At 73.7% G+C, this 48,527-nt stretch carries 37 protein-coding genes; 15 read left to right on the forward strand and 22 right to left on the reverse strand.

What is annotated here, in order from left to right:
* Positions 1-678 precede the first annotated feature (678 nt).
* Positions 679-1,632, forward strand: a complete 954-nt coding sequence (locus PATMI_RS0109250; protein ID WP_026910683.1) for a zinc-binding dehydrogenase — start codon at positions 679-681, stop codon at positions 1,630-1,632.
* A 100-nt stretch (positions 1,633-1,732) separates the two neighbouring features.
* Here PATMI_RS0109250 and PATMI_RS0109255 read toward each other — a convergent pair whose 3' ends face one another.
* The 9 genes from PATMI_RS0109255 to PATMI_RS0109295 all read right to left on the reverse strand — a co-directional run bounded on the left by PATMI_RS0109255 (position 1,733) and on the right by PATMI_RS0109295 (position 11,186).
* The gene (locus PATMI_RS0109255; RefSeq protein WP_026910684.1) at positions 1,733-2,440 is read right to left on the reverse strand and encodes a carbon-nitrogen hydrolase family protein; all 708 of its coding nucleotides are present in this window, start codon (positions 2,438-2,440) and stop codon (positions 1,733-1,735) included.
* Positions 2,441-2,574: 134 nt separating this feature from the next.
* On the reverse strand, positions 2,575-3,453 hold the full coding sequence (locus PATMI_RS0109260; protein WP_026910685.1) for a hypothetical protein: 879 nt from the start codon (positions 3,451-3,453) through the stop codon (positions 2,575-2,577).
* Between the two features lie 3 nt (positions 3,454-3,456).
* Positions 3,457-4,014 (reverse strand): LemA family protein, encoded by a 558-nt coding sequence (locus PATMI_RS0109265; RefSeq protein WP_026910686.1) that lies wholly within the window; start codon positions 4,012-4,014, stop codon positions 3,457-3,459.
* Between the two features lie 33 nt (positions 4,015-4,047).
* Positions 4,048-4,764: a hypothetical protein gene (locus PATMI_RS0109270; protein WP_026910687.1), complete on the reverse strand. Its 717-nt coding sequence runs from the start codon at positions 4,762-4,764 to the stop codon at positions 4,048-4,050.
* Positions 4,737-5,345, reverse strand: coding sequence for a uracil-DNA glycosylase family protein (locus PATMI_RS0109275; RefSeq protein WP_026910688.1), 609 nt, complete (start codon positions 5,343-5,345; stop codon positions 4,737-4,739). The genes PATMI_RS0109270 and PATMI_RS0109275 overlap by 28 nt, the downstream gene beginning before the upstream one ends.
* 186 nt (positions 5,346-5,531) lie before the next feature.
* The gene (locus tag PATMI_RS0109280; RefSeq protein ID WP_084269819.1) at positions 5,532-6,368 is read right to left on the reverse strand and encodes a phosphatase PAP2 family protein; all 837 of its coding nucleotides are present in this window, start codon (positions 6,366-6,368) and stop codon (positions 5,532-5,534) included.
* 42 nt (positions 6,369-6,410) lie between these two features.
* On the reverse strand, positions 6,411-8,171 hold the full coding sequence (locus PATMI_RS28740; protein ID WP_036725579.1) for a hypothetical protein: 1,761 nt from the start codon (positions 8,169-8,171) through the stop codon (positions 6,411-6,413).
* Between the two features lie 114 nt (positions 8,172-8,285).
* A complete protein-coding gene (locus PATMI_RS0109290) occupies positions 8,286-9,068 on the reverse strand; it encodes a hypothetical protein (RefSeq protein WP_026910690.1) in 783 nt (260 codons plus the stop codon).
* Positions 9,069-9,152: 84 nt separating this feature from the next.
* The gene (locus tag PATMI_RS0109295; RefSeq protein ID WP_026910691.1) at positions 9,153-11,186 is read right to left on the reverse strand and encodes a PHP domain-containing protein; all 2,034 of its coding nucleotides are present in this window, start codon (positions 11,184-11,186) and stop codon (positions 9,153-9,155) included.
* A gap of 93 nt (positions 11,187-11,279) precedes the next feature.
* On the opposite strand from PATMI_RS0109295, the gene PATMI_RS0109300 reads away from it, so the two are divergent.
* Positions 11,280-12,470 carry a hypothetical protein gene (locus PATMI_RS0109300; protein ID WP_026910692.1) on the forward strand — a complete coding sequence of 397 codons (1,191 nt, stop codon included), beginning with the start codon at positions 11,280-11,282 and terminating at the stop codon, positions 12,468-12,470.
* 345 nt (positions 12,471-12,815) lie between these two features.
* Here the strand turns inward: PATMI_RS0109300 and PATMI_RS0109305 are convergent, their stop codons facing one another.
* Positions 12,816-13,970 carry an inositol-3-phosphate synthase gene (locus PATMI_RS0109305; RefSeq protein ID WP_026910693.1) on the reverse strand — a complete coding sequence of 385 codons (1,155 nt, stop codon included), beginning with the start codon at positions 13,968-13,970 and terminating at the stop codon, positions 12,816-12,818.
* A 512-nt stretch (positions 13,971-14,482) separates the two neighbouring features.
* Positions 14,483-15,091 carry a CDP-alcohol phosphatidyltransferase family protein gene (locus tag PATMI_RS28745; protein WP_036725583.1) on the reverse strand — a complete coding sequence of 203 codons (609 nt, stop codon included), beginning with the start codon at positions 15,089-15,091 and terminating at the stop codon, positions 14,483-14,485.
* Between the two features lie 105 nt (positions 15,092-15,196).
* Between PATMI_RS28745 and PATMI_RS0109315 the strand changes: the two genes are divergently transcribed.
* The gene (locus tag PATMI_RS0109315) at positions 15,197-16,180 is read left to right on the forward strand and encodes a decaprenyl-phosphate phosphoribosyltransferase (protein ID WP_245604142.1); all 984 of its coding nucleotides are present in this window, start codon (positions 15,197-15,199) and stop codon (positions 16,178-16,180) included.
* A 15-nt stretch (positions 16,181-16,195) separates the two neighbouring features.
* On the opposite strand, the gene PATMI_RS0109320 is transcribed toward PATMI_RS0109315, so the two are convergent.
* Positions 16,196-18,412, reverse strand: coding sequence for a glycosyltransferase family 39 protein (locus tag PATMI_RS0109320; protein ID WP_026910695.1), 2,217 nt, complete (start codon positions 18,410-18,412; stop codon positions 16,196-16,198).
* Between the two features lie 136 nt (positions 18,413-18,548).
* On the opposite strand from PATMI_RS0109320, the gene PATMI_RS34225 reads away from it, so the two are divergent.
* From PATMI_RS34225 to PATMI_RS0109335, 3 genes are read left to right on the forward strand one after another with little or no spacing between them, the layout of a single operon-like run.
* Positions 18,549-19,055 (forward strand): MauE/DoxX family redox-associated membrane protein, encoded by a 507-nt coding sequence (locus PATMI_RS34225; RefSeq protein ID WP_051471261.1) that lies wholly within the window; start codon positions 18,549-18,551, stop codon positions 19,053-19,055.
* The gene (locus PATMI_RS0109330) at positions 19,052-19,654 is read left to right on the forward strand and encodes a hypothetical protein (RefSeq protein WP_026910696.1); all 603 of its coding nucleotides are present in this window, start codon (positions 19,052-19,054) and stop codon (positions 19,652-19,654) included. The genes PATMI_RS34225 and PATMI_RS0109330 overlap by 4 nt, the downstream gene beginning before the upstream one ends.
* Before the next feature lie 56 nt (positions 19,655-19,710).
* Positions 19,711-20,988, forward strand: coding sequence for a helix-turn-helix transcriptional regulator (locus PATMI_RS0109335; protein ID WP_026910697.1), 1,278 nt, complete (start codon positions 19,711-19,713; stop codon positions 20,986-20,988).
* Between the two features lie 22 nt (positions 20,989-21,010).
* Here the strand turns inward: PATMI_RS0109335 and PATMI_RS0109340 are convergent, their stop codons facing one another.
* The 4 genes from PATMI_RS0109340 to sfnG all read right to left on the reverse strand — a co-directional run bounded on the left by PATMI_RS0109340 (position 21,011) and on the right by sfnG (position 26,205).
* The gene (locus tag PATMI_RS0109340; RefSeq protein ID WP_026910698.1) at positions 21,011-22,036 is read right to left on the reverse strand and encodes a hypothetical protein; all 1,026 of its coding nucleotides are present in this window, start codon (positions 22,034-22,036) and stop codon (positions 21,011-21,013) included.
* Positions 22,037-22,118: 82 nt separating this feature from the next.
* The gene (locus PATMI_RS34230; RefSeq protein ID WP_051471262.1) at positions 22,119-23,093 is read right to left on the reverse strand and encodes a hypothetical protein; all 975 of its coding nucleotides are present in this window, start codon (positions 23,091-23,093) and stop codon (positions 22,119-22,121) included.
* Positions 23,094-23,842: 749 nt separating this feature from the next.
* Complete coding sequence (locus tag PATMI_RS0109350; RefSeq protein WP_026910699.1) at positions 23,843-25,042, reverse strand: SfnB family sulfur acquisition oxidoreductase; 1,200 nt, start codon at positions 25,040-25,042, stop codon at positions 23,843-23,845.
* Positions 25,039-26,205, reverse strand: a complete 1,167-nt coding sequence (gene sfnG, locus PATMI_RS0109355) for a dimethylsulfone monooxygenase SfnG (protein WP_026910700.1) — start codon at positions 26,203-26,205, stop codon at positions 25,039-25,041. The genes PATMI_RS0109350 and sfnG overlap by 4 nt, the downstream gene beginning before the upstream one ends.
* 378 nt (positions 26,206-26,583) lie before the next feature.
* Between sfnG and PATMI_RS0109360 the strand changes: the two genes are divergently transcribed.
* From PATMI_RS0109360 to PATMI_RS0109375, 4 genes are all read left to right on the forward strand, one after another.
* Positions 26,584-28,071, forward strand: coding sequence for an SDR family NAD(P)-dependent oxidoreductase (locus PATMI_RS0109360; RefSeq protein ID WP_051472345.1), 1,488 nt, complete (start codon positions 26,584-26,586; stop codon positions 28,069-28,071).
* 129 nt (positions 28,072-28,200) lie between these two features.
* Positions 28,201-30,459, forward strand: a complete 2,259-nt coding sequence (locus PATMI_RS0109365; RefSeq protein ID WP_026910702.1) for a DUF4394 domain-containing protein — start codon at positions 28,201-28,203, stop codon at positions 30,457-30,459.
* A gap of 106 nt (positions 30,460-30,565) precedes the next feature.
* Positions 30,566-32,827: a DUF4394 domain-containing protein gene (locus tag PATMI_RS0109370; RefSeq protein WP_026910703.1), complete on the forward strand. Its 2,262-nt coding sequence runs from the start codon at positions 30,566-30,568 to the stop codon at positions 32,825-32,827.
* 140 nt (positions 32,828-32,967) lie between these two features.
* Positions 32,968-35,100 carry a DUF4394 domain-containing protein gene (locus PATMI_RS0109375; protein ID WP_026910704.1) on the forward strand — a complete coding sequence of 711 codons (2,133 nt, stop codon included), beginning with the start codon at positions 32,968-32,970 and terminating at the stop codon, positions 35,098-35,100.
* 10 nt (positions 35,101-35,110) lie between these two features.
* On the opposite strand, the gene PATMI_RS0109380 is transcribed toward PATMI_RS0109375, so the two are convergent.
* From PATMI_RS0109380 to PATMI_RS0109405, 6 genes are all read right to left on the reverse strand, one after another.
* Positions 35,111-35,827 carry a hypothetical protein gene (locus PATMI_RS0109380; protein WP_026910705.1) on the reverse strand — a complete coding sequence of 239 codons (717 nt, stop codon included), beginning with the start codon at positions 35,825-35,827 and terminating at the stop codon, positions 35,111-35,113.
* A 55-nt stretch (positions 35,828-35,882) separates the two neighbouring features.
* Positions 35,883-36,695, reverse strand: coding sequence for a heavy metal-binding domain-containing protein (locus PATMI_RS0109385; protein ID WP_026910706.1), 813 nt, complete (start codon positions 36,693-36,695; stop codon positions 35,883-35,885).
* Positions 36,696-36,741: 46 nt separating this feature from the next.
* Positions 36,742-37,734 (reverse strand): heavy metal-binding domain-containing protein, encoded by a 993-nt coding sequence (locus PATMI_RS28765; protein WP_051471263.1) that lies wholly within the window; start codon positions 37,732-37,734, stop codon positions 36,742-36,744.
* A gap of 1 nt (position 37,735) precedes the next feature.
* Positions 37,736-38,113, reverse strand: a complete 378-nt coding sequence (locus PATMI_RS36610; RefSeq protein ID WP_026910707.1) for a hypothetical protein — start codon at positions 38,111-38,113, stop codon at positions 37,736-37,738.
* A gap of 292 nt (positions 38,114-38,405) precedes the next feature.
* A complete protein-coding gene (locus tag PATMI_RS0109400) occupies positions 38,406-39,545 on the reverse strand; it encodes an LLM class flavin-dependent oxidoreductase (RefSeq protein WP_051471264.1) in 1,140 nt (379 codons plus the stop codon).
* 283 nt (positions 39,546-39,828) lie between these two features.
* Positions 39,829-42,423 carry a LuxR C-terminal-related transcriptional regulator gene (locus PATMI_RS0109405; RefSeq protein ID WP_051471265.1) on the reverse strand — a complete coding sequence of 865 codons (2,595 nt, stop codon included), beginning with the start codon at positions 42,421-42,423 and terminating at the stop codon, positions 39,829-39,831.
* A gap of 254 nt (positions 42,424-42,677) precedes the next feature.
* Between PATMI_RS0109405 and dnaK the strand changes: the two genes are divergently transcribed.
* From dnaK to PATMI_RS0109430, 5 genes are all read left to right on the forward strand, one after another.
* Positions 42,678-44,582 carry a molecular chaperone DnaK gene (gene dnaK / locus PATMI_RS0109410; protein ID WP_026910710.1) on the forward strand — a complete coding sequence of 635 codons (1,905 nt, stop codon included), beginning with the start codon at positions 42,678-42,680 and terminating at the stop codon, positions 44,580-44,582.
* A 39-nt stretch (positions 44,583-44,621) separates the two neighbouring features.
* The gene (locus PATMI_RS34235) at positions 44,622-45,371 is read left to right on the forward strand and encodes a nucleotide exchange factor GrpE (RefSeq protein ID WP_051471266.1); all 750 of its coding nucleotides are present in this window, start codon (positions 44,622-44,624) and stop codon (positions 45,369-45,371) included.
* 25 nt (positions 45,372-45,396) lie between these two features.
* Positions 45,397-46,521, forward strand: a complete 1,125-nt coding sequence (gene dnaJ / locus PATMI_RS0109420) for a molecular chaperone DnaJ (RefSeq protein WP_026910711.1) — start codon at positions 45,397-45,399, stop codon at positions 46,519-46,521.
* 5 nt (positions 46,522-46,526) lie between these two features.
* On the forward strand, positions 46,527-47,078 hold the full coding sequence (locus PATMI_RS28775) for a heat shock protein transcriptional repressor HspR (protein WP_051471267.1): 552 nt from the start codon (positions 46,527-46,529) through the stop codon (positions 47,076-47,078).
* 80 nt (positions 47,079-47,158) lie between these two features.
* Positions 47,159-48,376, forward strand: coding sequence for a hypothetical protein (locus PATMI_RS0109430; RefSeq protein WP_157260692.1), 1,218 nt, complete (start codon positions 47,159-47,161; stop codon positions 48,374-48,376).
* Positions 48,377-48,527: the final 151 nt, after the last annotated feature.

Consider the following 48,527-nt stretch of genomic DNA (forward strand, 5'->3'; position numbering starts at 1 on the left):
GGGGAGCGGTCGGGTCGGGCGGGCGGGCGGCGAGCGGCCGGCCGGGCGAGCAACCGGGGCGGGCGACACGTCGGCCGGGTCGGGTCCGGCCCGAGCGGAAGACGGAGACCGTGCTCCGCGCCGTCAGGGCGCGGGGCGGCGTTCGTCACCGTCGTCCCGGCGCCGACGGCCGTCGCCCGGCCGACCAGGGCCGTGGACCGGTGTTCGCGCCCGATCGCGGAGGGCGCGAGGCCACTTCTGGTCGGTCGCCGACCACCAGTGACCTCCGACCCAGGCCCGGGGACCCGGACCTCCGCCCCGGACGGCACGGGGTCGTTCCTGGTCGGATACCGACCGTCGGTGACCTTCGACCCCGGCGGCGGAGGACGCGGGGTCGTTCCTGGTCGGATACCGACCATCGGTGACCTTCGACCCCGGCGGCGGAGGACACGGGGTCGTTCCTGGTCGGATACCGACCATCGGTGACCTTCGACCCCGGCGGCGGAGGACACGGGGTCGTTCCTGGTCGGATACCGACCATCGGTGACCTTCGACCCCGGCTTCAGGACCAGGTCCTCCGTTCTCGGATCGTGCGGGGTCGCCTCTGGTCGCATATCGACCATCGATGACCCCCGACCCGACCCCGGATGGCCGGTGGCGTCGCCCTCTCGCGCCCGTCCGCCCGGGTAGCGTGGGGTCATGCGCGCCGCAACCGTCCGCGACGGCGAGATCGTCGTCGCCGAGCACCCCGATCCCGAGCCCGGAGTGGGGGAGGTGCTCGTCCGGGTCCACGCCGCCGGGCTGAACGGCGCCGACATGCTCCAGAAGGCCGGGAAGTACCCCGCCCCGCCCGGGCACCCGCAGGACATCCCGGGTCTCGAGTTCGCCGGCGAGGTCGTCGGCCTCGGGCCCGCGGCGGAGCGCTTCGCGGTCGGCGACCGCGTCTGCGGGATCACCGGTGGCGGCGGCCAGGGCGAGCTCCTGAGCGTCCACGAGCGCCAGATCTCGCCGACGCCCCACGGCCTGTCCTGGGCGCAGGCCGGGGGCTTCCCCGAGGTCTTCACGACCGCGCACGACGCGATCGTCGCCCAGGGCGGGCTCCGTCCCGGCGAGCGGCTCCTCGTCCACGGCGCCGCCGGCGGGGTCGGGACCGCGGCCGTGCAGCTCGGGCACGCGATCGGCGCGCACGTCACCGCGTCGGTCCGCAACCCGGAGCTCCACAACGCGGTCGCCGCGCTGGGGGCCCACGAGGTCGTCTTCCCCGACGCCCTCGCCGATCGCGACCTCTCCGTCGATCCGTTCGACGTCGTCCTCGAGCTCGTCGGTGCGCCGAACCTCGACGTGAACCTCCGCCGCCTCGCGACCGGGGGCCGGATCGTGGTGATCGGCGTCGGCGCCGGACCGAAGGGCGAGATCAACCTCTTCCAGCTGATGGCCGCCCGCGGCCGGATCATGGGCTCGACGCTCCGCGCCCGGCCGCTCGAGGAGAAGGCCGCCGCCGCCCGTCGCATCGAGCGCGAGGTCCTGCCGCTCGTCGCCCGCGGCGCGATCACCGTCCCCGTCGCGGCGACCTACCCGCTCGACGACGCCGCGCAAGCGTACGAGCACTTCGCCGGCGGCGGCAAGCTCGGAAAGATCGTCCTGACGATGTGACGTCGCACGCCGTCCTGTGGTGATCGCGCGACGCCGTCCGGCGTCGGGGCGTGGTCCCGGAGGGGAGCGAGTCCCGGTTCCGCGTCGACCCGATCGCGGCCTACCGGTGGATCGTGACGTCGGCGACCCGGCCCGGTTCCGCGTCGGCCCGGGCGAGCACGTCCCCGCGCGGGGACCAGATCGTGGACGTCCCCGCGGTGGCGTCGTACCCCTCGGCCGTCGCCCCGGCGAAGCTCGCGAAGGCGACGTGCGCCCCGGTCGCCAGCGCGATGCGCCGCCCGCGGGCGTCCTGCTCCTCCAGGTCTTCGGGGGCGTGCACCAGGCCTGCCGCGTAGAGGTCGATGCTCGCGGCGGCCATGCCGTCGACATGCCGCTTGACCCCCGTGTCCCTGCAGATGCCGAGGCCGACACGCCAGCCGTCGACGTCGACGATCCCGGGCTCGTCGCCCGCCGCGTAGTGCGGGCGCTCGGCGTCGCCGAGCCACGCCTTCCGATACCCGACGTCGGCGCCCGAGCCGTCGACCACGAACGTCGCGATGGCCGGGAGCCCACCCGATCCGGTCGCCGGCGCTCCGACGAGCGCGACCGTCCCGTGCGCGGCACAGGCGTCGACGATCGGGGTCCACGCCCCGTCGTCGGTCCCGAGAGCACCCGCGGCGAAGGAGTATCCGGTCAACGACAGCTCCGGGAAGACGACCAGGCGGGCCCGTGCTCGACGGATGAGGTCGGCGTGCGCCCGCGCGTTGTCGGCGAGGCGGCCGGTCGCCGTCCGTGGTTGGGCGACCGCGAGGTGGAGCCGTGGGGCCACGGCCCCACCGTAGCGCTCGACGGCGCCGGCCTCGTCGGGTGCGGGCCCGCCGCGGGCGCCTCGGACGGGGCGCAACGGACGTCGGCGGGCCCCGGCGCACCGGCGTGGGGGCCGGCCCGCTCGGGTGTCGCGGGTCAGCCGGACGTGGCCCGGTGCTCGGCGATCTCGTCCGCGATGCGGCGGGCGATCGCGCGGGTCGCCTCGAGGACGTCGGTCAGCCCCGCGGCGTCGCGGCGGTAGTCGTCGACGTTGACGAGCAGCGCGCCCGCGTGCAGCTCGAACCCGATCGGCTGCGGGTGGTCGATCAGCTCGACGAGGAACGACGGGGAGAACAGCTCGCGGAGCCGAACCTCGTCGACGCCGTCCTGCACGAACAGCTTGAAGCGGTCGTCGAACTCGGCGGACTCCAGCTTCTTGCGGTCCACCCGCCACGGCAACCGCCCGCGGCTCTCGCCGCCGACCATGCCCATGAAGCTGCCTTTGCGCAGGAGGTAGACGCCGCTGATCCACGACGGGGCGCCGTCCTGCTCGAGGTCCACCAAGCAGACCGTGTGGGGGTACCTCGTCCACGACGTGTTGCCCTTGCTGTCCCGGTGGCGCTCCTCGTACGTGTAGTGCCCGAGGCCCACGGGGTGGCCGTCGAGCGTGCCCTCGAGCCAGCGGTCGACGTTGCGCCGGTCGCCGGCGGCCAGGAGCGGCGTGAGCTCGGGCAGGTCGTCGCGGTCGGATACCTGCAGGCCGGTCGCCGTCGCGAGGCCCGCCCAGAAGTCGGACGCCGCGCGGCCGTCGGCGACGGCGAACGCGATGCCGAGCACGAGGAGCAGCCCGACGGCGGCGCCGCCGAAGAACGCCGCGACGGCCGGGCCGGCGCCGCTGCCGGCGCCGACGACCGCACCGACGGCGCCGAGCGCCAGCGCCGTCCCGGCGACGCCGACCCGCCAGCTCGTCGTCCGGAGGATCGTCGTCAGGTGGGCGCCGCGGGTGGCGTCCTCGTCGGCCGGTGCCCCGCGCATCGGCTAGAAGGAGACCTGCGGCGTGGCCCGCTCGGTCTCCGGGTCGGCGAGCTCGAAGAGCGGCTTGGCCGGGAACGGCCCGCGCGCGGCGACGATCGAGTTCGGGAAGATCTGGCGCTTCGTGTCGTAGTGCTGCACGTTGCCGTTGTAGAGCCGCCGCGACGCCTGGATCTCGTCCTCGAGCTGCGTCAGCTGGACCTGCAGCTGCTGGAAGTTCTCGGTCGCCCGCAGCTCCGGGTAGCCCTCGGCGACGGCGCGGACGTCGACCAGCCGGGAGCTCAGCTCGTTCTCCGCCGCGGCGGTCTGGACCGGGCCCTGGGCCGCGATCGCCTTCGCCCGCGCGTCGGTGACGGCCTGGAACGTCGCCTGCTCGTGCGCGGCGTAGCCCTTGACCGCGGCGACGAGGTTCGGCACGAGGTCGTGCCGCCGCTTGAGCTGCACGTCGATGCCGCTCCACGCCTCGTCGACGCGGTTGCGGGCGCCGATCAGCCCGTTGTAGACGAGCGCCCAGGCGAGCCCCACCAGGACGAGGACGACCACCACGACGATCACGACCACCATGCCGCGGAATGGTGGCAGACCCCGTGGACGCCGTCAGCCGCGCTCGATGCCGCCGGCCCGCAGCCAGGTGGGCAGACGGTCGGAGCTGGCGACGAGGAACCCACCCGCCACGAATGCGGTGAAGGGCATCGCCCGCTCGGTCCGCCACTCGAGGAGGTAGGCGAGGATCAGGCCGACGGTCATCCCGACGGCCGTGCCCGCCGGGCGCAGGCGCTCCCGCACCGCGTAGCCCTGGAGCGCGGCGAGGAAGAGCACGGTCGCGACGGAGATCTCGGCCGCGCCGGTCTGGGCGCTCCACGACGGGAGCTCGAGCACCAGCGGGTCGCCGCCGGAGACCGGCATCGGCCACGTCTTCACGGCGTCGCCCGAGAGCGTGGTGAAGAGGTCGACCGCCCCGATCACCAGCGGCAGGCCGATGACGAACGCCCCCAGGTCGAAGACCCGCGCGAACAGCAGGCCGAGGGCGATCGCGAGCAGCGCCTCGGGCAGCGTGCCGCCCCCGTGCGCGTCGACCGCGGCGGTGGCCGCCGTGGCGACGAGCCCGACCCCGGCCAGCCCGGCGAGCGCCGCGGGGATCCTCGTCAACGGCGCGAGCAGGTACGTGAGGGCGCCGAGCAGCGCCATCGGCGGCACGGCCGCGACGAGCGCCGCCCGCTGGGGCGGCTGGAGCTCCGGGAACGCGGGCGCCAGCAGCAGCAGGGCCGCCAGCGCGCCGAGGACCGCTAGTACGGGGGCAGCGCGTCGTGCCACCGACCGAGCTCCCGGAAGGCGGTCCAGAACGCCTGCTTGGCCCCGAGCTCGTCGAGCGCGTCGTCGAGGGCGGGGGTCACGAGGACCTGGCAGGCGGGTGTGAAGCGCTGGATCGTGCCGGGCTCGTCGCGGACCGGCGCCGCGAGCGGCACGTCGAGGCCGTTCAGGACCTCGAGCGCGTCGCCGCCGAGCACGACGATCATCCGCGGCTGCACGATCGCGATCTCGTCGGCGAGGACGTCCGCGGCGACCGCCGGCAGCACCCCGGCCGGGTCGCCGTCGGGCGACGACCACTTGTCGCACAGCGTGCCGTAGACGGTGGTCGGGTCGACGCCGAGGCGGCCGAAGCTCTTCAGGAGCGCCGAGCCGGTGCGACCGTAGAACGCGACGCCCTCCTCGACCTCCTCGCGGGAGGCGTGGTGCTTCAGCAGCAGCACGTCGGCCTGTGGATGACCGGCGCCTACGACCGCCACCGACCCCTCGTCGGGACGCGCGTCCTGCACGTCGTGGTTGAGAGCGTTGATCTCACGGATCGCACGCTCGAGGTACTTCTCGTGGATCTCGTCGTCGGTCACGGGCATCGCGGTCCTGTTTGCCCCCGGCGTCCCGGCGTCCTCGCGGTTGCAGCCGTCGTTGCCGGATGCAGCAAGTCGTGCTGCACGCGCGGCGGGGCAGGAGTTGCGGCGCGCGCGGCGGTCGGACCCGGCGGCCGGGGCCACGGACCGCGGGGGTCCGTCGTCCCCGGCGTGCCCGTCCGACCGGGCGGGCTAGGAGGCCGCACCCTCGGGGACGGGGCGCGGACCGAACTGCCACGCGTGCGGCCGGAGCTGCCCGAGACGCCGGGCGACGAGGGCCGAGATCCCGACCGCGAGCGCCCCGAAGATGCCGTCGAGGAAGAAGTGGTTGCCCGTCGCCATCACCACGAAGAACACGGCGAGCGGGTAGAGCCCCCAGAAGACGCGGGTGACCTTGTGCGTCGACAGCCGCGCGAGCGGGATGCCGATCATCAGCGAGAAGCCGACGTGCATGGACGGGACCGCCGCGTACGGGTTGAAGAGCTTCGCCGCGGCGCTGTTCTGGTCCGCGAGGTCGACCTTCGTCATCTCCGCGACCGCGTCGTGGATGCCGAGTCCGGGGACCAGGCGGGGCGGGGCCGTCGGCATCAGCACGTAGCCGACGAGGGCGAGCGTCCACGCGCCGATGAACATGTTGCGCACGAAGCCGAAGGCCTGGTTGTGCCGCATGTAGATGTAGATCATCGCCCCGAACGTGACCGTGAACTGGGCGTTCATGTACATCAGCGCCGAGGCGTCGGAGAGCCCCGGCACGCTGCGGGCGAACGACTGGATGCCGTTCTCCATGTCGAGGTGCAGGAAGCGCTCCGTGGAGACGATCCAGTCGGCGTTCGCGAACGCCTGGCTGGCCCCGAGCTGGTCGTTGATCAGGCCGCGGGTGTTCTGGTACAGCTTGTACGCGATCACCACGACGACGAGCTGCAGCACCGCGTCGATGGCGCCGTTGGGCAGGAACCGGCGGGGCTTCGTGACCTGCTCCACCACCAGGTGCTGGACGGAGCGGCGGGTGCGGGGCAGGGCGTCTGGCATCACGGGGACGGCCGGTGACGGAGACCACCGGCGTGCCGAGGGCTACGCGGGGCAGTCGGCTGGCGCGGCCGTGCGCCAGGGCGTCGAGATGGTGACGCCGACGTGAACCGTACCGCGTGCGGGGGCTCGCACGTGCGTCCAATCTCCTGGACTCCGTCGCAGGCAGGCGTTCCCGCTGCTCACGTGGAGGTACGGACTCCACCGGATCCGCAGGTCGACGACCCCCGCGCGGGGGACCTCGAGCACGAACGAGTCGGGGCCCTCGGCGGTCACCCGCGGTCGCGGGCCGCCGCCCTCGTCCGCCCACGACGCCAGCGGGCGACCGTCCACGACCCGCCAGAGCGTCCAGTGCGCATCGGCCCAGACCCGTCGCAGCCCGGGGACCCGACCGGACCGCAGGAGCGCCCGCTCGGCCTTGGACCGCACGTCGGCGGGGGCGTCCGGCAACGCCACCCAGGTGACCGCGTTGTCCTCGAGCCAGGCCCGGTAGACGCGGGGGTCGAGCGACCCGTCCCGGTAGAAGAGCGCGTTGCGCTCCCCGTCGAGCTGGCGGATCCAGCCGCGCGCGAGCGGGACGTCGGGCGCCAGCCACCGCGCCTCGCCGCGGCGCGCGGTCGGCGGGACCTCGACGCGGGCGGGCTCGGCGCGCAGGCGCGGCAGGAGCTCCGCCCGCAGCGGCGCGTAGAACGACCGGGCGGTCGTGTCGTCGTCGGCGGCCCGCAGGGTCTGCTGGACCGGCGAGTAGAGCTGCCAGACGAGCAGGAGCCCGAGGGCGGCGATCAAGGCCGCGCGGCGGCGACCGGACGTGGCGGCGCGCGTGCTCCCCGGCGGCCCGTCGGGACTCGAGGTCCGCTCCGGCGGGCCGCCGTCGCTCCCGGGCGCAGGGGCGCCACGGCGCCGCCCCACCACGACCGCGACGAGCACCGGGCCGGCCAGCAACGTCCCCAGGCGCGGCGCGTTGCTGCCCATCGGGGTCGTGAGCACCGCGGACAGCGCGATCGCGACGAGGTAGAGCACCGTGCCGATCCGCAGCGCCCGCTCCTCGCCCGGCAGGACGGCGGCCGCCGCCGCGAGCGCGCCGATCGCGAGCAGGGCCTCCCAGGCCGCGAACGGCTGGCTGCCGCCGTTCGGGAAGGCGACGGTGAGGAGGACCGCGACGGCGACCGGGACGACGGTGACGGCGGCGGGCAGCCCCCGCACGGTCCGGCGGTGCAGGCACCAGACGACGCCGGCGAGGGCCAGGAAGAGCGCGGCGACGGGGCTGGCCAGCGGCGTGAGCGCCGCGGCGAGGAGCGCCGCCGCGACGCGGATCCGGGACACGGGCGGGGGCTCCGGGGAAGGGCGGTCCGCGGCGACCGCCAGCGGCCCGGGATCGCCGGCGTCCCGGGCCGGGGCGGCGAGCCACAGCGCGAGCAGGCCGAACGCGACGCCGAGCTGGAAGGTCAGGCGGCCCGTCGTGAGCATGGCGGCGCCGCCGACGGCGAACCACCACGCGCCGGCCTCCGCGCCCGGGCCCGGGCGCTGCGCGCGGACGAGCCCGGTGAACGCCCAGGTGCTGGCCGTCGCCGCGACGCCGCCGGCCGCCGCGGTCCCGACGAGCGCGCCGAGCGCCGGGAACAGCACGCTGTAGCTCGGCAGGTGGTGGCCGCCGAACCAGCCGGCGTCCCAGAGCCAGACGCCGCGCTCCGCCAGCGTCGTCCGGTACGCCTGCGCGGCGAAGTCCCCGGTCGCGGGCGTCCAGAGGACGTAGACGAGCGCCAGGAGCGCGGTCAGCGCCCAGGGCGGGGGAAGGCGTCGCCGCACGCCGGGAGGATACGGCCGGGGAGGCCGGAGGCCGTCCGCCGGCACGCGGGTCGGCACGTTCGCCACCCCTGCGGTGGCAGACGTGCCGACCCTCGTCCCGGCGGGACCCGCGTCCTACGGGCAGGTGTAGGGGGTGGCGCGGCTGCCCGCGATCCTGGCCTCCAGGGCGTCGGGGCCGCCGATCTTCCACGTGACCGCCGTCAGGTACTGGTACTCGCAGTCGTCGGCGTCGCCGTGGTCGCCCGGCACCGGCGCGATCTTCAGGCTCGAGCGCAGGCTCCCCCGGGCGGCGGCGTCGGCCTCGTAGCTGCCCGCCACGGCCAGGCCGCCGTCGCTGAAGAGCGGGGCGGCGGCGCCCTCCTCGACCAGCTCGATCGTGTCCGGGGTCTTCGCGCCGACGACGACGGTCGACCCGTTCGCGACCCACGCGACCATCAGGCCGGAGCCGACGCGCAGCTGGTCGACGGAGCCCTCCTCGCGGGGGTCGCCCTCGGCGCGCGCCGGCACGGGCTGGACGCCCGACAGCCACGGCTTGCCGTTCGCCAGGTCGTACGCCCAGACCCGCGTGACCGTCTTGCCCTTGCGCTTGACCTTCGCCGTCCAGCCGACCGTGTCGAAGTCCAGTCGGACGAGGCTCGCCTTGCGGGTCGTCAGGAGCCGCGTCTTCGGCGCGATGCCCGACGTCGTCGTGCAGCCGTAGGTCTTCCCGCCGCTGCGCCAGACGCGGGCGATCGGCACGGGCGTCGGGTCGGAGCTCAGCGAGACGGCGAGCGTCTTGCCGGAGGTCGGGCAGTTCCCGGCGGCGGAGGCACCGGACGGGACGGCGGCGACGGCCGCGACCGCGAGGGCCGGGACGGCCAGGCGGCGCAGGAGGGTGGAGGGGGCTGGACGGGTCACGGATGCCTCGGGATCGGAGTGGGGTGGCGGGTGCAAGGTACGCGCCTCCCCGTCCCCCGGCGGTCCCGGATCCGTCCCCGACCCTCAGCCGCGCGTCGCCCGGCGCACGCGACGCTCGCGCACGAGCCGGCGCGCCGGGGCGGGCGTCGCGACGGTCTCCAGGAACTTCAGCGCCTGGACGTAGACGAGCGTGCCGGACTTCGTGCGGATCTCGGCGTCGGCCAGCGACGCGAGGAACTCCTCCGGGCCGTCGAAGTCGCGCATGCGGATCCGGACGGAGCCGAGGCCCTGGGCGACGTGGCTGTCGGACCCCGCGCCGGCGACCATCCGGTACTTGGCGGCGAACCGGGCGGCCTCCTCGTTGAACGACGAGATCGCGACCCGCGGGTTGAAGATCTCGATCGCGTCGACGTCCTCGACGACCTCGAGCAGGTGCTCGTAGTCGGGGACCGAGTGCATGCGGTCGAACGGGTGCGGCACGTAGACCAGGCCGCCCTGCCGGCGGATCTCGACGATCGCCTCCTGCAGCGTCACGCCCTTCGGGATCTTCTCGGAGATGAACAGGCCGATGACCTCGCCCTGGTCGGCGGTCATGACCTCCTCGCCGATGATGATCTTGACCCCGTACTCCGTGGCCTTCAGCGCGGCCTCGTGCGCGCCGGAGACCTCGTTGTGGTCGGTGACCGCGATCGCGCCGAGACCCTGCTTGCGGGCCGCGTCGAGCAGCACCTCGACCGGCGTGGCGCAGTCACCCGAGTGGTCGGTGTGCATGTGCAGGTCCACGTCGATCAGCGGGCGCTCGCGCAGGCGGGCCCGGACCTTCGGGTCGAAGCGCGCGGGATCGTGGCGCCGCGCGAGCAGCGCGTCGTAGCGGTCGACGACCCACGCGGTGTAGGCGTCCCAGTCGGGCTCGGTCAGGGGCTCCTGGGTCTGGGCGTCCCGGAAGCGCTGCAGCGCGGCCGGGTCCGCGACCAGGCGCTGGAGCTGCTGGACCAGCACCTCGACGTCGCCGGGCTCGAAGAGCGGTCCGCGGCGGCCGTCGTCGAGCAGCTCGTCGTGGACGTCGATCCGGCTGGCGACCGGGACCGCGCCGGCCTGGAGGGCCTCGACGACGACGTGGGGCGCCGGCCGGGTGCCCGAGGAGGCGAGGACGACGACGTCCGTGTCGGACGGGAGGCTCCGCGCGGGAGCGAAGACCACGCGCTCGCGGAGCGCCGCGGGGAGGTTCCCGGCCCCGAGCGGCACGGCGTCCCCGTCGGCGACCACGACGGTCGCGCGCCACGGCAGCGCGGCGTCGAGGCGCCGCAGGGCGCGCAGCGCGGTGCGGCGGGCGCTGCGCTCCTCGTCGAGCGGCAGGACGATGTGGACCGGGAGCCGGTCGTCGCCCGTGGTCGGGCTCGCGGGTGCGGTCGGGTCGGACGTCCCCCCGGCGGACGCGCCGGGTGCGGGCGCACCGTCGATGCTCTCGAGCCCGAGCCCCGCGGTCGGCGCCGGCGGGACGCGCGGCGCGTACCCGCGTCCGATCGGGAACGAGCGGGCGACGAGCGCCGCCGTGGCCGCGCTGGTGGCGAGGCGGTCGTCGAGCCGGCCGAGCAGCCGGCCCGAGCGCTTGCGGAGGATGTCGGAGCCGCTGCCCCTGCCGTCGGAGGCGCCCGCGCCCATGCCCGCGATGAAGCGCTCGGCGGGCAGGTGGAACGTGCCGACGTTCAGGGCGCGGCTGTGGCGGAGCGCCGCGCTGCAGACCGACGGGCCGAACGGCTCGTGCACGTGGACGAGGTCGACGGGCATGCCCGCCAGCGCGTCGTCGACGGTGCGGGCGGCGTCGACGGCCAGCGCCGGGGCGCGGTCGACGCCCGGGATCGCCGGGAACGCCTCGCCGACGGCGAGCACCACCGGGTCGCCGCCGGGCTCCGGGAGGACGGCGGCGGGGTCGGCCTTCAGGAGCCGCCGGGACTCCGCGACCCGGGCGTGGTCGCGCGACGCCGCGAGCACCACGACGCGGTGCCCGAGCGCCGCCAGCTCGTCCGCGAGGCGGAGCACGTGGGCGGTGACCGGGTGGTCCGCCTCGAGCGGGTAGGGCGTGACCTGGGCGATCGCCAACGACTCGGCTGCGGGCACCGACGGAGCATAGGCCAGGGCCCCGTCCGACCTGACCCCGACGTCGGGCGGAATCGCGCCCCGGGTGGTCGGTCGGCCGCTACGGTGAACACCATGAACCACGACACGACGACCTCTCGTACACGGCGCGTCGCGACCGGGGCGGCCGGCCTCGGGGCGACCGCCTCCATCATCGCCCTGGGGCTCGCCGCCGCCGGGCCGTCCTCGGCCGCCGTCGGCGAGCCGGCCACCCCGCGCCTGGCCGGCTCCTGCAACTCGAGCTACTCGAACCCGAACTTCCTCACGAAGTACGGCTCGAAGCAGCAGAAGATCGCGGACGGGACGATCACGGAGCCCGAGTTCTCGCTCGACGGCCGCAAGAACAAGCGCCTGGCCTACGTGGTGGAGGAGAACGGCATCAAGAACGTCGTCGTCACCAGCCGCGGCGGGGACGTCAACCGCAACGACGGCGGGCCCTGGCAGAAGGGGACCACCGCGGCCGTGACCCAGGGCGACGCCGACTCGTGGGCGCCGTCGCTGTCGGGCTTCACCGCCAAGGGCGACGCCGCCAAGGGCCCGACGAAGATGGCGTTCCTGTCCAAGGCCACGAACCTGCCGGGCGCCGTCGCCGGGAGCACGAGCGCCTTCACGGCGGGCGCGGGCGGCGGGGCGATCAAGCGCGTGAACGTCCCGGGCAACGCGACGGGCGTCGGCATCTCCGGCGACTCGAAGGTCGTCTACGTGACGACGGAGGACGGTCTGTACGTGGCGACCGGCAGCGGCGCGGGGAAGAAGATCGCGTCCGGTGCCGGCATGAACACGCCCACCACCACCCTCAACGGTGCCCAGGCCGCGTACGGCCAGAGCGGGTCGATCTACACGATCACCAAGAAGGGCAGGAAGAAGAAGATCACGACGGGCGAGGATCCGCAGGCCGACGGCGGGTTCCCGAACGGCGGCGGCAAGCAGGGCTATGTCCGCGCGATCTCCTTCCACCGCGGCAGCACGGCCTACAAGGTCGGCATCATCGCCGGCTCGAGCGCCAAGGGCGTCAAGTCCTTCGGCCGGGCCACGACCCCGACGACGCTCAACGGCGGCGGCAGCGCCGTGGCCTTCGGGAACGGCGCGTTCGCGTGCCTGCAGGTCCAGGTGCTCGAGTCCGGCAAGAACGGCGGGTACGGCATCCCCCAGGGCCAGTGCCCGTCGGGTGACGTCTCCGACGTCGGCGTGAGCACCCGATACAACTACCTCGCCTTCAGCTGCAAGAGCGGCGGCCTCTACCTGTTCCACGTCGGCGGGAAGTAGCGGGCGAGGGCCGCACGGGCGGCGCGTCCGCGCGACGCCGGGCGGCCCGGCACCGAGGTGACCCGCGGGGGCGGGGCGGACGGCCGCCCCGCTGCCGACCTGTGGGGACCGCCGGGACCGCCTCGGGGCAGCTCGGTGGCATCGTCGGCACCGGCGTCGCGCCCGGCGCCGACGGGCACGTCTGGGTCGTCCCCGCGCCGCAGGACGGCGCGGCCGCGGGACGGCCGGGAACGACGAAGGCCCCGGAGCACGCTCCGGGGCCTTCGTCGGTCCTGCGCCACGTCCACCGCGTGAGCGGCCGGGGTGGCGTGGTGCTCGCCGGGCTCGCGGCCGGGCGGTGCGGTCCTAGTTGGACGTGGCCGCGGCGGCCTTCGCCGACTTCGCGACGCCGGCGTCCTTGCCCTTGTTGGCCTCGATGAACGCGTCCGTGTCCTGACGCGCGATGTCGTCGGGCCGCTGGTTGTGCGGCGACTTCATGAGGTACGAGGACGGGCCGTCGAGCTGGCCGGAGATGCCGTTGTTCAGGCCGAGCTTGATCAGGCGCGCGGCGTCGATGATCACGCCGGCGGAGTTCGGGGAGTCCCAGACCTCGAGCTTGAGCTCGCACGTCAGCGGGACCTCGCCGAAGGCCTTGCCCTCGAGGCGGATGTGCGCCCACTTGCGGTCGGTGAGCCACGGCACGTAGTCCGACGGGCCGACGTGGACCTGGTCGGCGGGCAGCTCGACGCCGGCGACCGAGGTCACGGCGTTCGTCTTGGAGATCTTCTTCGACTCGAGGCGCTCGCGCTCGAGCATGTTGAAGAAGTCCATGTTGCCGCCGACGTTCAGCTGCGACGTGTTCTCGAGCACGACGCCGCGCTCGTGGAACAGGCGGACGAGCGAGCGGTGGACGATCGTGGCGCCGACCTGCGACTTGATGTCGTCGCCGATGATCGGCAGGCCCTTCTCCTGGAAGCGCTTGTCCCAGTAGTCCTCGCGGGCGATGAAGACGGGGATGCAGTTGACGAAGCCGCAGCCGGCCTCGAGGACCTGCTCGACGTACCACTTGGTGGCCTGCTCGGAGCCGACCGGGAGGTACGAGACGACGACGTCCGTCTTCGTCTCCTTCAGGATCTTCACGATGTCCGCGGTCTCGCCCGGGGCCTTCGTGATCTTCTGCTTGAGGTACTTGCCCAGGCCGTCGTGCGTCATGCCGCGGTGGACGGTGACGCCGGTCTTCGGGACGTCCGCGAACTTGATCGTGTCGTTCGGGAAGGCCCACATGGCCTCGGACAGGTCCTTGCCGACCTTCGTCTCGTTCACGTCGAACGCGGCGGTGAACTCGATGTCGTTGACGTGGTAGCCGCCCAGGTCGACGTGCATCAGGCCCGGGACGGGCTTGCTCGCGTCGGCGTTCTTGTAGAACTCGACGCCCTGGATGAAGGAGTTGGCGCAGTTGCCGACGCCGATGATCGCGACGCGCACCTTGTCGCGCTGGTAGCGGCCGGTGTCGTTGGACAGGGCGGTCCCGTTGGTGGTGCTGGTGGTCACGGTGGTCTCGGTGTCCTAGGTCTCGTGGAGGGCCGGCGACTGATGGGGCTCGGCGTGGGTGCGCAGCGGCGCCCCGTGCTGGTCGGCCTACCCGCCGGCGGGAGGTCCTGAGCCATGAACCCCAGCGGTCCGGGGCGGTTACAACTCGCTCGGCGAGCCGTCCACGTCCCGTCCCGCGGGTGCATCACAACGGTGATCCACCGGGGTCGTGGGTCGATGGTTGCAGGTCTGCGCGCGTCGTGGGGTCGCGTGTGCCGTCGGGCGGGAGCGCTTACCGACCGGCGGTCAGCGAGAGCGCGGTCGTCGCGCGGGGCGTGCGGTGGCGGGCGAACGCGCGTGATCCCGCTTGGGCACTGGCTTCTTGTCGACCGACGGTCAACGGGGCGGTGTCCTCCGCGCCGCGTTCTTGCCGACCGACGGTCAACGGGAACGTCCTACATAAAGATTTCCAGGACGGCGCGCCCGGCGCCTTCCGGCGGCCGTCAGGTCTTCGGGGCGTTCAGCTGCGAGCGGACGTGCCACATCCGCTGCGCGGTCGTGAACACGCCCAGCGCGGCGAGGACCCAGATCGACGGGTCCAGGAGGTTCAGGCCGTCGGCGATCTCGTTCCCGCCGAGCACGAGCCCGATCGAGAGGATCACGACCCGGACCGCGCGGCTGCCGAAGCCGGCCTTGCCGTCCAGCCCGAGGCCCTCCGCGCGGGCGCGCGTGTAGGAGACGAGCAGCGAGGACACGGCGGCGAGCGCCGCGATGCCGGCGTTCACGTCGTCGCCGTGCTTGGCGTAGACCATCACCACGGCGGTGAGGACGATGCCCTCCTCGATGCGGTCGAGCGTCGAGTCGAGGAACGCGCCGAACGTCGTGCCCTTGCCCGACAGCCGGGAGTAGCGGCCGTCGAGCGTGTCCATGACGGAGCCCAGGATGAAGGCGATGCCGCCGAGGACGAAGTGCTCCTGCCAGACCAGGACCGCGGCGACGATGTTGCCGATCAGGCCCGCGATCGAGATCGCGTTCGGGGTCAGCGGCAGGTCGGTCAGCCACTGCTGGAACTTCGTGCGCTCGGGGGTCGGGGTCTCGGCGGGGGTGGTCATGGGCCGCGCAGAGCGTACGGCTTCCGGGCGTCCTCCCGCCCGGCGAGGGTCGGCCGGGCGGGGTCGGGCTGGTCCGGCCCCCGGCGATCCGGCAGACTGGAGGGAGTGTCCGGCGAAGCCTCAGGGTCCCTGACCGACGCACCGCCGCCGGTCCAGGGCCCGCCGACCCCCGCGCCGCTCGCGCCACCCGCGACGGGCATCCCCGACGAGCCGCGGACGGCGACGTCCGTCGCGCGCGGCCTCGTCCGGACCGCGCGGCCGAAGCAGTGGATCAAGAACGTCCTCGTCTTCGCCGCGCCGGCCGCCGGCGCGGGCCTGGACGACGGCAGCGTCATCCTGAAGACGCTGCTGACGTTCGTGGCGTTCTGCCTCGTCTCCAGCGCGACCTACATCCTCAACGACGTCGGCGACGTCGAGGCCGACCGCGCGCACCCGACGAAGCGGACGCGGCCGATCGCGTCCGGCGTGGTCCCGGTCCGCGCCGCGCTGATCGCGACCGTCGTCCTGCTGGTCGGCGGCCTGGCGATGGCCTACGCGATCTCCTGGCACCTCGGCGCGCTGCTGACCGCGTACAAGGCGCTGACGATCGCCTACACCTTCCGCCTGAAGCACACGGCGATCCTCGACATCGTGGTCGTCGCGACGGGCTTCGCGGTCCGCGCGATCTCCGGCGGCGTCGCCGTCGACATCACGCTGTCGAAGTGGTTCCTCGCCGTCACGTGCTTCGGCTCGCTGTTCATGGTCGCCGGCAAGCGCCACGGCGAGCTCCTGCACGTCGGCGAGGGCGGCACCACCCGCAAGGCGCTGCAGCAGTACACGCTGGAGTACCTCCGGTTCGTCGTGACGATGACCGCGTCGGTGACGATCCTGACCTACTGCCTGTGGGCGTTCGAGCACCCCAAGACGAGCGACGTCCCGTGGTGGGGCCTGTCGATCGTGCCCTTCGTGATGGGGATCATGCGCTACGCGCTCCTCGTCGACCAGGGCAAGGGCGGCGCCCCCGAGGAGCTCGTCATCCGGGACCCGGGACTGCGCTACATCGGCATCGCCTGGGTCGCGCTGTTCCTCGGGTCCGTGTACGTGCACTGAGCGCCGAGGCGGCGCTCACGCCTTGCGGTCGACCTGCACCTGCACGACCTTCGGGGTGCAGCGGTGGAGGCGGTAGACGCGGATCGACGGGCCCGGCCGCTCGTAGCGGAGCTGGCCGAAGTTGAACGCGCGGTCGTACTGGAAGTAGTTCTTCGCCTCGGGGCCCTTGAAGGGGTTCGCCTGGAAGACGACGTCCGACTGGCGCTCCAGGGCCTCGTAGTACTTCACCGCCTGCGGCACGCGGCCCGGGTTGTTGAAGACGCGGCCGGTCTGGAGGGAGCCCGAGACGATGTAGCAGGCGCCCTTCTGCCGGTAGAAGTCGAGCATGCCCGGGAACACGGTGTAGCCGTAGTTCGCGAAGTCGGCGTTGCGCCGGATGTTGGCCTTGAGCTTCGGGTACTTCCGGATCAGCGCCTTCTTCTCCTCGCCGGTCCGCGTCAGGCGCTCCCAGCGGTACCCGGCGCGCGAGCCCGCCTTCACGACGGCGCCATCGGCGTACCACTCGCGCGGCACCATCGGCTCGACCACGATCGTGGTCCGTGCCGGGATGTTCTTCACCATCCAGTCGCGGGCCTCCGACCGGGTGTCCTCGCGGGAGAGCACGACGTCGTTGTGGACGACCGTCACGAGACCCTGCGCGAGGATCGCGAGCGCGGCGACGACGCCGAGGGCGACCCGCAGCGACCCGCGGGCCCGGAGCCGCTGCAGGATCCAGCTGCCCAGCCAGACCCCGCCGGCCGCGGCGAGGATCGCCAGGATCGGGTAGATCGGCATGCCGTAGCGGGCGAAGTAGCGGCCCTGCGAGCCGATCACGAGCAGGAAGATCAGCGGGGCGGGCAGCAGCACGATCGCCTGCCAGCGGTCCTTGGCGAGCGCGAGGACGCCGCCGAGCACGCACAGGATCATCGGCCCGACGCCGAAGCCCCAGACGAGCGACCACGCGTAGTAGCGGTACCCGGAGCGCTGGGTCTCGCCGAGCAGCAGGCCGCCGGCCGTGTAGTCCGAGAGGTGCTGCAGCTCGCTCTTGAAGAACCCCGGACGCAGGACGGCGTACGGGTCGAGCACGAAGAAGCACGCGAAGCCGATGACGCCCGCGAGGACGACGCCGACGACCGCGGGTCCGAGGTTCGGGACGAGCCCGGCGAGCCCGGTCCGGGCCTCCGCGGGCGGGTCGGTCGCGGTCGCGGGGGCGGCGACGGCCACGTCGTCCGGCGCGTCGGCGGCCCGGGGCGGCGTGACCGTCGGTGCGGTCGTCCGCGTCCCGCCCGTCGCGGTCCCGCCCGCGGCGGCGTAGGGCCCGCCGGGGGTCGCGGGCACCCCGCGGACGCCCCACCACCGCGACCCGGCCGGGGCCAGGTCGCCCAGGCGCCAGCCGAGGGCGTGGACGGCCGCGGCCGTCAGCAGCGGCAGGCCGACGAACGCGGCGTTGTACTTCAGGCCGACCGCGATCCCGATGCCGGCGCCGGCGAGCGCGTAGTCGCGCCGTCGGCCGTAGCGGACGATGCCCGCGATCGCGAACAGCGCCAGGGCGGTCGGGGCCAGCGACGGCCCGTCGTTGAGCGCCAGGTGCCCGTAGTGCGTCGGCAGGAACGCGAAGCCGAGGATCGCGGCCGACAGCAGCCCGACGCGGCGGTCGTAGAGCCGCGCGCCCGCCGCGTAGATCAGGCCGATCGCGGCGGTCGAGAGGACCGCCGACGCGACGCGGGCGATCGTCCAGACGGCGCCCGGGTCGGTGTTCCAGGCCTTGACGACGCCGTCGCTGCCGCCCTTGAAGACCCAGAGCGCGGCGGCGATCCACTCGATCAGCCCGGACGGGTTGAGCTGGTAGTCCGGGTCGAGCGACGACTGCTGGAAGTACGCGACGGCGCGCGGCACGAAGTGCGACCGCTCGTCGAGGTTGTACGCGTACGGCAGGCCCCAGCGGATCCCCCAGAGCCGCAGGACCAGCCCGCCGAGGACGATCAGGGCCAGGGCGATCAGCCACGGCCGGCGCGACCCGGAGGTCGCGAGGGCCACGCGCGAAACGCCTGAACCGTCGCGCCCGGCCACCGGGGCGTCCGACGAGGCGTCGGCGTCGGCGGTCGGGGCGTCGTCGCCCGCGTCGGTGGCAGGCGTCGCCGGGGTGCCGCCGCCGTCTGCTGCCGGCGTCGCCGGGGCGTCCTCGGCGGCCGGGGACGGCGTCGCCGGGTCCTCGGACGACGGGGGGCCGGACGGATCACCGGGGGACTGCATCGCGGGGACTGTAGCCGTCCGCACGGCCCGCGGACCGCACGGACGCCCGTCCTGGCGCGTGGCCACGGGTGCTCGGCCCGCGCGCCCGGGCCGCGACGACCGCGGGCGCGCGACGGCCGGCCGGTACCCTGGTCCGATGCCCGCGGCCCTGTCGCTGCTGCTCGCCGGCGTGTTCCTCGCCTCGGGGGCCGCCAAGCTCCGCGATCCGGCCGGGATGGTCGTCCTGGTCCGCCGGGTGCTCGCGCCGACGGTCCCCGCGTTCGCGCTCACGCGCACGTTGGCGGCCACCGAGGTCGTGCTCGGCGCGGTGCTGCTCACCGGGATCGCCCCACGCGTCGGCGCCGTGGTCGCCGCCGGGGCGCTCGTCGCGTTCACCGTGCTGCTCCGCCTCGCCGCGCGCCGGGCACCCGCGGCGCTCGCGTCGTGCCACTGCTTCGGCGGCGCCGGCGACGCCCCGCCCGCGCAGGCCCTGGTCCGCAACCTCGTGCTCGTCGTCGCGGCGGCGGTCGTCGTGGCGTGGCCGCCCGCGGCGTCGTGGGAGCTCGGGACGCAGGAGCTGGCCGGCGCGCTCACCGTGGCCGCCGGCCTCTCCTGCGCGTGGCTGCTCGCGACGGCGCTGCGCCGCCTGGTGGTCGTCCCGTGAGCACCGTCTGGGTCGTCTCCGCCGTCCTCGCGTGGGCGGTCATCGCGCTGCTGGTCGCCGTGGTCCTCGCTCTGCTGCGCCAGACCGCGGAGCTCCGGCTGCGGCTGGACGAGCTCGACGGCGGCGACGTCCTCGACGTGCCGGAGTGGGACGCGGAGGAGGGGGACCCCGTCCCGACCGCGACCGTCCGGCTGCTGCCCGGGTCGGCTCCCGCCGACGGGGACCGCGTCCTCGAGCTCGGCGGGGAGCGCGACACCGGGACGCTCCTCGTGTTCCACGCGCCCGGGTGTGCGGGATGCGTCGGCGTGGAGGAGGACCTCGAGACCCTGCGGGACGAGGGGTCGCCCGTGCGGCTGGTCAGCGTCGTGGTGCTGCGGGAGGACGACGCCGCAGCGCACCTGCGGCGCCGGCCGCTCCACGGGATCCCCGCGGTCTCCATCGACGTCCTACCCCGTGAGCTGCGCCGCGCGACGACCCCGTCGGCGCTCGGGATCTCCCCCGACGGGATCGTGGCCGCGATCGACCGCCCGGACGGGATCGAGCGCCTGCGCGCCATCGCCCTTCGGACCGCCGCGACGCACGACGTCGCGGCACCCTGAGCGGCAGGCCGCCAACCGGCGAACGGCCGGCGTCGGGCCCGTAGGATCGCTGGTCGATGGATCGCCCCGCGGCGCAACCGGAGGTGCCCCAGGACCGCGACGCACGGCCCGCGCCGGGCGCTGCGGGCGGCCCCGCACGACCGCGGCTCGCCGGCGCGACGGCAGCTGTGCTGCGCGCCGAGCCGGTGGAGGAGCCGCTCGAGACGGCCCGCGACGTCCTCGCGTCGGCGTCGGGGCACGACGCGGTCGAGGCCGCGACGGTGCTCCTGCTCGCGGGGGAGCACGAGGAGGCCCGCGGCCCGCTCGACGCCGTCGTCGCGGACGCCCGGGCGCACGACGACGCGGCGCTGCGGGTGGGGGCGCTGCTCGTCCGGTCCGAGGTCCTGCGGCACGCGGACGAGCTCGCCGCCGCCCTCGAGGACGCCGTCGCCGCACGCTCGCTCGCGGATGTCGCCGGCCTCGACGGACCCGGACGCCTCGCGACCGCGCTGGTCGTCCAGGGACGCCTGACGCTCGGTGCGTTCGACGACGCGGACGGGATCCTCACCGGTGCCGGTCTCGACGGCGCGGTCCCCGACGACGGAGGCGCGCCGGTCGTCCTGCTGCAGCGCTCCCGGCTCCGTGTCGCCCAGGACCGCCGCGCCGACGCGATCCAGGACCTCGAGGACGCGGGCGCCCGGCTCACCGCCGCCGGGATCGCGAACCCGGCGGTCGCGCCGTGGCGCTCGGAGCTCGGGGTGCTGCTGCACGCGGCGGGGGACGGGCGCGGTGCCCGGCGGCTCGTCAACGAGGAGCTGCGCGCGGCGCGCACCGTGGGCGTCGCGCGGCCGATCGCCGTCGCCGTGCTCGCCGCCGCGACGATCACGCCCGCCTCGACCCGCGCCGCGCGACTCCAGCACGCGGTGGTCCTGGCCGACTTCGCCGCCGACGCGCCGACGCGCGTCCGGGCCCGGCTGGTCCTCGGCGCCGAGCTCCTGCGCGGGGACGAGGCCGACGAGGCGCGGCAGGCGCTGCACGAGGCCGTCGAGCTGGGCCGCGCGTGCGGGGCCGCGGCCCTGGCCGCGGAGGCCGGGCGGGCACTCCGGGCGGCCGGCGGCCCGCCGCGGCGCGACGTGCTCCACGGCCCGGCGGAGCTCACCGAGGCCGAGCTGCGCGTCGCCCACCTCGCGGCGGAGGGCATCCCGAACGCGACGATCGCCGAGCACCTCGCCGTCGTCCCCCGCACCGTCGAGGGGCACCTGACGGTGGCGTTCCGCAAGCTCGGGGTCGCCACCCGCGGCGACCTCGCGGGGGCCCTCGCCGTGGTCGCGTCGTTCGGCGACCGCTTCATCTGACCCGGCGGCCGCCGGGCGGGGCTCAGCCCTTGCGGTAGTTCCCGGGCGGGCCGGTGCGGGACAGCGGCTTGCGGCCCTTCCGTGCCAGGCCGGTCTCGAGCATCCAGCCGCGCGTGCCCTTCGGCAGCGCCTCGCTGCGGACGATCTCGACGAAGCTCCACTCGACGCAGCACACGCCGTAGGAGGGGGCGCTGCGCCGGCACAGCTCGTCGACGACGTCGCCGGGCTCGACCCACCCGAACGCGGTCGAGTTGAACGAGAGCCGCAGGTAGTAGTCCTCGAAGTTCGACGACTTGCGGGTGGCGGCCTGGCGGACGCGGCGGCGCAGCGGGGTCGCGCGGCAGCGGATGTCGTCCAGCGGCGGACCACCGCAGTCGTCGTGGCCGCACGCCTTCTGCGACGCCACGGCGTCGCGGCAGTCGAAGTCCTTGCGCGCCGGACCGCAGAGGAAGCCGTCGTTCTTCGGCTGGTCGCGGTAGTCCGGGGCGGCCTTCACGTAGGTCTTCCCGTCGATCTGCAGCGGGATCCAGCCGCTCTTCTTCGACCGGACGTCCTGGCCGGGGTAGCCCCAGATCCAGCCGTCGAGGGCCTCGCGCTCGGGCGGCGACGCGCAGCCCGGGGCCTCGCGGGCGCTCTGCCGGGCGAAGTGCGCCCCCTGGTGCACGAAGACCTCGTCGCCGGCGTTCGTCAGCACGATCTCGGCGTCGGGGTGCGGGCCCTTGCGGACGGCGACGCCGGTGCGGCCGAGCTTCTTCGTGTTCGGCTCGGTCGCGGTGACGACGTACGGCGAGTAGCAGACGGCGACGGCGTCCTGACCGACCGCGCCCTTCGGGACGCGGTCCGCGGGGACGGTGCGGAAGTTCTCGTCCTGGAAGGGGATCCGGCGGGGCTGCTTCTTCGCCGACCCCTTCGAGTCGTCTCCGCAGCCGAGGAGCCCCCCGGAGGCGACCGCGGCCGTCCCGAGCCCGACCGCACCGACGAAGCGGCGACGGGACGCGGGACGGGCCAGGCGATCACCGGCGCGGCGGACGAGATCGTCGAAGCTCACGGGCGGCCACGATAGCGGCGGGACGCCAGGGGATGACGCAGGCCCGGGGCGCCGGCCGCGCGCCCCGGGATCGCGCACGGGCCTACTGGGTCAGCGAGCTGCTGCCGGAACCGGCGCCCGCGCCGAGCGGCTTCGCGTCGTCGATCCCGGCCGGGCGCTCCGGCTTCGGCGCGGTGCCGTACTCGGTGATGCGGATGTCCTGGGACGACTCGCCGCCGGGCAGCCCCGACGGGACGGCGTCGCCGAGGATCTTCTTGATGTCGTACGAGCTGCTGGTCGCGTACGAGAGTCCGGCGTCGTCGATGCACGACGTGCTGGGGATCGACGCGTTCCCCGGGACGGCCTTCAGGAGCTGCTTGGCCTGCGCGGCCCCGATGCTCTCCAGCGCGTCCTTGAACCCGAGCGAGGCGGTGAACTCCCGGCAGGTCTTCCCGTCGTACGTCTTCGTGCCGCCGATCTTCGTGATCTTCGCCTTGTCGAGCAGCTTGAGCTGGGAGAGCGGGTCGCCGACGGCGATCGGCGAGTCCGTCACCTGCCACGGGCCGCTGCCCTGGCGGATGTAGATCTTGCCCTTCTCGCCGTACACCTGGACGGTGCCGCCGGCGCTCCCGGCGCCCTGGATGCGCTGCTCGATGAGGACCGTCTGGGTCGCCGTGTCGATCGTGCCCGTGCCGGACGTCTTGACCCCGAACACGGTCTGGGTCGTCGTGTACCGGGCGGTGCCGGCGGCCTTCGTGGCCTCCGGGCTCCGCTTCAGCGCGGCGCGGATCGCGCCCTCGTTCGCCGCGGGGGCCTTGCCGACGCCGGCGCCGCTCGGGGCGCCGCCCCCGGCCGTCCCGCCGCCGGACGTCGTGCCGCCCGCCTGCGTGGTCGTGCCCGAGGCGCCGCCGGTCGTGGTCGTGGTCGCCGCGGTGGTCGTGGGGGTGGAGGCCGACGTGCTCGTGGTCTTGTCGTCGTCCGAGCCGCACGCCGCGAGCGACGTGGCGAGGACGACCGTGACCGCGGCGGCCCCGAGGCCGGTGCGTCGACGGGAACGGGTGGGGGTGGGGTGCGACATGGGGACCGATCGTAGGGAGGGGACGGAGGAGGGAGGTAGGCCGTTCTGCGGTTCCTTCGGGGTACCCGGTCGGCCGCGGGGGATCCCGGTGCCCCGCGCTCCTCATCGATCTCTCACGGATGCGCAGCGCCGTGGCGCGGCGGAGTTCGGGGCGTGGCGGGCCCGTGCGGGTCGGTCCGGGTGCCGGTGCCGTGGGAGGGGGCCGTGGCGTGGTGGGGCCGGCCGAGCGTCGCGGGGGCGACGCGGTCGTTCGTGGTCGGGATCCGGCCATCGATGACCGCGGACCTGCGTAGGTCGGGGGTGATCGGTCTTCCGGGATCGTTCGTGGTCGGTACCCGACCATCGGTGACCGCGGAACTGCGTAGGTCGGGGGTGGTCGGTCTCCCGGGGTCGTTCGTGGTCGGTACCCGACCATCGGTGACCGCGGACCTGCGTGCGTCGGGGGTGGTCGGTCTTCCGGGGTCGTTCGTGGTCGGTACCGGACCATCGGTGACCGCGGAACTGCGTAGGTCGGGGGTGGTCGGTCTCCCGGGGTCGTTCGTGGTCGGTACCGGACCATCGGTGACCGCGGACCTGCGTAGGTCGGGGGTGGTCGGTCTTCCGGGGTCGTTCGTGGTCGGTACCCGACCATCGGTGACCGCGGACCACCCGCCCCGACCATCGGTGACCTCGAACCACCGCCCGACGGGCGACGACCGCCGCGTAGGGCGGGTGTCGCCCCGATCACCCCCGGTCGGTCCCCGTACGGCTCAGATCTGCCCGTGGTTCGGCGGCACCGCGTCGTTGAGCACCCCGGCGCCGACGTGGTGGTACTTCCAGCGGATCGGGTCGTGGACCGAGTGGGTCCGCGCGTTGCGCCAGTGGCGGTGGAGGTCGTGCTTGTCGTCGACGGCGCTCGTGCCCGCCAGGGCGAACAGGTCGCTGGAGATCGCGACCGCGGCCTCGGACCCGAAGGCCTTCGCCTCGGCGACGGCGAGCGAGCCCTTCGCGGCCTCCTCGCGGGTCGCGGGGACGTGGGGGAGGCCGTCGAGGACGCGTCCGGCGCGCTCGAGGAGCCCCTCGGCGGCGTGCAGCCGCGCGGACAGCTCGCCGGTGCGGTGCAGCACGTGCGGGTCGTCGCTCGCGCGCTCGTAGCCGTTGCCCGCGGCCTCGAAGTACGGACGGCTCTTCTCGCGCACGAACGTCACGGCATCGGCGAACGCGCCGCCCGCGATCCCGACCTCGATCGCGGCGTGCACGAGCTGGGCGCGGGCACCGAGCAGCTGGGGGCCGGTGTAGGCGGTCGAGTACGGCAGGACGAGGCCCTCCTCGACCGCGGCGCCGTCGAGGATCGTCGTGCCGCTGGCGGTCGCCCGCTGGCCCATCGCGTTCCAGTCCTCCTCGACGCTGACGCCGGGCGCGTCGCGGAGGACGAACGCCGCGACGACGGCGTCGGTGTCGTCGAGCGCGGTGACCGCGATCCGGTGCGAGGTCGCGGCACCCGTGCAGTAGTACTTGCGCCCGTCGAGCCGCAGGACGCCGTCGTCGCCCTTGGACAGCCGGGTCTGCAGCGCCATCGCGTGCTTCGTGCCGCGCTCGGCCAGCGCGTTGCCGAGCCGACGGCCGGCGAGGACGTCCGCGAAGACGCGCTCGTGCTGGTCGGCCGTGCCGAGCTGCCGCAGGACGTCGACGAAGAGGAAGTGCCCCTGCGGTCCCTGGGCGATCGCCGGGTCGGCGGCGGCGATCAGCCGGATCACCTCGGCGAGCGCGACGTGCGAGACCTCGGCGCCGCCGTGCTCGCGCGGGACGGTGATCCCGACCAGGCCGCTGCGGTCGAGCGCGGCGAGGGCCTCCCGCGGGACCCCGCCGGCGCGGTCGCGGTCGGCCGCACCCGGACGGAGCTCGTCGGCCAGGGCGGCCGCTGCGGCGACGGCCTCCTCGTCGGACCGCAGGAGCGGGACCTCGCTCACGCCGGGACGGGGACCGTCAGGCCCTCGAGCGGGTCCGGCACCGCGGCGGGGTCCAGGCCGGCCTCGACCTCGAGCTCGCGGACGATCGGGAGGACGTCCTTGCCGAACGACTCGACCTCCTCCTGGAAGTGCAGGAAGGCGAGGAGGTTCAGGTTCACGCCCAGCTTCTTGTAGGCGACGATCCGCTCGGCGACCTGCTCCGCGGTGCCGATCAGCTGGGTCTTGAAGCCGTCGTTGTACTGGACGAGGTCCTCGAAGCTCGAGTCCGCCCACATGCCCGTCCTGTCGCCCGTCGAGGCGCCGGCCTGGGTGACGGCGCCGCCGAACCCGTCGACCGCCGGGCGGTCGGCCTTCTCGACGATCTCGCGCAGGGTGTCCTTGGCCTCCTTCTCGGAGTCGCGGACGATCACGAAGCCGTTGAGCCCGAACCGCGGGCCGTCGGTGCGCCCGGCCTCGGCGGCGATCCGGCGCAGGTCGGCGACCTGCTCGGACACGCCGTCGAAGTCCTTGCCGTTGGAGAAGTACCAGTCGGCGTACCGGCCGCCGTTCTGGCGCGCGGCGGTCGAGTTGCCGCCCTGGAAGATCTCGGGGTGCGGGCGGCCCTCGACGGCGTGCGGCTTGGGCTGCTGGCTGTAGTCGCGCAGGCGGTAGAAGTCGCCGGCGAGGTTGGCCTGGTCCTTCGTCCAGATCTCGCGCAGCGCCCGGATGAACTCGGCCGAGCGGCGGTAGCGCTCGTCGTGCTCGAGCCACGGCTCGCCGATCGCGGTGAACTCGTCCTTGAACCAGCCGGAGACGACGTTGACGGCGAAGCGGCCGTTCGTGATGGTGTCGGCCGTCGCGACGAGCTTCGCCAGCACGGCCGGCTGCCAGAGGCCGGGGTGGACGGCGGCGATGATCTTCAGGCGCTCCGTCGCGAGGCCGAGGGCGAGGCTGAAGCTCGTGGACTCCTGCTGCTTCTCGGCGCCGTAGCTGGCGGTGTAGCGGACCTGCGAGAGCGCGTAGTCGAAGCCGGCGCGCTCGGCGATGACGGCCAGCCTCTTGTTGTAGTCGTACTCGTGCGACGTCCGCTGCTCGATCTTCGAGATCACGAGGCCGCCCGAGACGTTGGGCACCCAGTAGGCGAAGCGGAGCGGATCGGTGGTGGAGAGCGGGGCGGTCGACATGCGGGGCTCCTGCGACGGGGTGGTTCGGAGGGAGCACGTAAAAATAGCTGAATGTCAGTCTGGTTTAGATAAATTGGCGCGCTCGCGGTGAGCGTGGCGGTTCAGGCCGCTGCCTGACGCGGGGCGTGAGGCGTGGTCGCGGTTCGGCCTCTGCGGGCGCACGAACCGCGACCACGTCGGTGGGCGCCGGGACGTGGTCGACGTTCGGCCTCAAGGAGCGTCCGAACCGCGACCACGTCCGGCGGCCCGCCCAGCCGCCGACCACCCCCGCCCCACCGGTCCCGCCCGCCGACGGCGGATCCGTACCCTTGTGGGTCGCCCCCGCATCCGCGCGGGGCGACGACCACGAGGGCGACGGCGGGGATGACGGGCGCGGCGATGACGCAGGAGATCGAGCACGAGGACGAGGCCGGGTCGACGGCCGTCGACCCGCTCGCGGCGATCGATCCCGCGGAGCTGGCGATCTGCCTGAAGGTCCTGGCGCAGGCCGAGGCGCTCGGCGAGGACCACGCCGACGCGCTCGCGATCCAGCGCGCGACGTCGAAGATCTACAAGACCGTCCGCCGCCGCCGCCGGTCCGAGCGCCGTGCCGCGATCGTCGCGCACGACGAGGCGATCACGAACCTCACGGCGACCGGCGCCCCCGGCCGGATCGACGACGAGACGCAGGGCCTCGAGCTCGTCTCCGAGGCGAAGGGCGCGATCGCCGGCGTCCTCCTGGAGGACCGCGCCTGCTACGTCTGCAAGCAGGGGTACCGCGAGGTCGACGCCTTCTACCACCAGCTCTGCCCGCCCTGCGCGGCGAAGAACCACGCGCGCCGCGACGCCCGCACCGACCTCACCGGCAAGCGCGCGCTGCTCACCGGCGGCCGCGCGAAGATCGGCATGTACATCGCGCTGCGCCTGCTGCGCGACGGGGCGGACCTGACCATCACCACGCGCTTCCCGCGCGACGCCGTCCGGCGGTTCTCCGCGATGCCCGACAGCGCGGAGTGGATCGACCGCCTGCACATCGTCGGGCTCGACCTGCGCGACCCGACCCAGGTGACGGCGCTCGCGGACGAGGTCGCCGCCGGCGGGCCGCTCGACATCCTCATCAACAACGCGGCCCAGACCGTCCGTCGGTCGCCGGAGTCCTACGCGCTGCTGGCCGAGGCGGAGGCCGCGGCGCTGCCCGGCGGCCGGATGCCGGACGTCATGACGCTCGGCCGGCCCGGCGACGTCCGCCCGACGGCGCTCGCCGAGTCGACCGGCGACCACTGGACCCCGACCCCGGCGCTCGTCAGCCAGATGGCGCTCGAGGCGCGCTCGGCGACCCCGGCCCGGATCGCGGCCGGCACCGCGATCGACGCCGGCGGCCTCGTGCCCGACCTGCACGACACCAACAGCTGGGTCCAGAACGTCGGCGAGGTCGACGCGATGGAGATGCTCGAGGTCCAGCTCTGCAACGCGACCGCGCCGTTCATCCTCGTCACCCGCCTGCGCGCCGCCCTCGCCGCGTCGTCCGCCCGCAGGACCTACATCGTCAACGTCTCCGCGATGGAGGGCCAGTTCGGCGGCCGCTGGTACAAGGGCTCCGGGCACCCGCACACGAACATGGCGAAGGCCGCGCTCAACATGCTCACGCGCACCAGCGCGCGCGAGATGCTCGAGCAGGACGGCATCCTCATGACCGCCGTCGACACCGGGTGGATCACCGACGAGCGCCCGCACCCGCAGAAGATGCGCCTGGCGGACATCGGCTTCCACGCCCCGCTGGACCTCGTCGACGGCGCCGCCCGCGTCTACGACCCGATCATCCGAGGCGAGGCCGGCGAGGACGTCCACGGCTGCTTCCTCAAGGACTACGAGAAGGCGCCCTGGTAGGCCAGGCCGATCGCTGGGTTTAGCAGACCGAGACGCCGTATGCGCCGGTTGTGGCGCGCCTCACTTCCTGTCGTGATCGGATGATCCTGGCGGTTTGACACTGGTGTCGACACGGGTAAGGGTGCGCCCATGTCACGTCCGAAGCACCTCCGCCGCGCCGCACTCGCGGGCGGCCTCCTCGCCGGCCTCGCCGTCCCATCCGCCGCCTTCGCGGCCGACCCCGCCAGCACGGCGGTCGTCCTCACCACCGACAACAAGATCTCGACGTTCGAGACCGCCTTCCCGACCGAGGCGACCGCTCCGGTCGCGGTGACCGGGCTGGTCGGGACGGACAGGCTCGTCGGCATCGACGTGCGCCCGCAGAACGGTCAGCTCTACGGCGTGGCCGCGAACGCTGCGGACGACACGATCCGGGTCTACACGATCAGCGCCCGCACGGCCATCGCCACGCCGCTCGGCACACCCATCCCCGCCGCCGCCACGCTGGACGCCACGAAGTTCGGTGTGGACTTCAACCCGGCGGTGGACCGGCTGCGCGTCGTCTCCGACTCGGGGCTCAACCTCCGCATCGATCCGAACACGGGGGTGCTCGTCGCGGCGGACACGGCCATCAACCCGGTCGACAGCAAGGTGGACGCCGCGGCGTACACGAGCAACCAGCAGAACGCTGCGGTCACCACGCTCTACACGCTCAGTGGGGCGAACAACCGTCTCTACATCCAGACGGGCACCGACGGGACACCGTCCCCGAACGACGGTGAGCAGACCGCCTCGCGGTCGCTGAAGGTCAACGGCATCGAGGCCGACTTCGGTGCGGCGGGGGGCTTCGACATCGCCCCCGGCGTCGCGGCCGTGGCGAACAACGGCGACGTACCGACCGGCGGTGCCGGATACGCCGCGTTCAAGGTCGGGACGCTCAACTTCCTGGTCAAGATCGACCTCTTCACCGGGAACACGACACCCGTCGGCCTCGTCGGCAACGGCGCCACTGACGTCGAGGGCCTCGCGATCCTGCAGGAGACGACCCCCGGCGGCCTGCCCTCCGTCGCACTGACGACGGACGACAAGATCCGTCGCTTCAACTCGGCGACCCCGGGCACGGGCACCGACGGCCCCGCGATCGTCGGCACCCCGGCGATCCCCGCGGGCGACAAGCTCGTCGCGATCGACTGGCGGCCGCAGACCGGTCAGCTGCTCGCGCTCTCCGTCAACGCGACGAACAACACCGGCAACCTGTACCGCGTCGACCCGCAGACCGGCGCGGCGACGAGGATCGGCTCCGCCGACTCCGTCGCGTTCCAGACTCCCGCGGGCGCGGCGGTCGACCTCCCGGATCCCGCGACCACGAGCTACGACATCGACGTCAACCCGACGGTCGACCGTGTTCGCGTCGTCACGAGCTCCGGGCTGAACTTCCGGCTGAATCCGACGGTCGCGGACGCGGCGCCCGTCGCCGTCGACGGGAACAACGGGGGCGTCGCGGTGCTCCCGAACGTCAACACGGACGGCGACCTGAACAACGGCGGTGTGGGGACGACCGGAGCGGACATCTTCGGTACGGCCTACACGAACTCGTACGGCCAGGCGGCCGCGATCCCGGCGACGCAGCCGACGACGCAGTACGGCCTGAGCGTCGCGAACGACCAGCTGCTGATCCAGAACCCGCCGAACGCCGGGACGCAGACCGCACCGAAGCCGCTGACGCTCTCGGGCTCGGCGCTCGACATCACGGGCGTCAAGGGATTCGACATCCCGCCTGCGGTCGCCGTGACGACCAACAACGCGGTCGCGGCCGGGAAGGGCCTCGCCGCCCTGACGGTCGGCGGGACGACCGGCCTCTACGCGATCGACCTGACCACCGGTGCCACGACGAACGCCGGGGCGTTCACCACGGCACCGGCGAGCTTCGCCACCGGTGACGGCCCGCCCGCCCCGAAGGACCGGCCGGTGACGCCCCCGGTCGTCACGCCGCCCGTCGTGACCCCGCCCGTCGTCACGCCGCCGGTGGTCACTCCCCCGGTCGTGACGCCCCCGAAGCCCGCGTCCTTCGGCTCCAGCACGAAGCTGACGGTCAAGCTCCGTGCGACGAAGATCTCGTCCAAGGGCCCGGCGAAGGTCACGTTCCGCAACACGAACAAGTTCGCGGTGAAGGTCCGGATCCAGGCGACGACGCCGAAGTCCGGCAAGCGCAAGGCGATCAAGTACGCGACGAAGACCTACACGGTCAAGGCGTCCTCGTCCCGCACGGTGAACGTCAGGCTCCCGTCGGCGGCCCGCAAGGTCCTGTCGAGCAAGAAGAAGCTGACGATCAAGGTGACGCTCAAGGTCACCGCACCGGACAAGAAGAGCCGCACCGTCCGGAAGACGCTGACCGCCCGCAAGAAGTAGCCCCGCCAGCCCCGGTTCGTAGCGAACCGGTGGCGCCCGGGTTCCCGTCGCGTATCGGTGGACCGTGCCTGTTGACACGGTCCACCGCGCGCGACAGGGTCGGTCGATGTCATCCCCTCGGCTCCTCCGCCGCACCCTGATCGCCGGCGGCGTGCTCGCCGGCCTCGCCGTCCCAGCGAACGCCCTCGCGGCCGACGCCGCCAGCCAGGCCACGGTCCTCAGCAACGACCGCCTCATCACCTTCGAGACCGCGTTCCCGGCCGACGGGACCGCCTCGGCGACCGTCGCCGTCACCGGCCTCACGTCCGGCGACCACCTCGTCGGCATCGACACCCGCCCGCAGAACGGGGCGCTCTACGGCCTCGGCTACAACGCGACGGCCGGCTCGATCCAGCTCTACGCGCTGAGCGCCCGCACCGGGCAGGCGACGCCGGTCGGCGCCGCGATCACGACCTCCGGCGTCGGCACCGCCGCGGGCACGACGTTCGGCTTCGACTTCAACCCGAAGGCCGACCGTATCCGGGTCGTCGCGAGCACCGGCAAGAACCTCCGGCTGGACCCGAACACCGGCGCACTCGTCGGGACGGACACCGACATCGCCGACGCCACCGCGGGCGCCACGGCACCGAAGCTCGACGGCGCTGCGTACACGAACAGCGCGCAGAACGCGAAGTTCACGACGCTCTACACGCTGAGTGGCGGCGGCGACAAGCTGTACCTCCAGGCGCCGCCGAACGGCGGGGTCCAGACGAAGCCGGTCGCGCTGAACTTCGGCGGGACGGCGATCGACATCACCGACGCCGGGGGCTTCGACATCGCGCCGGGCGTCGACGTGACGGCGGACGACGCTGCGGCCCCGGCCGGCAGCGTCGGCTACATCGCCGCGAACTACCAGTCCACCGCGGTGCTCACGAAGGTCGACCTCGCGACCGGCGCGCTCACGCCCATCGGCGTGATCGGCGACGGCAAGCAGCCGGTTCAGGGTCTCGCGATCCAGCAGGAGGCCGTCGTCGGGGGTCTCCCGTCCGTGGCGATCACCGGGACGACGGCCGGCACGCTGCGACGCTTCAACACGGCCGATCCGCTGGGCGGCGCCGATGCCGCGATCTCGGGCGTGAAGACCGGCGAGCTCCCGGTCGCGGTCGACTGGCGGCCGCAGACCGGGCAGCTGCTCCTCCTGGCGATCGACACGACCGCGAAGACCGGCACGCTCTACGTGGTCGACCCGCAGACGGGGGTGGCCACGGCGATCGGGGCCCAGAGCTCGATCGCGCTGACCACGCTTCCGACCGTCGTCCCGATCGTCAACATCACCCTCCCGGGGACGGCCGTCGACCTGCCGGCCTCGGGCTGGGACATCGACGTCAACCCGACGGTGGACCGTGTTCGTGTGGTCAACGCCAACGGCCTGAACTTCCGTGTCGATCCGACCACCGGGAAGCCGGTCGACACCGACTCGGCGAACCTCGGCAACCAGCCGGACGCCGCGCAGAACCCCACCGACAAGGAGGTCGCCGGCACCGCCTACACCAACGCCTTCGGGCAGTCGCTCACCGGGGGCGTGACGACGCAGTACGGCATCAGCACGAAGACCGACCAGCTGCAGATCCAGGCGCCGCCGAACGACGGGACGCAGACCGCGGGCAAGGACTTCAAGGTCGGCACCACCAAGCTCGACCTGACCGCGGTCCAGGGCTTCGACATCCCGGCCGCCACGCGGACCGCGACCGCGAACGCGGCGGCCACCTCCGGCGTCGGCTACGCGTTCGTCGGGACGGCGGCGACCCCGTCCGCGCTCTACTCGATCGACCTCGCCACCGGTGCCGCCACGCTGAAGGGCAACCTCGGGACCGGCGGCACGCCGGCGGCTCCGATCGTCCCGACGAGCTTCGCCGTCGGTGACGGTCCGCCCCCGGCGATCACGCGCCCGGTCGTCGTCCCGCCGGTGACCACCCCGACGACGCCCGCGCCCACCACCCCGACGACACCCACGAAGCCCACGACGCCGACCAAGCCGAAGGCCGGGTTCGCCTCCAGCACGAAGGTCACGCTGAAGCTCACGCGGACGAAGGTCTCCTCGGGCGGTCCCGTGAAGGTCACGGTCAAGAACGCCAACGCGTTCGCGGTCAAGGTGTCGTTCAAGGCGACGACGCCGAAGTCCGGCAAGCGCAAGGCGATCAAGTACGCGTCGAAGTCGTTCACGATCGACGCGAAGACGTCCCGGACCGCGACGATCAAGCTGTCGAAGGCCGCGCGCCGCGTCCTCGGGCCGAAGAAGAAGCTGACGATCAAGGTCACGCTCAAGGTCACCGCGCCGGACGGCAAGAGCCGCACGGTCACGAAGACGCTGACCGCGCGCAAGAAGTAGCGCCCGGCGTCGGGTGGGCCCGCGGGCCCACCCGACGCCGCGTGGCGGCCCGCATCGCGCGCGGCGGACTCCGAACGACGTGGCGCGATCGGAGTGAACTGGCGCACGAACGCTCGCGCCGCCCTAGGGTCGGGACGACCATGGAACGTCCCAGGCTCGCCCGTCAGCTCCTCCTCGCCGGCGGGGTGCTCGCCGGGCTCGCCGCCCCGTCCGCCGCGCTCGCGGCCGATCCGGCGAGCCGGACGATCGTGCTCAGCGAGAACCGGCTGTCGTCGGCGCCCACGGACCGCCCGGGGGAGGCCACCGCGCCGGTCTCGGTGACGGGCCTCGCCGACGGCGACGTGCTCGCCGGCATCGACGTCCGGCCGCAGAACGGGTTCCTCTACGGGCTCGGCCACAACGCTTCGGCGAACACGATCCGGCTCTACGCCCTGAGCGCCCGGACGGGTCAGGCGACGCCGCTCGGCGAGCCCATCGCGACGACGGGCACGGCCTTCGGCTTCGACTTCAACCCGACCGTCGACCGCATCCGCGTGGTCAGCGACACCGGGGTCAACCTGCGCCTGGACCCGAACACGGGGACGGTTGCGGGGACCGACAAGGCGATCAACGGCGGCTCGACGACGGTCGACGGCGCCGCGTACACGAACAACCGCCCGAACGCGACGGCGACGACGCTCTACACGCTCAGCGGCGCGGACGGGAAGCTCCAGCTCCAGACCCCGCCGAACGACGGCACCCAGACCGCGCCGCGGTCGGTGACGATGCTCGGCCTCCCGCTGACGCTCTCCGCGATCGGCGGCTTCGACATCGCGCCCGGCGTCGACGTGGGCGCGAACAACGCCGAGGCGCCCGCCGGCAGCGCCGCGCTCGCCTCGGCGACGCTCGGCGGGATCCCGTTCCTCGTCCGCATCGACCTGGCGACCGGGGCGGCCTCCCCGCTCGGGATCCTCGGCGACGGGAAGCCGGTCCAGGGGATCGCGATCCAGCAGGAGGCCGTCCCGGGCGGCCTGCCCGCGATCGTCGCGACCGCCGGACAGCTCCGCCGCTTCGACACCGCCGCCTCGACGACCGCCACGCCCGTCGCGATCACCGGCCTGACCGCCGGCGAGGCCCCGGCCGGCATCGACTGGCGCCCCCAGACGGGGCAGCTCCTGCTCCTCGGCGTGGACGCGGAGGCGGACAAGGGCACGCTCTACCGCGTCGACCCGCAGTCCGGCGTGGCGACCGCGATCGGCACCCCGGGGTCGGTCGCGTACGTCGGCGCCGACGGGACGACCCCCGTCGACCTGCCGCCCGTCTCGGCCGGCTACGGCGTGGACGTCAACCCGACGGTCGATCGCGTCCGCATCACCACGGGCATCGGCCTGAACGCCCGGGTGCACCCCGACACCGGCGCGGCGGTCGACGGCAACACGACGACGCCGGGCACGAACACGGACGGTGCGCTGAACGGTGCCGCGACCGACGGTGCCGCGACCGCGTACTCCAACGCGTTCGGGCAGCCGCTCGAGGGCGGCGTGACGACGCAGTACGTGCTCAGCCCGAAGACGAGCCGGCTGCTGATCCAGAACCCGCCGAACGCCGGGACGACGACGAACGCCCAGCCGCTGAGCGTGGGCGGGCAGCCCCTCGCGTTCACCGGGGTCGGGGGCTTCGACCTGCCGCCTGCGGTGACGTCCGCGTCCGCCAACGCGGCGGCGAGCGGCACCGGCCTGGCCGTCCTGAAGACCCCGGACGCGCCGTCCGCGCTCTACGCGATCGACCTGCCCAGCGGCACCGCCACGCTGCGCGGGACGCTCGACCCCGAGGCCCCGCTGAACGGCCTGGCCGTGGGCGACGGGCCGCCGTCGACGACGGTCGCGCCGATCTCCGCGCCCGCCCCGGTCCTCCCGGGAGGCCCCGGCACCACGACTCCCGCCAAGGCCGGCTTCGCGAAGAGCACCAAGGTCTCGCTGAAGCTCCGGGCCACCCGCATCTCGACCCGTGGCCCCGCGAAGATCACATTCCGCAACACGAACGCGTTCAGCGTCAAGGCGCGGCTGACCGCGACGACGCCGAAGTCCGGGAAGCGGAAGGCCGTGAAGTACGCGACGAAGTCGTTCACGCTCGGCGCGAAGAGGTCGCGCACGTTGAACGTGCGCCTGCCCGCCGCGGCCCGCAAGATCCTGAGCACGAAGCGCAAGCTGACGATCCGCGCGACGCTCAAGGTCACCGCACCGAACGGCAAGAGCCGCAACGTCCGGAAGACGCTGACGGCGCGCCGGAAGTAGCGCGGGAGGGCTATCCGCCTGCCAGCGCGGCCTGCAGGTGCTCGGCCGCCCGTTCGCTCGCTCGGTGTCGTTCCGCGGTGTCGAGCGTCGGGCCGAGGTCGTTCCCCTGGACGGTCGAGAGCCCGCGGCCGACTCGCCGGACCGCCGTGAAGAAGTGGATCTCGAGCGTCTCCCCACCGCTCTGCAGGGATGCGGTGGTGGTGATCTCGGCGCGGTCGTCTCCCGCACCGGTGAGCGGGGCGACCGTCGCGGTGACGTCCCCGACGGTGGCCTGCAGCTGTCCGGCCTTGGCCTCCAGCAGCGTCCGCGCCTGGTCGACCGCCGACGCCCGGCCGCGGTCAGAGACAGCGGTGCGGAATCCCCGCTCCGCGGTCTCGGCGGTGTCGTAGACCGTGGCGACCGACTGCACGAACGCTTTGCCGCGGGTGAACGACCGTCCGGCCTGCGCCGTGATCAGCGGAGTCGGGCCACGGGTGCTGGACGACCCGGCCTCCGGGAGCTCCGACGCCGGGACGCGCTGCTCGCCACCCCATGCGGTCGGCAGGTCGGCGCGGCGCAGCAGTCCCTGCGCGACGATGGCCCGATCCCGGACGACCCGGTTCGACGCCGATGTGCCGGAGCCCGAGGTCGCGGACCCGGTCCTCTCGCCGGCCGGTCCGTCGCCGCCGCAGCCAGAGGCCGCGAGGATGAGCGCTGCTGCGCAGGTCAGGAGCCCGGTCCGTTGCACCGCCGCGACGCTACACGCCGATCCGACGACCGTCCACGGCCGTTCGGCCCTGCGCTCACCCGGTGAGCGGCAGCACCGTCGTCGGGGGCGGGATCGTGTGGTCGTCGGAGACCGGCACGATCGCCGTGCCGATCGCGAAGAACTCGATGACGTGCGAGCCCCAGCCGTGGCTGCGCTCGTGCAGGCGGACCCCGACGATGCCCTCCGCCTGCGCGGCCTCGGCCTCCGCCTGCATGCGCTCCATCGCCAGCTCGCGGGCGTCGTAGAGCGCCTGCGTGTAGTTCGTCAGCTCGACGTTCTGGCCGGCCTGCTTCATCGCCTGGAACATCCCGCGGTGGGCCACGTGGTAGACGCAGGTGCCCATCGTCAGGCCGACGGGGCGGTAGCCGGTCTGCAGCAGGGTCCAGAAGTCCTGGCCCGACAGGTCGGACGTGAACGGCCGGCCGTTGGGGGCGCGGTGGAGCTCGCCCTCGCGGTGCTTGATCGCGGTGCCGACGGCCAGGAACTCGGCCATGTTCTCGCCCCAGTCGTAGCGGCCGACCTCGAGCCGCACGCCGACCACGCCGTCGGCGCCGAGCTGGTCGGCCTCCTCCTCCATCCGCGTCATCGCGAGCTCGCGGGCGTGGTACATCGCCTGGGAGAGGACCTCCATCTCCTGGCTCTGCTTCCACGAGCTCTGCTGAAAGCCGATGTGGTAGATCGACGAGCCGACGACGAGGCCCAGCGGGTCGAAGCCGGCCTGCTTGACGAGCAGGAACTCGTTGACCGACAGGTCGGACGTGAACAGCCCGCGGCGGTTCTGCTCGAGGCGCTCGCGCCCGTGCTGCGGCACGCCCTCGAGCGAGTTCGGGTCGTAGGGCTGGCTCATCGCTGGGGCTCCTGGGGTTCGGTGCGGCGGGAAGGGGTCGGACGGCTCACAGCCACACCGTGGTCGCGGCCGGGGTCGGGGCGATCGGCGCGCCGGGCTGCCCGATCGCGGTCCCGAGCACGTGGAAGTCCACGATCAGGTCCTCGCGCTCGGAGTCGTTCCCGGTGCTGACCTTGTGGACGCGGTGCGTCTGCTCGACGGTGACGCCGACGAGGCCGTGGGCGTCGATCGCGGTCGCCTGCTGCCGGACGCTGCGCATCGCGAGCGCCCGGGCGTCGTACATCCCTTGGGTGAAGTCGCCGAGCTCCTGGTTCTTGGCGCCGCCGAAGAACCGGCCGCCCTGCATCGCGCGCTGGGTCTGGTACGACGCGACGATGTAGAACGAGGTCGTGTGACCGACGACCCCGACGGGCGCGTAGCCGGCCTGCCGGAGCTTCCAGAAGTCCTGGGCGCTGAGGTCGCAGATCGGCGGGCGCTCGGGCACCGGCGTCCCCGGCACCGCGACCGCGGTCCCGGTCGCGATCCACTCCACGCCGTCCGCGGCGAACGCGTGGGCCGAGCGGCTCAGGCGCACCCCGACGACCGCGTGCGCGCCGGCGAGCTGCGCCTCGAGCGCGAGACGATCGAGCGCCAGACGTCGGGCCTCGTTCCACGCGTGGGAGACCGTCGAGAGCTCCTGCGACGACCCCCAGCTGCGGTAGGACGGCATCCACTGGAACCCGACGTGGTAGATCGACGAGCCCATCACCTGCGTGATCGGGCGCAGCCCGTCGAGGTCGCAGAACGCGAACTCGTCCACCGTCAGGTCGGAGGTGAAGAACGTGTCCCCGTCGGCGCGGCCCTCGCGGTCGGCCCGCAGCTCGCGCAGCCGCCGCTCCGCGTGGACGGGGAGGCCGCCGGCCTCGAGCTGCCGGGTCGACGTCTCGCGCTCCGCCTCGGCCGCCTGCTCGCGCGCCTTCCGTTCCTCGCGGGTCGGCCCCGGCGTGCCGTCGGGCGCCGGTGCGTCGTCGTCCCCGAGGAGGCGCCGGAGGAAGCCCATGTCAGCCGAGCAGTCCGGAGAGCGCGACGTGCGCGGCACTGGCCTCGCCGGCCTCGCGGCCGATCGAGCGGGTCAGCGCCTCGACCCAGTCGGCGACGGGCAGCTCCTCGTTCGCGATCGTGATGCCGCGGACGACCTTCTTGCGGACCGCCGTGATGCGGTGGCCGTCCCGGCGCAGGCCGAAGCCCTCCTCGCCGAGGTCGACGTCGATCGCGGCGACCTGCTTCTCCCGGGAGAGGAACCGCACCGACCGCCGCTCGACCACGGTGTGCTGCGGCAGCGTGTCCTCGAGCTTGACCGCGAGGACCTCGACGAAGCGGGGCAGGTCCGCGCGCCCGGCACGGAGCTCGGCGGCGTCCAGATCGAAGTCGTCGACCATCGGCGCGGCAGCATCGCAGGAGGCGTGGCGCGTCCGGCCACGCCTCTCGGGCGTCGCCGGAGCGGATCGCCCGTGCGGGACGGTGGATCCGACCGATGACGCCGGTCCGCCGATTGGCGCGTGCGCGCTGCGGCGGGGTGGCCGGGCGCCACCCCGTCGCGGGACCGTCGCGCGGTCAGATCGACGGGTCGCGCGCGGCCCCCACCGCCCTCGGAGTCGCCCGGCACGCCGTACGACGTCCGTCAGCTCGACGGGCCGCGCGCCGTCGCCTCCGCGTGCATGGTTGGTCGGGTCACGCCGCGACGGCCGAGGCCGCCTGGCGCATCCGGGTCGTGCGGTGGACGGGGTCCGTGTCGAGCTTCGGGATGACGTGCTCGCCCATGAGCCGGATCATCTCCGAGCACTGCTCCTTGGTCTTCGTGCCGCGGAGCATCAGGAGCTGGTCGACGCCGAGCGCCTCCCAGCGCTTGACCTGCTCGAGCGCGTCGTGCGGGTCGCCGACGATCGCGGACCCGGCGCCGATCATCCCGTCCATCATCGCCTCGTCCGGGTCGGGGATCAGGTCCGGCCAGACCGGCAGGCCGTCGGGACGCGGGAACGTGTCGTGGTACCGGAAGACCTGGCTCATGTGGTAGCCGATGCCCCCGTCCAGGAACTCGCGGCGGGCCTGGTCGCGGTCCTCGGCGATGCAGTTGAAGCCGCACGCGACGATGAGGTTGTCGTTGACGAACGCGCCCACGGGCTCGGCGTCGACGATCGCGTCCTTGTAGCTCCTGATGATCCCCTCGGCCACCTCGATGGTGTCGAGCGAGAAGCCGAGGACGCCGAGGCCCTTCTGGGCGGCCATGACGTAGCTCGGCGGGTTGCCGGCGGCGTACCACATGGCCGGATGGCCCTTGCCGTACGGCTTGGGCAGGATCGGCCGGGGATCCATGCGCCAGGACTCGCCCTCGAAGCCCTGGTAGGTCTCCTGGCTCCACATCTTCAGGAACTCGCGGATCGTCTCCTCCCAGATCGGCTTCGTGCCGGAAGGGTTGCCCGCGAGCTCGTCGTGGAAGCCCGAGATCTCGAAGCTGCCCGCGCCGCGGCCGGTGCCGAACTCGAAGCGGCCCTCGGTCAGGTGGTCGAGCATCGCGACGCGCTCGGCGACCTTCGCCGGGTGGTTCGTCTTCGGCAGCGGGTTGAAGATGCCGGAGCCGAGGTGCGCCGTCGTCGTGCGGCTGGCGAGCGCCCCGAGGAAGACGTCGCTCGCGGAGAGGTGCGAGTACTCGTCGAGGAAGTGGTGCTCGGAGAGCCAGATGTTCTTGAACCCGGCCGCCTCGGCCTCGAGGCAGAGGTCGAAGTCGTCCATCAGGACGGTGTGCTCCGCGTTGGGGTCCTTGTCGCGCCATGCCTGCGGCACGTACGCCTGCGTCAAAAAACCGAACTCCATGTGGCTCCACCTCCGTGGACCTGCATCGACTGCTTCTGTGCCCAGCGTCACATCGGCGGAGGTCCGGGCGCAACCGGTAGGAGCACCCGACTTTCGGGCGGACGCCGAAACCCCCGGTCACCGTGCGGGTCCGCGGGGACCGGCGCGCGGGTACCGGGGGTCGACGTCCGATCGTGACCCCCTCGACGGTGCAACCGTGACCCCCGGGCGTGGGCGGCGGCCGGTGCCGACGGCGCGGCGGCGGGCCGGTCGCGGCGGCGGCCCCGTCGCCCCGCGCCGGCGCTCAGCGGGTGATCCGCGAGCGCGACGCCCAGACCGCGAGGAGCGCCCGGCGCTCGAAGCCGAGCTTGCGCAGCGCGTTGCTGACGTGCCCGTCGACCGTGCGCCGGGAGACGCCGAGCCGTTCCGCGATGTCGCGGTTGGTCAGGCCCTCGGCCACGAGCTCGGCGACGTCGGCCTCGCGCGCGGTGAGCGCGACGCCGGCACCGTCGCCCGCCCTGCCGGTCCCGTCCGCGCTCGCGGCCTCGTTCGTCCTGAGCGCCAGCGCGAGGGTCCGGTCGCGGGGCATCGCGACGCCCCGGTCGAACGCCTCGCCGAACGCCGAGGCACCCAGGTCCGAGCGCACCCGGCCCTCGAAGCGCTCGCGCTCGGCGATCCAGTGGTCGGAGCCGTAGAGCTGCTCGCCGAACGAGCGCCACGACCCCGACGCGGCCCCGAAGAGCACCGCGGCGCGCCCGCTGTCCCCGCGCCCGGCCTCGACCCAGGCGAGCAGGTCGAGCGTCAGCGACACGCCGATCGCGTCGTGGAAGCCGCTGATCGCCCGCAGCCCGGCCAGCGCCCGCTCGCCGGCGCGGTCGAGCTCCTCGCGGGCCAGGTCGCCGAACGCGAGGCCGGCGGTCGCATAGGCGAGGAGCCACCGCTCGCCGCAGCCCTCCGAGCGCAGGGCGACGCGCTCGAACTGCGCCTGCGCCCACGCGAAGTCGGTGTCGAACACGCCGAGCAGCCCCAGGTGGACGTCGAGCGCGCCGACCTGGTCGGGCGGGGCGCCGTGCTCCTCGTACGCCGAGCGGGCGGCGAGCAGGAGCTCCCGCGCCGGCCCGAACTCCCCGGAGAAGAACGCGGTCAGCCCGCGCCCGTGGACCGCCCAGGCGACGGCGAGCGGGTCGCCGAGCTCCCGGCCGATCCGCTCGGCCTCGGCCAGCGGCTCGCGCGCGGCGTCGCGGTCGCCCTGCATCGTCGTGACGAGCCCGAACGTCCCGAGCGCCCGCGCGCGCTCGGGGGTCGGCGACGCGTCGAGCGCGAGCGCCCGGGTCAGCCACAGCCGGTGCTCGGTCAGGGAGAGGATCGCCCACAGGAACCACGGCCGGCCGGTCAGGACCTGGGCCGCCCGCGGGTCCCGGCCGTCGCCGATCGCGAACTCCAGGGCCGAGCGCAGGTTCGCGTGCTCGAGGCGGATCCGCCGGTACCAGTCCTCCTGCGCGGGACCGGCCCACTCGGCGGTCAGCCCGCCGGCGAGCCCGACGCACCACGCCAGGTGCCGGCGTCGCGCGTCCTCGCGCTCGTCGACGTCGAGCTGGGCGAAGCCGGCCTCGGCGATCGGCTCGAGCATCCGGAACCGCACCCGGCCGTCGTGCTCCTCCCGGCGGAGGATCGACTTGTCGACGAGCCCGCCGACCGCCTCGAAGACGGCCGCGGGGTCGACGCCGTGGAGCACCGCCTCGGCGGCGGCCAGGTCGAACCCGCCGGCGAAGACCGACGCACGCGCCCACACCCGCCGCTCGAGCGGGGAGCACAGCTCGCGGCTCCAGTCCATCGCCGCCTGCAGGCTCCGGTGGCGCTCGGGGCCGTGGCGGCCCGTGGCGGTCAGGAGGAACATCCGGTCGGCCAGCCGCCGCTCGAGGTCGTCGACCGACAGCAGGCGCAGCTGCGTGGCGGCCAGCTCGATCGCGAGCGGGACGCCGTCCAGGTGGCGGCAGATGCGGCCGATCGCGACGGTCGTCGGCCCGTCGGCGGTGAACCCGGGGACGACGGCCGCGGCCCGCTCGGCGAACAGGGCGACGGCGGGCGCGTCGGTGTCGCCCAGGCCGAGCGGCGGCACGACGAGCAGGTGCTCGCCGTCGAGCCCGAGCGCCTGCCGGCTGGTGCAGAGGACCCGCAGCCCGGGGGCGGCCCGGAGCAGGTGGCGCACGAGCTCGGCGCACGCGGGGAGCAGGTGCTCGCAGTTGTCGAGGACGAGCAGCGAATCGCGGGCGCCGAGGTGCTCCTCGAGGATCTCCCGGTGGCTGCGCAGGGAGCCGTCGTGGTGCCCGAGGCCGAGCTGGTCGACGATCGTCTGGGCCAGCAGCGTCGGGTCGCGCAATGCGGCCAGCTCCACCAGCCGCACATCGTCGCCGTGCGAGCGACGCAGGCGTGCCGCGACGGCCACGGCCAGGCGGGTCTTGCCGATCCCGCCGCCGCCGGTCAGGGTCACCAGCCGCGTCGTCCCCAGGAGCCGCCGGATCTCCTGGAGCTGCTCGCGCCGGCCGACGAGGCTCGTGACCTCGGCGGGCAGCCGGCCCCCGTCGCCGGCCGCCGGGGCGTTCGCGTCGCGGAGCCGTCGCACGCGGGTGCGGAGGGTCGTCATCGAACCCTCCCAGCCCAGGCGCCGCGCGATCTCGGTGGCGGGCAGGTCGGGGTCGCGCTGCAGGAGCGCCGCGATCCGGGGCTCGAGCGGGTCCAGGGCGGACGGGCGCTGCCGCCGGCCGTCGGCCGGCGGGTCGGTCGCCGCCAGCGCCTTGCGCACCGTGTTGCGCGCCATGCCGAGCTCGCGGGCGATGCCCTTGATCGACACGCCCGACTGGTGCAGGCGGCGCACGCGGCGCCAGTCGTCGGTCTCCATCGCTCCCCAGGTCTCCTCGCGGCGCGAGCCTACCTCCGGGCCGGCGGTGCGCGGGGCGGATCGGCTGGGTCGCGACCGGAGCGCCCGCGATCTGCGTCCCCGGGACTCAAGGTTCAGGTCCGTCGGTGCCCCGGCCGGGTCGCGAACCCCTGCTCAGGGCGGGAATCTCAACCCTCCGTTGGCTCACCGCCGAAGATCTGCCATACTGCCACTCAGATTTCACGCAGTCCCTCGCAGGGAGCTAGGAGCGCCACATGGGCAAGATCATCGGTATCGACCTGGGCACGACCAACTCGTGCATGGCCGTCCTCGAGGGCGGCGAGCCGACCGTCATCGAGAACTCCGAGGGCGGCCGCACCACGCCGTCCGTCGTCGCGTTCGCGAAGGGCGAGCGCCTGGTGGGTGCGGTGGCCAAGCGCCAGGCCGTCACCAACCCGACGAACACCATCTCCTCCGTCAAGCGCTTCATGGGCCGCAAGGAGGCGGAGGTCCAGGAAGAGGAGTCGATGGTCCCGTACAAGGTCGTCGCCGGCCAGAACGGCGACGCCCGCATCGAGGCCGAGGGCAAGCAGTACAGCCCGCCGGAGGTCTCGGCCATCACGCTCGCCAAGCTGAAGGCCGATGCAGAGGCGTACCTCGGCGAGACCGTCGACGGCGCCGTCATCACGGTCCCCGCGTACTTCAACGACGACCAGCGGCAGGCGACGAAGGACGCCGGCAAGATCGCCGGCCTCGACGTCAAGCGCATCATCAACGAGCCGACCGCCGCGTCGCTCGCCTACGGCCTCGACAAGGAGTCCGACCAGACGATCCTCGTCTTCGACCTCGGCGGCGGCACGTTCGACGTGTCCGTGCTCGAGATCGGTGACGGCGTCTTCGAGGTCAAGTCGACCGCGGGTGACAACCACCTCGGCGGCGACAACTTCGACAAGACGATCGTCGACTGGCTCGCGGGCGAGTTCAAGAAGGACCAGGGCATCGACCTGAAGAACGACCCGATGGCCCTGCAGCGGCTGTTCGAGGCCGCGGAGAAGGCGAAGATCGAGCTGTCCTCCGCGCAGGAGACGCAGATCAACCTGCCGTTCATCACCGCCGACGCCTCCGGGCCGAAGCACCTCGACGTCCGCCTCACCCGCGCGAAGCTGACCGACCTGGCCTCGAGCCTGCTCGACCGTCTGGTCGCGCCGGTCCGCCAGGCGATGGACGACGCCAAGGAGAAGGGCGCCGCCAACATCGACCACATCGTGCTCGTCGGCGGCATGACCCGCATGCCGTCCGTGCAGGAGAAGGTCAAGGAGCTCACGGGCAAGGAGCCGCACCGCGGCGTCAACCCGGACGAGGTCGTCGCCGTCGGCGCCGCCGTCCAGGCCGGCGTGCTCTCGGGCGACGTCAAGGACGTCCTCCTGCTCGACGTCACCCCGCTCACGGTCGGCATCGAGACCAAGGGCGGCGTGATGACGAAGCTCATCGAGCGCAACACCACGATCCCGACGCGCAAGAGCGAGATCTTCTCGACGGCGGACGACAACCAGCCGTCGGTCGAGATCCACGTGCTCCAGGGCGAGCGCGAGATGGCGAGCTACAACAAGTCGCTCGGCAAGTTCCAGCTGACGGGCATCCCGCCGGCGCCGCGCGGCGTGCCGCAGGTCGAGGTCACGTTCGACATCGACGCCAACGGCATCCTCAACGTGTCCGCGAAGGACCTCGGCACGGGCAAGGAGCAGAAGATCGAGATCAAGGCCGGCGGCGGGCTCTCCGACGAGGAGATCCAGTCGATGGTCTCCGACGCCGAGGCGAACGCCGAGGCCGACAAGAAGGCGCGCGAGCTGGCCGAGGCCCGCAACGTCGCCGAGCAGGGCGCGTACCAGGCCGAGAAGCAGCTCTCGGACCTCGGCGAGCAGGTCGACGAGACCTCGCGCAAGGAGATCGAGGAGGCCATCGCCGCCGTGCGCACCGCGCTCGAGGGCGACGACGCCGAGGCGATCAACGCCAAGCGCGAGGCCCTGGAGCAGGCCTTCCACAAGGTCTCCGAGCAGCTGTACCAGCGTGCGCAGGCCGAGAACGAGGGTGCCGCGGGCGGCGCCGACGGTCAGGCCGGCGGCGCGGGCGACTCCGACGAGGAGGACGTCGTCGACGCCGAGGTCGTGGACGAGAAGTAGGCCTCGGCCGACCCTCCCCCGACCCCTCAGGAGCACGCGATGAGCGACGAGCAGCGCGACCACCAGAACCCCGCGACGCCGGCGGACGGCACGGCCCCCGGTGGGGCCGCGCCCGGCGGCCCCGATCCGGCCGCGCCGGCGGGGGCGGGCGACCCCGCGACGGGCGGTGACCCCGCGGCGACGGACGTCGTCGACGGGGAGGTCGTCGACGCGGCGGCGACGGACGCCGGTCCCGCGGGCTCGGAGGAGGCGCAGGAGCAGGCCGCGGCGGACGCCGACCAGGCGTCGGCGGACGCCTTCGAGGCGTCCGCCGAGGTCGAGGCCGAGCCGGTCGTCGAGGAGGAGCCCGACTGGAAGGACCGCTACGTGCGGTCCGTGGCCGAGCTCGACAACGTCCGCAAGCGTGCGCGGCGCGACGCCGCGCTCGGCGAGGCCCGCGGCATCGCGAAGCTCGCCAAGGCGCTCCTGCCCGCGCTCGACAACCTCGACCGCGCGCTCGCGCACGTCGACCAGGCGCAGGAGCAGGACCCCGCGCACCCGGCCGGCGACACGCAGCTCGTCGAGGGCGTCCGCATCGTGCACCGCGAGATCCACGCCGCGCTCTCGCAGGCCGGCATCGAGGCGTACGACCCGACGGGGGAACCGTTCGACCCGCACGCCCACGAGGCCCTGACCCAGCAGCCGGCACCGGAGGGCACGCCCGCCGGGACGATCCTCGCCGTCTACCAGGCGGGGTACCGTCGCGGGGACGACATCCTCCGGGCTGCGAAAGTGGTGGTGGCGGGCTGATCCCCGTCACCCGGAGACCCGCTGAATGAGCACCCGACAGGACAACGGCCCCGACCTCTACGCGGTCCTCGGCGTCGACAAGAAGGCGACCGCCGACGAGATCAAGAAGGCCTACCGCAAGCTCGCCCGCGAGTACCACCCGGACCGCAACCCGGGGGACACCGCGGCGGAGGAGCGCTTCAAGCAGGTCTCGGCCGCCCACGACGTCCTCTCCGACGCCGAGAAGCGCAAGGAGTACGACAAGGCCCGTGCGTTCGGCGGGCTCGGCGGCGCGTTCTCGACCGGCGGCGCCGGCTTCGACTTCGCGGACTCCGGGATCGGGGACCTGCTCGGCAACGTCTTCGGCGGCCGCACCGGACGGCAGAGCCGCACGGGCGGCACGCGACCCGGTGGCGCGCAGCAGCGCGGCCGCGACGTCGAGGCCGAGGTCACGCTGTCGTTCCGGCAGGCGATCGACGGCGCCCAGGTGCCGCTGAGCGTCCGCACCGCGTCGCCGTGCAACACGTGCTCGGGCACCGGGGCGAAGCCGGGCACCAGCCCGATCGTCTGCCCCCGCTGCCAGGGCCGCGGCGTGGAGTCGCAGGGCCAGGGCCTGTTCTCGATCAGCCAGCCGTGCTCCCGGTGCCAGGGCGCCGGCACGATCATCGAGGACCCGTGCCCCACCTGCGCGGGCGAGGGTGCGGTCCACACGACCAAGCGCTACCGCGTCAACGTGCCGCCCGGCGTGAAGGAGGGCTCGCGGGTCCGGCTGGCCGGGAAGGGGCAGGCCGGTCGCAACGGCGGTCCCCCGGGCGACCTCTTCGTCATCACGCACGTGCCGCCGTCGAAGGTCTTCGAGCGTCACGGCGACGACGTCGAGGTCACGGTCCCGCTGTCGATCGCCGAGGCGGTGCAGGGCGCGGACGTCGAGGTCCCGACGCTCGACGGCCGCAAGAAGCTGCGCGTCGCGCCGGGCACGAAGCACGGGACGCTCCAGCGCCTCCGCGGCGAGGGTCCACCGCGGCTCGGGGGCGGCGGTCGCGGGGACATCCGCTACCGCTTCGTCATCGAGGTCCCGGAGCCGTCGACCGACGAGCAGCGCGACGCCGCGCAGCAGTTCGGCGACCTCTTCCCGTCCGCGGGTCGCGACCGGCTGTTCTCGGAGGACTGATCGCGGTGGGCGACGACGCGCAGCGGGGGAAGCGGCCGCGGACCGGCACGGTCCGCAGCACCCGTGTGACGCAGACGACGATCGAGGTCGACGCCGACCGCGGCGTGTTCATGATCTCCGTCGCCGCCGAGCTCGCCGAGATGCACCCGCAGACGCTGCGCATGTACGAGCAGCGCGGGCTGATCGAGCCGAAGCGCTCGCCGAAAGGCACGCGGCTCTACAGCCACAGCGACGTCGAGCGCCTGCGGCGGATCCAGCAGATGACCAACGACCTCGGCCTGAACCTGGCCGGGGTCGAGCGCGTCCTGGCCCTCGAGGTCGAGCTGGAGCGCGAGAAGCGGCGGTACGCCCAGGCGGCCGAGCGCCTCGTCCAGCTCCAGCGCGAGACGGTCGAGATGCGGGACACCCTGCGCGCCGAGATGCAGGTCGAGATCGACAAGCTCCGCAAGCGCAACGAGCTCGTGCCGTACCACGGCACACGCACCACGGCGCTCGTCCAGTTCCGGCCCGCGCCGGTCGAGGTGGACGACGTCCACGAGGTCGAGGACGACGAGTAGGTCGAACGGCCGAATCCCCTCGCGGGGCGCCGCGTGAGCGGCTAGGGTCCGGCGGGCCAACCCGTGTGGAGGTCCCCGTCGTGAGCACCCAGAAGCACCAATCGCCCCCGCTGCCCGTCGGCGTCACCCTCGACCGCGGGTTCTCGCTGCTCCGGACCAACGCGCGGTCCCTGATGGTGCCGCAGCTGGTCTTCGGCGCGATCGGGGCGCTCATCATCGTCGTGCTCGGCGTGATCACGTACTTCGCGCTCGGGGACATCGCGACCACGATCGAGGTCGACCGCTCGTCGACCGTGTTCGGCGACAGCACCGAGGGCTACTCCACGGTCGCCGACTTCACCGACGGGCAGGAGACCACGCTGATCGTCCTGATCAGCCTGATGTACCTGCTCTACGCCCTCGTCTACACGGCCAGCATCGTCACCGTGGTGCGCGCCGCGGACCGCGCCATCGAGGGGCAGGACCGCCTGCCGCTGAAGGCGGCCCTCGGCGACGGCCTGCGGCAGACCCCGCGGATCGTCGGGCTGACGATCGTCTTCTGGCTGATGGCGCTCGTCTACCTGATCGTGGTGGTCGTGGTGGTGGCGGTCTTCGGGGCGATCGCCTCGGGGCTCGCCGTGATCGCCGGGCTCGCGGCGTTCGGACTCACCGCGTGGCTGGGCGTCCGGCTGATCCTCTGGCCGTTCATCGCGATCAGCGAGGGCATCGGGTTCGCCGCCTACGGCCGGGCGTGGCGGCTCACCGCCGGACGCTTCTGGTCGCTGTTCGGGGTCCTGCTCCTCGTCGGCATCGTCGTCACGGTCGTGGCCACGGTCCTCTTCTTCATCCTCGCCCTGCTGTACAGCGCGATCGCCTCGACCAGCGACGAGGTCGGCATCGTCGCGCTGATCCCGTACCTGATCGGGTCCGTGCTGCTCGGCGTCGTCTTCACCGCCGGCTACATCGCCCCGGTCGTCACCGCGTACCGCACCCTCGCCGGCCGCGACAACGCCGACCTCTGGCAGGCCGCCACGGCGATGGGTGGCGGCGGGTCCGCGCCCCCGGCCGACCCGGGCGTCCGCCGGTGGGACGCGGCAGAGGCCCCGCTCGACGAGCCGGCGCCGGGGTGGGCCCCGCCGTCGGCGTCCTCGTGGGAGGGCCCCGCGCGCACCGGCGAGGGCACCCCGCCCGCGTCCGACGCCCCCGCGCAGGACGCGCCGCCGCCCGGCTCCCAGCCGCTCGGTGGGCTCCCGCCGTCCGACGAGCCCTCCGACGCCGAACGGCGCTGGGGCCGTCGCGACGAGCCGCCGGCGAGCTGAGCCACGCGTGACGGCAGGCCCCACGGCGGACCGTGGTCCCCGGCGGCGGGCGTCGTCGGGGCTCGCCGTCCTGCTCGCCGGGCTCCTGCTCGCGGTCGCGCCCGCCGCGGCGCCCGGCCCGTCCGCGGGGCCGCTCGGTCCGGCGACGGCC

The organism is Patulibacter minatonensis DSM 18081 (genome assembly GCF_000519325.1).
Lineage (GTDB): Bacteria > Actinomycetota > Thermoleophilia > Solirubrobacterales > Solirubrobacteraceae > Patulibacter > Patulibacter minatonensis.

Coding starts and splice junctions, on each gene's coding strand:
- PATMI_RS0109250 (WP_026910683.1), top strand. CDS start 679: ATGCGCGCCGCAACCGTCCGCGACGGCGAGATCGTCGTCGCCGAGCAC.
- PATMI_RS0109260 (WP_026910685.1), bottom strand. CDS start 3,453: ATGCGCGGGGCACCGGCCGACGAGGACGCCACCCGCGGCGCCCACCTG.
- PATMI_RS0109265 (WP_026910686.1), bottom strand. CDS start 4,014: ATGGTGGTCGTGATCGTCGTGGTGGTCGTCCTCGTCCTGGTGGGGCTC.
- PATMI_RS0109275 (WP_026910688.1), bottom strand. CDS start 5,345: ATGCCCGTGACCGACGACGAGATCCACGAGAAGTACCTCGAGCGTGCG.
- PATMI_RS0109280 (WP_084269819.1), bottom strand. CDS start 6,368: ATGCCAGACGCCCTGCCCCGCACCCGCCGCTCCGTCCAGCACCTGGTG.
- PATMI_RS0109300 (WP_026910692.1), top strand. CDS start 11,280: ATGAACCACGACACGACGACCTCTCGTACACGGCGCGTCGCGACCGGG.
- PATMI_RS28745 (WP_036725583.1), bottom strand. CDS start 15,091: ATGACCACCCCCGCCGAGACCCCGACCCCCGAGCGCACGAAGTTCCAG.
- PATMI_RS0109320 (WP_026910695.1), bottom strand. CDS start 18,412: ATGCAGTCCCCCGGTGATCCGTCCGGCCCCCCGTCGTCCGAGGACCCG.
- PATMI_RS34225 (WP_051471261.1), top strand. CDS start 18,549: ATGCCCGCGGCCCTGTCGCTGCTGCTCGCCGGCGTGTTCCTCGCCTCG.
- PATMI_RS0109335 (WP_026910697.1), top strand. CDS start 19,711: ATGGATCGCCCCGCGGCGCAACCGGAGGTGCCCCAGGACCGCGACGCA.
- PATMI_RS34230 (WP_051471262.1), bottom strand. CDS start 23,093: ATGTCGCACCCCACCCCCACCCGTTCCCGTCGACGCACCGGCCTCGGG.
- sfnG (WP_026910700.1), bottom strand. CDS start 26,205: ATGTCGACCGCCCCGCTCTCCACCACCGATCCGCTCCGCTTCGCCTAC.
- PATMI_RS0109360 (WP_051472345.1), top strand. CDS start 26,584: ATGACGCAGGAGATCGAGCACGAGGACGAGGCCGGGTCGACGGCCGTC.
- PATMI_RS0109365 (WP_026910702.1), top strand. CDS start 28,201: ATGTCACGTCCGAAGCACCTCCGCCGCGCCGCACTCGCGGGCGGCCTC.
- PATMI_RS0109370 (WP_026910703.1), top strand. CDS start 30,566: ATGTCATCCCCTCGGCTCCTCCGCCGCACCCTGATCGCCGGCGGCGTG.
- PATMI_RS0109375 (WP_026910704.1), top strand. CDS start 32,968: ATGGAACGTCCCAGGCTCGCCCGTCAGCTCCTCCTCGCCGGCGGGGTG.
- PATMI_RS0109385 (WP_026910706.1), bottom strand. CDS start 36,695: ATGAGCCAGCCCTACGACCCGAACTCGCTCGAGGGCGTGCCGCAGCAC.
- PATMI_RS28765 (WP_051471263.1), bottom strand. CDS start 37,734: ATGGGCTTCCTCCGGCGCCTCCTCGGGGACGACGACGCACCGGCGCCC.
- PATMI_RS36610 (WP_026910707.1), bottom strand. CDS start 38,113: ATGGTCGACGACTTCGATCTGGACGCCGCCGAGCTCCGTGCCGGGCGC.
- PATMI_RS0109400 (WP_051471264.1), bottom strand. CDS start 39,545: ATGGAGTTCGGTTTTTTGACGCAGGCGTACGTGCCGCAGGCATGGCGC.
- PATMI_RS0109405 (WP_051471265.1), bottom strand. CDS start 42,423: ATGGAGACCGACGACTGGCGCCGCGTGCGCCGCCTGCACCAGTCGGGC.
- dnaK (WP_026910710.1), top strand. CDS start 42,678: ATGGGCAAGATCATCGGTATCGACCTGGGCACGACCAACTCGTGCATG.
- PATMI_RS34235 (WP_051471266.1), top strand. CDS start 44,622: ATGAGCGACGAGCAGCGCGACCACCAGAACCCCGCGACGCCGGCGGAC.
- dnaJ (WP_026910711.1), top strand. CDS start 45,397: ATGAGCACCCGACAGGACAACGGCCCCGACCTCTACGCGGTCCTCGGC.